At 42.0% G+C, this 41020-nt stretch carries 33 protein-coding genes and 2 tRNA genes (1 of these 35 only partly in view); 17 read left to right on the forward strand and 18 right to left on the reverse strand.

Annotated elements, in window-relative coordinates; all coding sequences use genetic code 11:
• Together rpsB and tsf are read left to right on the forward strand one after the other, a co-directional pair.
• Positions 1 to 1019: the 3' portion of a 30S ribosomal protein S2 gene (gene rpsB / locus FEK29_RS12640; RefSeq protein WP_138258802.1), read on the forward strand. 115 nt of this gene lie to the left of the window's left edge; the window shows 1019 of its 1134 coding nt (coding positions 116-1134); its start codon lies off the left edge, out of view; the stop codon is at positions 1017 to 1019.
• A 62-nt stretch (positions 1020 to 1081) separates the two neighbouring features.
• Positions 1082 to 1906: a translation elongation factor Ts gene (gene tsf / locus FEK29_RS12645; RefSeq protein WP_138258803.1), complete on the forward strand. Its 825-nt coding sequence runs from the start codon at positions 1082 to 1084 to the stop codon at positions 1904 to 1906.
• A 74-nt stretch (positions 1907 to 1980) separates the two neighbouring features.
• On the opposite strand, the gene FEK29_RS12650 is transcribed toward tsf, so the two are convergent.
• Positions 1981 to 3852: a M61 family metallopeptidase gene (locus tag FEK29_RS12650; protein WP_138258804.1), complete on the reverse strand. Its 1872-nt coding sequence runs from the start codon at positions 3850 to 3852 to the stop codon at positions 1981 to 1983.
• A gap of 174 nt (positions 3853 to 4026) precedes the next feature.
• Between FEK29_RS12650 and pyrH the strand changes: the two genes are divergently transcribed.
• The 6 genes from pyrH (at position 4027) to FEK29_RS12680 (ending at position 11544) form a co-directional block, all read left to right on the forward strand.
• Positions 4027 to 4734 (forward strand): UMP kinase, encoded by a 708-nt coding sequence (pyrH, locus tag FEK29_RS12655; protein WP_138258805.1) that lies wholly within the window; start codon positions 4027 to 4029, stop codon positions 4732 to 4734.
• A gap of 39 nt (positions 4735 to 4773) precedes the next feature.
• Positions 4774 to 5328 (forward strand): ribosome recycling factor, encoded by a 555-nt coding sequence (gene frr / locus FEK29_RS12660; RefSeq protein WP_138258806.1) that lies wholly within the window; start codon positions 4774 to 4776, stop codon positions 5326 to 5328.
• A gap of 211 nt (positions 5329 to 5539) precedes the next feature.
• Positions 5540 to 7927, forward strand: a complete 2388-nt coding sequence (locus FEK29_RS12665; protein WP_138258807.1) for an efflux RND transporter permease subunit — start codon at positions 5540 to 5542, stop codon at positions 7925 to 7927.
• Between the two features lie 82 nt (positions 7928 to 8009).
• Positions 8010 to 9443, forward strand: a complete 1434-nt coding sequence (gene asnS, locus FEK29_RS12670) for an asparagine--tRNA ligase (protein WP_138258808.1) — start codon at positions 8010 to 8012, stop codon at positions 9441 to 9443.
• Positions 9444 to 9481: 38 nt separating this feature from the next.
• The gene (rpoN, locus tag FEK29_RS12675; protein WP_138258809.1) at positions 9482 to 10939 is read left to right on the forward strand and encodes an RNA polymerase factor sigma-54; all 1458 of its coding nucleotides are present in this window, start codon (positions 9482 to 9484) and stop codon (positions 10937 to 10939) included.
• A complete protein-coding gene (locus FEK29_RS12680) occupies positions 10939 to 11544 on the forward strand; it encodes a hypothetical protein (RefSeq protein WP_138258810.1) in 606 nt (201 codons plus the stop codon). Before rpoN ends, FEK29_RS12680 begins: the two co-directional genes overlap by 1 nt.
• Here FEK29_RS12680 and FEK29_RS12685 read toward each other — a convergent pair.
• The 8 genes from FEK29_RS12685 to FEK29_RS12720 form a co-directional block, all read right to left on the reverse strand.
• The gene (locus FEK29_RS12685; protein ID WP_138258811.1) at positions 11539 to 12219 is read right to left on the reverse strand and encodes a porin family protein; all 681 of its coding nucleotides are present in this window, start codon (positions 12217 to 12219) and stop codon (positions 11539 to 11541) included. The genes FEK29_RS12680 and FEK29_RS12685 overlap by 6 nt on opposite strands.
• A gap of 171 nt (positions 12220 to 12390) precedes the next feature.
• A complete protein-coding gene (locus FEK29_RS12690; protein ID WP_125221272.1) occupies positions 12391 to 12873 on the reverse strand; it encodes an ExbD/TolR family protein in 483 nt (160 codons plus the stop codon).
• A 22-nt stretch (positions 12874 to 12895) separates the two neighbouring features.
• Positions 12896 to 13516: an ExbD/TolR family protein gene (locus FEK29_RS12695; protein WP_138258812.1), complete on the reverse strand. Its 621-nt coding sequence runs from the start codon at positions 13514 to 13516 to the stop codon at positions 12896 to 12898.
• A gap of 10 nt (positions 13517 to 13526) precedes the next feature.
• Positions 13527 to 13958 (reverse strand): hypothetical protein, encoded by a 432-nt coding sequence (locus FEK29_RS12700; RefSeq protein WP_138258813.1) that lies wholly within the window; start codon positions 13956 to 13958, stop codon positions 13527 to 13529.
• 30 nt (positions 13959 to 13988) lie between these two features.
• The gene (locus FEK29_RS12705) at positions 13989 to 14738 is read right to left on the reverse strand and encodes a MotA/TolQ/ExbB proton channel family protein (RefSeq protein WP_138258814.1); all 750 of its coding nucleotides are present in this window, start codon (positions 14736 to 14738) and stop codon (positions 13989 to 13991) included.
• Positions 14739 to 14816: 78 nt separating this feature from the next.
• Positions 14817 to 14904: transfer RNA gene (locus FEK29_RS12710), tRNA-Ser, on the reverse strand.
• Positions 14905 to 14976: 72 nt separating this feature from the next.
• Positions 14977 to 16002: an asparaginase gene (locus tag FEK29_RS12715; protein ID WP_138258815.1), complete on the reverse strand. Its 1026-nt coding sequence runs from the start codon at positions 16000 to 16002 to the stop codon at positions 14977 to 14979.
• A gap of 15 nt (positions 16003 to 16017) precedes the next feature.
• Complete coding sequence (locus tag FEK29_RS12720; protein WP_138258816.1) at positions 16018 to 16785, reverse strand: TatD family hydrolase; 768 nt, start codon at positions 16783 to 16785, stop codon at positions 16018 to 16020.
• An 81-nt stretch (positions 16786 to 16866) separates the two neighbouring features.
• On the opposite strand from FEK29_RS12720, the gene FEK29_RS12725 reads away from it, so the two are divergent.
• Positions 16867 to 17313 carry a retropepsin-like aspartic protease gene (locus FEK29_RS12725; protein WP_138258817.1) on the forward strand — a complete coding sequence of 149 codons (447 nt, stop codon included), beginning with the start codon at positions 16867 to 16869 and terminating at the stop codon, positions 17311 to 17313.
• Positions 17314 to 17367: 54 nt separating this feature from the next.
• On the opposite strand, the gene odhB is transcribed toward FEK29_RS12725, so the two are convergent.
• Complete coding sequence (gene odhB / locus FEK29_RS12730; protein ID WP_138258818.1) at positions 17368 to 18645, reverse strand: 2-oxoglutarate dehydrogenase complex dihydrolipoyllysine-residue succinyltransferase; 1278 nt, start codon at positions 18643 to 18645, stop codon at positions 17368 to 17370.
• Between the two features lie 21 nt (positions 18646 to 18666).
• Entirely contained in the window at positions 18667 to 21471 is a 2805-nt protein-coding gene (locus FEK29_RS12735) for a 2-oxoglutarate dehydrogenase E1 component (RefSeq protein WP_138258819.1), read from the reverse strand.
• Positions 21472 to 21591: 120 nt separating this feature from the next.
• Here FEK29_RS12735 and FEK29_RS12740 point away from each other — a divergent pair, with 120 nt between their 5' ends.
• Entirely contained in the window at positions 21592 to 22104 is a 513-nt protein-coding gene (locus FEK29_RS12740) for an alpha-ketoglutarate decarboxylase (RefSeq protein ID WP_138258820.1), read from the forward strand.
• A gap of 2 nt (positions 22105 to 22106) precedes the next feature.
• On the opposite strand, the gene FEK29_RS12745 is transcribed toward FEK29_RS12740, so the two are convergent.
• The 4 genes from FEK29_RS12745 to FEK29_RS12760 form a co-directional block, all read right to left on the reverse strand.
• Positions 22107 to 22457 (reverse strand): hypothetical protein, encoded by a 351-nt coding sequence (locus FEK29_RS12745; protein WP_240042749.1) that lies wholly within the window; start codon positions 22455 to 22457, stop codon positions 22107 to 22109.
• Between the two features lie 17 nt (positions 22458 to 22474).
• Positions 22475 to 23755 carry a metal-dependent hydrolase family protein gene (locus FEK29_RS12750; RefSeq protein WP_138258822.1) on the reverse strand — a complete coding sequence of 427 codons (1281 nt, stop codon included), beginning with the start codon at positions 23753 to 23755 and terminating at the stop codon, positions 22475 to 22477.
• Between the two features lie 74 nt (positions 23756 to 23829).
• Entirely contained in the window at positions 23830 to 24846 is a 1017-nt protein-coding gene (galE, locus tag FEK29_RS12755) for a UDP-glucose 4-epimerase GalE (protein ID WP_193554889.1), read from the reverse strand.
• Between the two features lie 40 nt (positions 24847 to 24886).
• Entirely contained in the window at positions 24887 to 26041 is a 1155-nt protein-coding gene (locus tag FEK29_RS12760; RefSeq protein WP_138258824.1) for a DegT/DnrJ/EryC1/StrS family aminotransferase, read from the reverse strand.
• Between the two features lie 91 nt (positions 26042 to 26132).
• On the opposite strand from FEK29_RS12760, the gene FEK29_RS12765 reads away from it, so the two are divergent.
• From FEK29_RS12765 to FEK29_RS12775, 4 genes are all read left to right on the forward strand, one after another.
• Complete coding sequence (locus tag FEK29_RS12765) at positions 26133 to 27371, forward strand: 3-deoxy-D-manno-octulosonic acid transferase (RefSeq protein ID WP_138258825.1); 1239 nt, start codon at positions 26133 to 26135, stop codon at positions 27369 to 27371.
• A gap of 17 nt (positions 27372 to 27388) precedes the next feature.
• The gene (locus FEK29_RS12770; protein WP_138258826.1) at positions 27389 to 27670 is read left to right on the forward strand and encodes a hypothetical protein; all 282 of its coding nucleotides are present in this window, start codon (positions 27389 to 27391) and stop codon (positions 27668 to 27670) included.
• A gap of 195 nt (positions 27671 to 27865) precedes the next feature.
• A complete protein-coding gene (locus tag FEK29_RS18170) occupies positions 27866 to 27997 on the forward strand; it encodes a hypothetical protein (protein ID WP_262710139.1) in 132 nt (43 codons plus the stop codon).
• Between the two features lie 608 nt (positions 27998 to 28605).
• Entirely contained in the window at positions 28606 to 30429 is a 1824-nt protein-coding gene (locus FEK29_RS12775; RefSeq protein ID WP_138258827.1) for a helix-turn-helix domain-containing protein, read from the forward strand.
• Between the two features lie 597 nt (positions 30430 to 31026).
• Here the strand turns inward: FEK29_RS12775 and FEK29_RS12780 are convergent.
• Positions 31027 to 32781, reverse strand: coding sequence for a RagB/SusD family nutrient uptake outer membrane protein (locus FEK29_RS12780; protein WP_138258828.1), 1755 nt, complete (start codon positions 32779 to 32781; stop codon positions 31027 to 31029).
• A gap of 18 nt (positions 32782 to 32799) precedes the next feature.
• On the reverse strand, positions 32800 to 36012 hold the full coding sequence (locus FEK29_RS12785) for a SusC/RagA family TonB-linked outer membrane protein (RefSeq protein WP_138258829.1): 3213 nt from the start codon (positions 36010 to 36012) through the stop codon (positions 32800 to 32802).
• A gap of 767 nt (positions 36013 to 36779) precedes the next feature.
• On the opposite strand from FEK29_RS12785, the gene FEK29_RS12790 reads away from it, so the two are divergent.
• The gene (locus FEK29_RS12790) at positions 36780 to 38486 is read left to right on the forward strand and encodes a sulfatase family protein (RefSeq protein WP_138258830.1); all 1707 of its coding nucleotides are present in this window, start codon (positions 36780 to 36782) and stop codon (positions 38484 to 38486) included.
• 218 nt (positions 38487 to 38704) lie between these two features.
• A complete protein-coding gene (locus FEK29_RS12795; protein WP_138258831.1) occupies positions 38705 to 39103 on the forward strand; it encodes a hypothetical protein in 399 nt (132 codons plus the stop codon).
• A 239-nt stretch (positions 39104 to 39342) separates the two neighbouring features.
• Here FEK29_RS12795 and FEK29_RS12800 read toward each other — a convergent pair.
• A tRNA-Leu gene (locus FEK29_RS12800) sits at positions 39343 to 39424 on the reverse strand.
• 126 nt (positions 39425 to 39550) lie between these two features.
• On the opposite strand from FEK29_RS12800, the gene FEK29_RS12805 reads away from it, so the two are divergent.
• Positions 39551 to 40945, forward strand: coding sequence for a dipeptidase (locus tag FEK29_RS12805; protein WP_138258832.1), 1395 nt, complete (start codon positions 39551 to 39553; stop codon positions 40943 to 40945).
• The last annotated feature ends 75 nt before the right edge of the window (positions 40946 to 41020 follow it).

Genomic DNA, 41020 nt, shown 5'->3' on the forward strand with positions numbered 1-41020 from the left:
ACGTAATCAATCTTTACAAAACTGTTGCGAAATTGGACGAAGCCAATGAGGCTTTGGCTAAAATTGCTGCATCGGGAAGGAAAATTCTTTTCGTTGCTACGAAAAAGCAGGCGAAGGACATCGTTGCAGAGAAAGCATCGAACGTAAACATGCCCTACATCACTGAAAGATGGCCAGGTGGTATGCTGACCAACTTTGTAACCATCCGTAAGGCCGTTAAAAAAATGGCTTCCATTGACAGGATGAAAAAAGATGGCACGTTCAACACCCTATCCAAGAAAGAGCGTCTACAAGTAGACCGTTTAAGGGCTAAATTGGAAAAGAACCTTGGTTCCATTTCTGAAATGACCCGTTTACCAGGTGCGTTGTTCATCGTGGATACCATGAGGGAACACATTGCAGTGAAAGAAGCCCAAAAATTGAACATTCCAATTTTTGCCATGGTCGATACGAATTCGGACCCCAGGGATGTGGATTTCGTTATTCCATCCAATGACGATGCTTCAAAATCCATTGAAATCATTATGGCCCAGGTAACCGAGGCCGTTGCCGGAGGTCTAGCCGAACGCAAATCTGAAAAAGCGGAAGGTTCAGAAGAAAAGAAAGAGAAAAGCTCCAAAAAGAAAGAGAAAGAAGCTAAGGAAAAACTAGAGCCAACTCCAGACAACGTGGACACCAAACCAACCCCTGTTGTAGACAAGGTTCCTAACGTAACTGTTGACGTTGAGGCGACAAAGGAAGCGGTAAAGAAGGATAAAAAGGCCGAGGCCGACGACCTTACCAAAATTGAAGGTGTGGGACCAAAAGCTGCCGAGGCTCTTGTAAATGCCGGTTTGGATACCTATGCAAAAGTTGCCAAAGCCGATGCTGATGAAATGAAAGAAATCTTGACAGAAGCAAGTTCCAGAATGGCGCATTTAGACCCAACTTCATGGCCAAAGCAGGCTCAAATGGCCGCGGACGGTCAATGGGACGAGCTTAAGGAATGGCAGGATAGTGTTAAAGGTGGTATTGAATAAAGGCACTCTTATAAATAATTGATAATTAAACCTCCCTTTAAAGGGAACAAAAAACATAGAAAATGGCAAAGATTACAGCCGCAGAAGTAAACAGATTAAGACAAACAACAGGTGCTGGTATGATGGACTGCAAAAAAGCCTTGGTTGAAGCCGAAGGTGATTTTGACAAAGCCATCGAAATTCTTCGTAAAAAGGGACAAAAGGTCGCTGCAAATAGAGCCGACAGGGATTCCTCAGAGGGTGCCGCCATCGCCAAAGTAAACGATGACAACACAAGCGGTGTAATCATATCGCTTAACTGTGAAACCGACTTTGTGGCCAAAAATGATTCTTTCGTTACTTTGGCCAACGAATTAGCTGATTTGGCTATAAGCTATGATACCAAAGAAGCTTTCTTAGCTGCGGACTTTAAAGGAATGACCGTTCAGGATAAATTGACCGAGCAAACAGGTGTCATTGGCGAAAAAATCGAAATAGGAGGTTTTGAAAGGTTAAGTGCTCCTTTTGTTGGATCATATATCCACGCTGGTAACAAGATTGCCGTTCTAACAGGTCTTTCAGCTGCTGTTGAGGGTGCAGATGTCGTTGCCAAGGATGTGTCCATGCAGGCAGCGGCAATGAACCCTGTTGCATTGAACGAGGCAGGTGTTGATCAGTCCATTATCGACAAAGAAATAGAAATCGCAAAGGATCAACTTCGTCAAGAAGGTAAGCCTGAAGCTATGTTGGACAACATCGCAAAAGGAAAATTGAACAGGTTCTTCAAGGATAACACCTTGGTGAACCAGGATTTCATCAAGGACAGCAAGCAAAGTGTTGCCCAGTATGTAAAATCGGTAGACTCAAATTTAGAAGTAACCGGATTTAAGCGAGTTGCGCTAGGATAAGCATCGATTCCCTCTAATAATAAAAAATGCCGGACCAATGTCCGGCATTTTTTTATTGCATAATTTTTCAGACACTACCCTTTTAGCCAAGCGTTTCTAAGTGCTTTGATTTCATCTGAAACATCTTCAATAGGGGTAATCTTATTCACAACTATCGTAGGGGTTCCAACGGCACCTTCTACCGTTACGACTTCTCCATCCCTTTCCAATTCCAATTTTATCATCGTATCAGGACCCCATCCAAAACTCTGTCCTATAATTGGTCTGATCGACTCTAGGTTTATGGCCGTTCCGTTAATGCTTTTGATAACATCCCCTCCTTGAACGCCCAAACCTTTGAAGAAAGAATTTAACTCGATTCCCTTTCGAACGAAAATAGCGTCATTATTGGATTGATCCACATCGATATAAGGTATTTCACCTTGCAAAAAATAACCTGATTTCTCCTCTACTTCGTTTAGGGTCAATCCCATTTTAGCAAGGTATACGGAATAATCTATGGGTGTGTTCCCTATTACGTGCTTATTGAAAAAATCCCGTACTTCGGGGTATGTTATAGATACAATCTCATCAATAAGTTTGTCGTCCTCAAAAGGGGCATCTACCCCATACTTGTTTGAAAGTTCCTTCATCAACCAAAGCACTCCCTTTTCCCCATTACTTTTTTCACGGATTAAAATGTCCAAAGCCATATTGATCAATGCTCCCTTTTCATAGACATTCGCGTAGTTACTTTCGTAGGGTGCTTCCAAGATATTCATGCTCATGGTGGTAAAGGACATGGCATCATCATAGCCTTTTGCATTATCCATTTTAGTGCGCATCCTTTCATAAAATTCCGCTTCATCTATTAGCCCCTCATGCACCTGAAACAGGTTGGCAAAATATTCTGTAGTTCCTTCGTACATCCATAAATGTTGCGACATTTTAGGGTCATTGTAGTCGAAGTAATGAATCTCATTGGAATGCACGGAAAGTGGTGTCACAATGTGAAAGAATTCATGGGAAACCACATCTACCATGGCCTGTTCCAATCTGTCCTGAGGTATCGCCTCAGGTAAAACCACGACAGTAGACGTATGGTGTTCCAAGGCACCGAAGCCCCTGGCATCCGTATCTTCCATAGTAGACAGGTACAATAAAATATTATATCTTTTTGTAGCATCAATATCTCCCAAAAATGCCTTTTGTGCGCTCATCATGCCCTCCATTCGATTCCGTAAATCACTAGCTAGGTAGGCTCCCGTTGGTGAAAATATACTTAAAGTAACTTCAATCCCACCTACCTTGAATGTCTCCTTATCAGGTTTGGTATAGAAAATTGGGTTATCAATAATTTCAAAATACCTATTTGCCATAAATACATCCCCATTTTCGATAGCATCGTCCAATACAACTTGGTTCAAGGAAGTAGCCGCTTCCAAACCGGAAGGTTTTTCGATGATTAATCGGTAGGGTATTTCCTTATATCCATCAAAATAACCTACGAATCCATGCAAATTCAGCATATAATTGGAGTCCTTTTCTATGTTCGTTCCAGCCGGCGAGAAAACGGCATCCTCCACTTCGTTTTCGGTATCATAGGTATCGTTTACAAAATAAGATATCTTGTCCAACATCGTGGCGTTGGAAATGTTCCACGTGTTTACATCTAATTTTGATACCTGCATAGGATTCCCTGAGTAATCATACGCAACAAGACCTTCTATATATTGTCCGTAATCATCGGCACTGTAGGTACCAGGAACCGTTTTAGGAATTCTAAAAGATATTTGATCTACCGTAAAGGCACCGGGATCCACTATTACTTTCACTTGATCATTGGTAACGTTGACCAAATCCATGAAGACCTGGACAGGCCCCTTATCAATGGTCGTTAAGTTTTTACCAGCACCACAACCATAAAGAAAGGCTATTGCAATTACATAAAAGAATACTTTTTTCATTCTTTCTATCATTATTACAAATTATTAGTCAAAAAATCAAATCCTCCTGCAAGGATATTAAAAATACCAATGATAGCCGTTTCGATTAGTAAATAATTATGTTTTAGGGGCCCCGTTATCACCATGTCCACCATAGATTTTTTTCATTATTTTTGCTCTGAAACAAATCAAACAATGCAATACAAAAGGATACTTTTAAAACTTAGCGGTGAAGCCCTGATGGGCGAAAAACAGTATGGTATAGATGCCAAAAGATTGGATGAATATGCCGAAGAGATTAAAAAAGTAGTGGATAAAGGTATCGAAGTGGCCATTGTTATTGGCGGGGGCAACATCTTTAGAGGGCTGGCCGGAGCCGCTACCGGAATGGACAGGGTACAAGGTGACCATATGGGTATGCTGGCCACAGTTATCAACGGTTTGGCATTACAAAGTGCCTTGGAAATGAAGAAGGTTCAGACCCGATTACAATCTGCCATTAAAATCAACGAGGTCGCAGAACCTTTTATACGAAGAAGGGCGATGCGTCATTTGGAAAAGGGACGCGTCGTTATCTTTGGGGGCGGAACAGGAAACCCATATTTCACAACGGATTCCGCGGCTGTTTTACGGGCCATTGAAATTGAAGCCGATGTCATTTTAAAAGGAACCAGGGTGGACGGAATCTATACCTCGGACCCAGAAAAGGATAAAAATGCCACCAAATTTGATACCATCTCGTTTAAGGACGTTCTTCAAAAAGGACTAAAGGTTATGGATACCACGGCTTTTACCCTAAGTCAGGAAAACGAACTTCCCATTGTCGTGTTCGATATGAACAAAAAAGGAAACCTATTGAAAATTGTAGATGGTGAAGCGGTGGGAACTACCGTGAACATGTAATTTTGGTATAATTTGTGCTTTTGAATACAAAATTTTGATATGAACGAAGAAATACAATTTGTTTTGGACTCCGCCAAGGAAAGTATGGATGCCGCAGTGGCCCATTTGGAGAGGGCTTTTGTTAAAATCAGGGCAGGAAAGGCCAGTCCTGCGATGCTATCTTCCGTATTGGTAGAGTATTATGGATCACAAACACCATTGTCCCAGGTAGCCAACATCAATACACCGGATGGTAGGACGATTTCCGTACAACCTTGGGAAAAAGGAATGCTACCCGAAATAGAAAAGGCGATTATGAACGCCAACCTTGGCTTCAACCCTATGAACAATGGCGACCTTATCATAATCAACGTGCCGCCACTTACTGAGGAACGCAGGGTCCAATTGACCAAACAGGCAAAGGCCGAAGCAGAACACGCAAAAGTAGGCGTACGAAGTGCTAGGCAGGATGCGAATAAGGAAATCAAGGATTTGGACGTTTCCGAAGACCTTGAAAAAAACGCTACCGCAGATGTGCAGGAACTAACGGACAAATACGTTAAGAAAATCGACGATTTTCTGAGCGCAAAAGAGGCCGAGATAATGAAGGTTTAATTAAACCTGCTTTCATCGAGGGATTTTTTATGGTAAGTTAAATGCCGCTACAAAAAGAATTGATTAAGAATCCAGTTATTAATCTATTTTTAAAAGTATGAAGCAAAGAGAGCGGACCAGTGGTCCGCTCTCTTTCGTATTTATATTCTTCCAATACTTTTTAGGTTCAATTAACCACAATGGTTACCTTTGCAATCGCCTAAAAACAAGTATGGTTGCTAAACTTACCAAAGGGTTTTGGCCAATAACGGCCAGGATAATACTGAGGAATAGGATTCTTATTTTATGTTTGGTTGCTGGAATTACCATATTTCTCGCCATGCAATGGGATAACATGCGTTTTTCCAATTCCCAGGCCAATCTTCTTCCGGACGACCACCCCATAAATTTGGAATACCAGGAGTTTCTGGATCAGTTTGGCGAGGAAGGCAACGCCGTAGTGTTCGCCATCAGGGATTCCGCCTTGTTCACTCCGGAAAATTTCAATCGGTGGAACAAACTAAGCAAGCAATTGGAGGCTTTCCCCGAAGTCGATTTTGTCCTTTCTACGGATAACCTGAAAGAACTTGTCAAGGATACCGTTGAACAGAAATTCGTGATGCGCCCTTTGATCGAGGAAACCCCGGATTCCAGGGCTGAGGTCAATCGTATCACCCAGCACCTTTTCAACGAACTTCCTTTCTACGAAAACCTGATCTACAACAAAGAATCCGGCACCATAAGAACAGTTATGTATCTGGACAAGGATATTGTGAATACCAGTGTCCGAAAGGATTTCATTTTACAAGACCTGAGCCGACTGATCAAAACCTTTGAGGAAGATACCAACTTTGACGTTCGTATCTCTGGAATGCCATACGTGCGTACGATGAATTCCCAGAATATCATAGACGAAATTGGCAAGTTTATCTTGGCCGCGCTTGGGGTGACCTCACTCATCTTCTTCTTTTTCTTTAGAAGTTTCAGGGCTACCTTCATTTCAATGTGTGTTGTTATAATTGGGGTGATGTGGGCCTTTGGGGTATTAGGCCTTTTACAATATGAGATAACCGTTCTTACGGCATTGATTCCTCCCTTGATCATCGTAATTGGCATCCCCAATTGTATTTTCCTGATAAATAAATATCAACAGGAAGTCAAAAAACATGGAAATCAGGCTTTATCACTTCAACGGGTAATTTCCAAGATCGGAAATGCCACCCTTATGACCAATGTTACAACGGCATCCGGTTTTGCCACCTTCATCATAACCGATAGTAAGTTACTGAAGGAATTTGGTATTGTGGCCTCCATCAATATTATCGGGATTTTCATATTGTCACTTTTGATTATACCCATCGTTTATAGCTTTCTGTCCCTTCCTAAAACCAGGCATTTAAAACACCTGAACAAAAGATGGATCGATGCCTTCGTAAATTGGATGGAAAATATCGTCCGTAACAGAAGAATCGCCGTTTATATCATTTCCATTTGCTTGTTGGTGGTGAGCATCATCGGAATTTATCAAATAGATATTTCAGGAAGCCCCATTGAGGATATGCCCAAAAAGGCCGAATTTTTTAAGGATATACGCTTTTTTGAAAATGAGTTTGATGGTATTATGCCTGTTGAAATTGTGGTGGACACGAAGAATCCCAAAGGCGTCATGAAGCCGGCCACCCTACGAAGAATGGACCAATTTGGTGAAGTGATTGCCGAAATCCCGGAACTTTCACCATCCCTATCCGTAGTGAATCTGGTGAAGTACTCCAAACAGGCATTTTACAACGGAATCCCAAAGTATTATCAATTACCCACCAGCCAGGAAAATACCTTTATCATGGATGTGGCCCGGAAATCATCGGATGAGAGCAATCTGCTGGATAGTTTTGTGGACAGCACAGGACAAGTGGCCCGTATGACTACCTACATGCGCGATGTAAAGACTAGCCGCATGGAACAGATCGAGGAACGTCTTTTGGAGAATATCACTAAAATATTTCCCGAAGAACGTTATTCCGTCTACATGACCGGTAGTGCCCTCCTATTTTTGAAGGGAACCAAGTACCTCGTTAAAAACTTGGTAATGTCACTTGCGCTGGCCATTGGATTAATTGCCCTCTTTATGGCCTATCTATTCCGGTCCTTTAGGATGATCGTAATATCACTCATACCCAATTTGTTGCCATTAATCGTTACCGCGGGCATCATGGGATTCATTGGTGTACCTATTAAACCTTCAACCATTTTGGTATTCAGTATAGCCTTTGGTATTTCCGTAGACGATACCATACACTTCTTGGCCAAGTATAGACAGGAACTGGAGTCTAAAAAATGGCAGATCAAAAAATCCGTGTACGCGGCCTTACGCGAAACAGGTGTTAGTATGTTCTACACATCCATTGTACTTTTCTTTGGATTTTCAGTGTTCATCATCTCCAATTTTGGGGGAACGGTCGCTTTGGGGGCCCTTGTTTCGGCCACCTTATTGTTCGCCATGTTGGCCAACTTGATTTTGCTACCTTCCCTATTGCTCTCCCTGGAGAAAAGCATCGCCAACAAGAATACCCTGAAGGAACCACAAATAGATATACTGCCACAGGACGAGGAAAACGATTAGGTACCGCTAAAACCGATGCTTATTCATTTATTCTTTTGGGTCAAAAACCTATCTTTGGCTTTTAATTTTCAATCGATTTATAATGCGCTCAGTAAGCATCAAAGAACTCCTAACAGGAAAGCAATTATTACAGGAAATTACCGTGAACGGATGGGTACGAACTTTTAGAAGCAATCGGTTTATCGCTCTAAATGATGGTTCCACACTTCATAATATTCAATGTGTTGTGGATTTTGAAAAGTTCGATGATGCCATATTAAAGCAAGTAAATACTGGTGCCGCACTAAAGATTACGGGAACCTTAGTGGAAAGTCAGGGTAAGGGACAAAATGTTGAGATTCAGGTAAGGGATATCTTCGTTCATGGAGATGCCAATCCAGAGGTTTATCCTATTCAGCCAAAAAAACACTCATTGGAATTTCTACGGGAGAAGGCACATCTTAGGGTTCGCACCAATACGTTCAGCGCGGTAATGCGCGTACGTTCTGCCCTAGCCTTCGCAATCCACCAGTATTTTAGGGACAATGGATTTTATTATTTTCACGCACCGATCATTACCGGATCAGATGCCGAGGGTGCCGGAGAGATGTTCCGAGTAACCACCTTGGACGAAAAGAACCCCCCGTTAAAAGAAGATGGAACGGTCGACTTTAAGGAAGATTTCTTCGGGAAGGAAACCAATCTCACCGTTTCCGGGCAATTGGAGGCCGAAGCTTACGCCATGGCATTGGGCAAGGTGTACACTTTTGGACCTACTTTTAGAGCGGAAAATTCGAATACATCAAGGCATTTGGCCGAATTTTGGATGATTGAACCTGAAATGGCCTTTTATGACCTGGATGCCAATATGGATCTGGCAGAAGATTTTATCAAATACGTTCTTGGCTATATCCTGGAACATTGTGAAGAGGACCTTAAGTTTCTGGAAACCCGATTACTTGATGAGGAGAAAACAAAACCACAGTCGGAACGCAGTGAAATGGCCCTGATCGAAAAATTGAAGTTCATTACGGACAACAATTTTAAACGTGTTACCTATACGGAAGCCATCGAAATCTTGAGGAACAGCAGTCCCAACAAAAAGAAGAAATTCCAATATTTAATCGATGCATGGGGAGCTGACCTACAAAGCGAGCATGAGCGCTATCTGGTTGAAAAACACTTTAAATGCCCTGTCATCCTTTTTGATTATCCGGCAAAAATAAAGGCCTTTTATATGCGTTTAAACGAGGACGGGAAGACCGTTAGGGCCATGGATATCCTATTTCCAGGAATTGGGGAAATCGTTGGCGGTTCGCAAAGGGAGGAGCGCTTGGACGTTCTTAAGCAGAAAATGACCGCCTTGGATATCCCTGAAGAAGAACTTTGGTGGTACCTGGATTTACGAAAATTTGGTACCGCGGTTCATAGTGGTTTTGGCTTGGGGTTTGAACGTTTGGTGTTATTTGCAACGGGCATGGGCAACATAAGGGATGTCATTCCTTTCCCAAGAACGCCTCAGAATGCCGAATTTTAAGCGTATTTGGTTATTTTTATAGATAGTGAATAAGAGAGATGTTAAAACAGCACTTACAGTTTAAGCTTTCCCAAAAGTTGTCTCCTCAACAGATCCAGTTGATGAAGTTGATTCAGCTCCCCACACAGGCGTTTGAGCAACGCTTGAAACAGGAGCTCGAGGAGAATCCCGCATTGGAAAGCGGTAAGGAAGATCTGGACACCGCTACGGACGATTATGACGACATGTACGAGAACGAATCCGATGGCGAGACCATAGCTGCCGATGATATCAACATAGACGACTATCTCAGTGATGATGAAGTCCCAGATTATAGGACACAATCCAATAATTATAGTGCGGACGACGATGAGAAGAGCGTTCCCTATGCAGCAGGAACAACGTTCAATCAATATTTGATCAATCAGCTGAACACAGTGTACCTAAACGATGAGGAATGGGCGATTGCCGAGTTTCTTGTGGGCAGTGTGGATGAAAGCGGTTATATAAGAAGGCCCATTTCAGATATTTTAGATGATCTTGCGTTTACACAAAATGTCTTTACGGACGAGGAAACGATAAAAAAGGTGCTATCCATTGTACAGGAATTGGATCCCCCAGGGGTAGCGGCCAGGTCTTTGGAAGAGTGCCTTATTATTCAATTGGAACGGAAAGAGCTTACCCCAAGTATCGAGTTAGCTAAAGCCATTCTTAAAAAGTCATTTGATCAATTCACCAAAAAACACTACAAAAAACTCATCCAAAAGCACAATGTTACCGAAGAAGAATTAAAGGATGCAATCTCCGAAATAGAAAAATTGAACCCAAAACCGGGTGGTTCCTATTCGGGCAATACTAGAATCATAGAACATGTAGTGCCGGATTTTTCCATACGTATAGTGGAAGGAGAGCTCGAACTTAGTCTTAATGGACGTAACGCACCGGAATTGCACGTTTCCAAGGAGTACAGCAACATGCTCAAAGGCTACAAGGAATCCAAAGACAAAACCAAAACCCAAAAGGATACGGTCCTTTTTATCAAACAAAAATTGGATGCCGCCAAATGGTTCATAGATGCCATCAGACAGCGCCAACAGACCTTGTTCATTACCATGAACGCCATCATGCAGTATCAAAAGGAGTATTTCCTAACCGGGGACGAGCGAAACCTGCGCCCTATGATCCTAAAGGATATTGCCGATGAAATAGATATGGACGTGAGTACTGTCTCCAGGGTGGCCAATAGTAAGTATGTAGATACGCCCTATGGAACAAAACTGATCAAGGAATACTTTTCAGAATCCATGAAAAATGATCAGGGGGAAGACGTCTCTACCAAGGAAATCAAAAAAATATTGGAAACGGTCATCAAAAATGAAGAAAAAAGAAAACCTCTGACGGATGACAAACTTGCGGCTATCCTAAAGGAAAAAGGATATCCTATTGCCCGGAGGACGGTTGCAAAATATAGAGAACAATTGGATATTCCGGTTGCCAGATTGAGAAAGGAAATTTGATGAAACTTTTCTTTCAAACAATATCCTATATTTTTCATCCTATTTTTGTACCGATTGCGGGTACTGCAGCCTATTTCTTGACCACCCCAAAGTACAGTCCCCTAGAAATACAAAGCGGCAATATCCTGCCCATATTTATCCTAACGGTCATTATCCCAATAATAACCTTTTTAATCCTAAAAAACCTAGGGGTAACCAACTCCATATTTTTAAACTCTGTCAACGAAAGAAGGTACCCATTATTCATACATATCATCTTACTGGGGTTGATATTGTTCAAGGTAATCCCCAACAACTACATCGCGGAACTTTACTATTACTTCGTGGGACTCATGGGAGCCGCATTTGCATGCTTATTGCTGATTTATTTCAATTTTAAGACAAGTTTACATGCGGTTGGGACTGCGGGTATACTCATGTACCTAATCAACCTTAGCATCCATTTTGAGATAAACATCATTATCGCCATTGGCCTCATGACCTTGATGACGGGTATTGTTGTTTCCGCTAGGTTGTACCTTAAGGCACATTCAAAACTAGAAATTATTGTAGGTTTGTTGATTGGACTTTTGTCCCAACTTCTTACGGTAAAGTTTTGGTTATAGAATGTAGAAAATTAAACCGACCCTTAACGGCTTAATATCAATAGACTCATTATTTAGAATTGCGTTATCCCCAAATAACTCTGTCAACGAATAATAAATGTGGACATTGAAGGTATTATATCCAACATTAAAAGTTGGTCCGTATTGAAAACTATTTACATCGGTATTGAAAAAGCCATCCCTAAAGTCGGAAGTTACCAATTTAGACCTGGCCCCAACCACATATCCAAATTTCACTCCTGCGTATATCCTCCAAAATTTGTAATCCTCCAAGGTGGAATTGCGCCATCTAAACTCCAAAGGAAACTCAATTAAATGCGTTTCCACCTTACTCCTTTTAAAACCCGGGATAGTACCGCCAAAATCATATACAAAGCCATCAGGAAGCTCGGAAACCACTACATTGGAGTAATAGGTGTTCAAGGCAAGACCCAAACCTACTCCAATCGCTTTTGTTCCCTTTCCATTCAACGGTATATCCTTTAAAATACCACCATGAAGTCCATAGGATAGGTTTCTTTGATTTAAGCCCTCCGGTCGATTCCGAATAAAGTTGTAAGTAATACCCAAATAAAATTGATCTTCAAAGTACCGCTCGCTGTTAGCAGTAGACATATTTTGGGAAAAACATGCCAAGCCAGAAATGAAAATCAACACAAATATGAAAAGCCTCATACTCCAAAATTAATCATGAAAATTACATTAAAAAAGAATTAAGATTGTAACAAAGAAACCTGGTTTTTACAAGCAGCCAGGGCCTTAAGGAATTAATATCTTGATTTATACGAATAAAAAACGCTTCAAAAAATTTTGAAGCGTTTTCTATTAAGTTTGAAAAATTACAAGCTATTGAAGGTTCCTAAAGGCATCCCCTTCATACGTTGTATAGTTTACTTTTAATGCATTCACTTTACGCAATTCTTGCTTAATATCTGATATAAGTCCCATATTGGCATTTTTATCAACTTTTAAAGCAGTAGTCAATACGTTCTGTAATTCTTGAGGTTTCTTGGCCCTTTCCATTAAGATATAGTCACCAACCTCAGATGGCTTGGCAAACTTATCATTCAATTGTATTTGAGGCTCCGTTCCATATACTTTTTCGTACTCCCTAGTTGGCTTACCAACGTATATGTAAATTACCCTATCCTTTTTCTCTAATTTCTTGACCTCATTGGCATTAGGTAATACATTCTCAACCTTTAAAGAACTATCTTTCATAACGGTTACCGTCATAAAAAAGAACAAAAGCATAAATACAATGTCAGGAAGTGATGCAGTTGATACCGCTGGTACTTCACCATCTTTTTTCTTTGCAAATTTAGACATAGTGTTTCAGTTTTATTCTTTATTAATTGGTAGTGGTTTCAGCTTCGGATAACTTTTGAGGGAATAGTTCCTGAATACGCTGCACTTTTTCCTTAAGCTCCTCCTTCGCTTCCTCCGAAGTTTCAGGATTAAGGTATTCTGCCTCCATCTCTACGAAGTTCTTACCATAGAGTCTTTGTGCTTCCCTATCCCTTAGATCGTTGTAGGCTCCTACTAGTTCATTCTGAACTGTGATGTAAGTAGAATACTTTGTTTCCCTATCGTTTTTTAAGGAGATAATCGCTTTTGCCGGACTGTCCGATGAAGATGCATCTCTGGACCCCTTGCAGTAGCTACAATAATCGGGACTCCCTTGAGGTGCTCCCCCATTATCCAAGAACGCCATGGCCTTCTCCCTTAAATCCGAAATTTCTATCAACTCATCATCAGCCAGTAATTGACCATTTTTGTTGATGTTTACCTGAAAGATATTCTTCTGCTTAATTACAACATCTTGATCGGGCGGTTCAATTGGAGGCAACATACGGTCCAAACCTGCATCCGTTTCTATAGTAGTAGTTACCAAGAAAAAGATGAGCAGTAGAAACGCTATGTCCGCCATGGAACCTGCATTTACTTCTGGTGCTCCTGCTCTTCTAGCCATAACTTATTTTTTATTTACCAAATAGTTTCTTAACCCCAGGAAGAACCATCAAAACAACCGCAACTGCAGTCAAAATGAAAAATACGTTCAATCCCATACCTATTTTTTTCACCGTAGACTCGCTGGACATAGCCATATACTCTGGTGCTACATCCGTACCGCTTGAAAGCACGTATGAAATACCAACAACTATTGCCAACCCAACAACTACAAATAGTGTCTTTTTTAGGCCTTGAGGATTAGAAAACAAATTCTTTAAGGTGAACAACAATGCAGCTACCACAGCGATTCCTAAAAGAATATATGTGATAACGAACATTCCGTTCATTGCTCCGCTTTGAGCTGCCTCGGCTGCCGGCATGTCACTACTTGGCAACATATACCAAAGTACCGCACTTAGTAAGCCAATGACAATCAATGCTATTTTAATTATTTTTTGCATGATACTATTTTTAGGTATTGAATGTGGAACTTATTTTTTGTGGTCTACCAACATATCGATCAACGTGATCGATGAATCCTCCATATCATTTACGATACTATCGATTTTGGCGATAATATAATTGTAAAAGATTTGAAGAATGATAGCCGTAATAAGACCGAATACCGTAGTCAATAACGCCACCTGGATATCACCTGCAATAAGGGAGGCACTCAAGTTACCAACCGCAGCGATTTTCTGGAAGGCCTGAATCATACCAATTACCGTACCCATGAAACCAAGCATCGGTGCAATGGCGATAAACAAGGACAACCAAGAAACGTTCTTTTCCAATTGGCCCATTTGAACACCACCGTAGGCAACAACGGCTTTTTCTGCAGATTCCACACTTTCTCCAGCCCTATCCAAACCTTGATAATATATAGAAGCAACAGGTCCTTTTGTGTTTCTACAAACTTCTTTAGCGGCCTCAACACCACCAGATGCCAATGCATCCTCAACTTGTTGTTTCAATTTGGCAGTATTGGTACTGGCCATATTCAAATAGATAATCCTTTCAATCGCAACGGCCAAACCAAGAATCAAACACAAAAGTACAATCCCCATGAAGCCAGCACCACCTTGGATGAACTGCTCTTTCAATATTTGGGTAAATCCTCTTTCCGCTTCAGGAGCTGCATCTTGAACTAGCAAAGCTACCGCCGCCACTTTTGCACTTACCATATTTGTACCTGCTACAAACGCCCCAGCAACAGCTAGGCTTGGAAATAATTTTTTCATTTTTTTCAAACTTAAATTAGTTAGTTAATAGGGTTAAAGATAAAAAAAAATCAATATAAAAAAAGTAAAACTTACTTGCAGAGAGGAAGGGATTCGAACCCTCGATACACTTTTGGTGTATACACACTTTCCAGGCGTGCGCCTTCGACCACTCGGCCACCTCTCTATTTTTCGCCTTTTTTAAAGGTGGGGCAAATAACAAAAAAAATATTAGACAATAAAATATTACCCGTTAATTTTAGTGCATTTCGCCACGTAAAGAAGTCTCGAAAACGGTCTTAAAGTGTTTGTTTGACACCCCACTCCCCAACATGTACATAGCCTTTGAAATTGCGGCTTCTGTGGTAATGTCCTTACCATTAATTACTTGCATATCCATTAGCGCGGAACTGGTCTCATATTTACCCATCAACACACTACCCCCAGAACACTGTGTAACGTTTATTACATGTAAGCCCTCAGCTATTGATTTTTTTAACGAACCCAAAAACCAATCTGCGGTAGGACCATTTCCTGAGCCATAGGATTCCAAGACGAGTGCCTTGAGTCCATTGGTTTTTACTATATTTTCAAATACAAGCCTGTTCATTCCTGGAAATAATTTGACCAAAGCCACATTTTCGTCCATTTTTTTATGAACTGTCAATTTTTTCTTGCGTTTCAAAGGCAGAAGATATTCCGAAAAGACATTCAAATGTACTCCGGATTCAGCTAAGTGCGGGTAGTTCAAAGATGCAAATGCCCTAAAGTTTTCGGCGTTTATCTTAGTGGTCCTGTTACCCCGGTACAATTTATATTCAAAATACAAGCCCACCTCCCTAATGACCGATGTTCCATTCTTTTGCAGGGCGGCAATCTGGACGGATGTTATCAGGTTCTCCTTGGCATCCGTACGTAAATCCCCAATGGGCAATTGCGAACCAGTAAGGATGACAGGCTTATCCAGGTTTTCCAATAAAAAACTCAATGCCGATGCCGTATAGCTCATCGTATCGCTTCCGTGCAGGATTACAAAACCATCATAATTTTCATAGTTTTCCTCGATCAGGGTGACAATTCGCACCCACTCGGTGGGATTCATGTTGGAACTATCCAATGGGTTTTCAAAGGAAATGGTCTCTATGGTGCAGTCCAATTGGTTCAGTTCCGGAACATGCTTTAAAAGTTTATTAAAATCAAAGGATTTGAGGGCACCCGTCTGGTAGTCCTTTACCATTCCTATGGTTCCCCCCGTATAAATCAAAAGAATTTTCCTTGTGTCCAAACCTTACTTTTTAAACTAAATCCCAAATACCTCTTTTGAATTCTCTGTAGTCACAGCGGCCACTTCCGCTTCCTCCATGCCATAAATCTCGGCAACCCTTTTTAAGACGTTCATAACATAGGCACTTTCATTTCGCTTTCCCCTGTACGGCACAGGCGCCAAATAAGGTGCGTCCGTTTCAAGAACGATATTTGACAGGTCGATTTGATCAAGAAAAGTGTCGATTTTTCCATTCTTAAATGTTACCACCCCACCTATTCCCAACTTCATATTGTACGATAATGCCCGCTCAGCTTGTTCCAAATTTCCGGTAAAACAGTGAAAAATACCTCTTAACCCTCCTCCTTTTTCTTGCTCCAACACATCAAAAACTTCACCGAAGGCATCCCTGCAATGAATAACGATGGGTAACTCCATACCTTTTGCGAGTTGTATTTGCCTGGCAAAAGCTTCTTGTTGTTCCTTTAAAAAAGTCTTATCCCAATATAGATCGATGCCTATCTCACCAATTGCATAATATTGGTGCTTTTTTACCGATTCTTCCACATGCCGAAGCTCTTTCTCAAAGTTTTCTTTAACATGTGTTGGATGAAGCCCTGTCATCAAGAAAACATTTTTCGGATAGCGCTTTTTTAGTGCCAACATTCTTTCTGTATAGGTCGAATCAATGGCTGGAACAAAAAACCGGGTAACTCCTTGGTCCATGGCCCTTTGAATCATGCCTTCCCTATCTTCATCAAATGCCTCACTATACAAATGCGTATGGGTGTCCGTTATAATCATACCACAAAAATAGGTTTATCTTTGACTTTTTTAAGCCTAATACAAGTATTCGTCCTTTCCTTTGATATAATCTATATTTCTATGAGCTCCCTAAAAAATTACCTAAAGAAAAAAGGATATGACATAATTCCCCTGACCCTTACCAAAACAAATCATTTGGAGTTTTCTGCCATCATTAATGGTATGCCGGGAAGATTTATTCTGGATACTGGAGCTTCCAATACGTGTATCGGTTTTGATAAAATCGATTATTTTAATTTGAAATCCAAAGAATCCAAAATAAAAGCGGCCGGAGCCGGAGCCACCGACATGGAAACGCTCACCTCCAAAAAAAACACGATAGATATTGGCAAATGGCGCCACAAGAAGCTGAAAATAGTTTTGTTCGACCTTGTTCACGTCAATTCCGCCCTTATAAGTCATGATGCGGAGCCTATTGATGGCATCATTGGTGCCGATGTGCTGAACGAGGGAAGGGCCATAATCGATTACAAAAAGAAGGCCCTGTACCTAAAGGTCAAAAAGTGATAAAAACAAAAAGCACCGATATTTCGGTGCTTTTATTTTTTGGCACATACGGAATTACATTTCCAATGCCTTTTTAACATCATTGCCCATCAGTAATTCTTCCGGACTCTCCAAGGCCTCTTTTACGGCCACCAAAAACCCGACGGATTCCTTACCATCAATAATTCGGTGATCATAAGACAATGCTACATACATTATGGGGGCTATAGCAATGGCACCATCCCTAGCAATGGGACGTTCTACGATGTTATGCATTCCCAAAATGGCACTTTGTGGCGGATTGATAATAGGGGTGGACAACATGGAACCAAACACGCCACCATTGGTAATAGTGAAGGTACCGCCTGTCATTTCATCCACCGTTATCTCCCCTTCCCTTGCGCGTATCGCCAAACGTTTTACTTCGGCCTCAATCCCTCTAAAGGAAAGGTTTTCAGCATTTCTGATTACGGGAACCATCAATCCTTTTGGACCCGATACCGCAATACTAATATCACAAAAATCGTAGGACACCATTTCCTTACCATCTATCATGGAGTTTACGGCCGGATACATTTCAAGGGCCCTTACAACGGCCTTGGTGAAGAAGGACATAAATCCTAAACTTACACCATGTCTTTCTTTAAAGTCTTCCTTGTATTTATTTCGCAACTCGAAGATTGGGGACATATCCACTTCGTTGAACGTAGTCAACATGGCCGTTTCGTTTTTAACCGAAACCAAGCGTTCAGCCACTTTTCTTCGCAGCATGGATAGCTTAGATCGGGTCTCGCCCCTATTTCCTCCAGAAACCGGTGAGCCCATGGATGGCTTTGCGTTCATGGCATCGGACTTGGTAATTCTCCCATCCCTTCCAGTTCCTGTAACGTTAGAAGCCTCGACTCCCTTTTCGTTCAAAATTTTCTTGGCAGCTGGTGAAGCCACTCCAGAAGCGTAGGTTTCCTTTGCCTGAGGGGGCTGGGGTGCCTTTTCGCTTTCCTTTTTCGTATCCTTTTCCTCCCGCTGTTTATCCAAATCCTTTGCGGCATCACTTGAGGAGCCTTCGTCCCCACCCGATGCGGAACTTGCAGCTTTACTTGCCCCATCCGGTTTTTCAGCACCAGTATCAATTAGACACACAACGGCACCCACGGCTACGGCATCCCCAACCTCGGCCTTTAAGGTAATCGTCCCGCTTGCCTCCGCCGGCAATTCCAAGGTCGCCTTGTCCGAATCGACCTCGGCAATGGCCTGGTCCTTCTCTACATAATCACCATCTTCAACCAACCACTCCGCTATCTCAACTTCCGTTATGGATTCCCCAGGTGAGGGAACTTTCATTTCTAGAATCATGCTTTCTATTATTTGCTATTCTTAATTCTTACTTTTTGGTTTGGACATATTATCCTTGGTCTTATCAAAAACATAGTCTATTACTTGCTGATGCCTTGCCTTGGACCTAACCGCACTACCGGCGGCCGGGGCCGCATAAAACCTTCTTGAGGCTACCCTAAACTTGCCAACATCGCTGAAATGCATCATCAAATGGCTCCATGCGCCCATATTCCTGGGCTCCTCCTGTGCCCATACAATATCATCAGCGTTTTTATATTTGGCAATGAGGTCCTTCATCTGCTGGTCTGGCAGTGGGAACAATTGCTCCACACGGACCAAGGCCACATCATCCCGATTCAATTCCTCCTTAACGGCAAGAAGGTCGTAATAAAACTTACCGGTACAGAAAACCAAGCTTTTTACTTTCTTGACATCTGCCGTAGCATCGTCTATCACTTCCTTAAAACTACCATTCGCCAGCTCGTCCACCGTAGAAACTGCCTTTGGATGTCTCAACAAACTCTTAGGAGTAAAGATAATAAGCGGTTTTCTAAAATTCGCTTTCATTTGTCTTCTAAGGATATGGAACATTTGGGCCGGCGTGGTTACATCTGCGATATACATATTGTCCCTGGCACATAGCTGGAGATATCTTTCCATACGGGCCGAGGAGTGTTCCGCACCTTGACCTTCATATCCGTGTGGCAATAACATTACCAGACCATTTTGAAGCTTCCATTTATCCTCTGCCGCCGATATATATTGGTCGATCATAATCTGGGCCCCGTTACTAAAGTCTCCAAATTGGGCTTCCCAAATAGTCAAGGTATTAGGACTTGCCATGGCGTATCCGTAGTCGAAGCCTACCACACCATATTCTGATAAGAGCGAATTATATATTTGAAACCTTCCTTGTTTCGTTGAAATATTATTAAGCAGCAACACTTCCTCCTCACTTTCCTCCACTTTCATGACCGCATGCCTGTGCGAAAAAGTTCCCCGCTCCACATCCTGACCTGACATACGGACCCCAAAACCTTCCTGTAGCAAGGTCCCGTAGGCCAACAGCTCTCCCATTGCCCAGTCCAAGGAGTCGTCCTCAAAGTACATTTTATGTCGGTCTTTCACCAACTTCTCCACTTTTCGCAAAAACTTTTTACCCTTTGGCAATTCGGTTATGACCTTGGCAATCTCGTTCAATTTTTCCTTTTCAAAGGTGGTATCGACGGGATCCATCATCTCCCATTCCCGCACATTCTCAAAACCTTTCCATTCATCGGCCATAAACGGCGTAATAATGGTTTTATCCTCTTTCCTGGAATCTTCCAGTTTAACTTCCAAACTGTCCTTATACTGTTTTTCAAGCTCGGCCACATAACCCTCGTTTATGACACCTTCCTTCATCAAACGTTCCGCATAAATATCCCGTGGATTCATATGCTTGGCGATAGCCTTATATAGTTTGGGCTGGGTAAACCGAGGTTCGTCACCTTCGTTGTGGCCATATTTTCTATATCCCAAAAGATCAAGGAACACGTCCTGATCGAACTGCATCCTATATTCCAGTGCGAACAAAGCGGCATGGACAACTGCTTCCGCATCGTCTGCATTGACGTGGAGTACGGGACTTAAAGTTACCTTACCAACATCGGTACAATAGGTGGAACTTCTGGCATCCAAATAGTTTGTGGTGAAACCAATTTGATTGTTCACCACAATATGTATGGTACCTCCGGTCCTATAGCCATCCAAATTGGCCATTTGGATCACTTCATAGACCAAGCCTTGGCCTGCTATGGCCGCATCTCCATGTACCACAATGGGCAGTACCTTTGAGAAATCGTCCTGATAATGGGCATCCTGTTTCGCCCTGGCAATACCTTCCACCACGGCGCCCACTGTTTCCAGATGCGATGGGTTCGGTGCGATGTTCATGCGGATCTGGTTTCCGTTGTCGGACATGCGGTCCGAAGTCCAGCCCAGATGGTATTTCACGTCCCCGTCAAATATTTCCTGCTCATAATCCTTTCCGTCGAACTCACTAAAAATATCCTTTGCGGATTTTCCGAAAATATTGGTGAGTACGTTCAACCTCCCCCTATGGGCCATTCCCATTACAAATTGTTTCACGCCCATTTCCGCGGCACGTTCCACGATGACATCCAAAGCGGGAATCAAGGACTCGTTACCCTCCAGTGAAAACCGTTTCTGACCTACGTATTTGGTATGTAAAAAGCCTTCAAAGGAAACGGCCTGATTCAGTTTCTTTAGAATATGCTTTTTACGCTCCGGACTAAAATTGGGGTGGTTATCGTTTACATTTATCCAATTCTGAATCCATTTGATCCGTTCCGGCTTCCTTATATACATATACTCCACGCCTATGGAGTCACAATAGATACTGGTCAAATGGGCAATTATTTCGCGAAGCGTACTTGGCCCTATCCCAATGATATCGCCGGCATTGAAGACTGTATCCAAATCGGCCTCCGCAAGACCAAAGTTCACGATGTCCAAAGTGGGCTCATACCGCCTTCTTTCCCTAACAGGGTTGGTTTTTGTAAACAAATGGCCCCTGCTCCTGTAACCGTCTATCAACCTAATGACCTGAAACTCCTTTTGTAAGGATTCCGGCATTTCCACTTGGTTGCCGTTAATGGTAACAGTGCTTCTGTTTTCCGTATCAATATCCAATTCGTCCAACGAACTTTCAATACCAAAATCAAAGCCTTGAAAAAAGGCACGCCAGCTAGGTTCAATACTATCCGGATTGATCAAATACTTATCATATAACTCGGAAAAATAGGAGGTATGAACAGCATTCAAAAAGGAATATTTATCCATGAATTACTTTCTGTATCTTTAGAAGAAATTTGTACAAAAATACAACATTTACAATATCTAACGGAATGCTGATTGGTATTATTGGAAAATTTTAAGGTTTCAAACAAATTTTTAAAATCAATGGATAAAAAAATCTTTTTGACTTGTTTCTCAGTGTTCGCCCTGTCTTTTATTTATTCCCAAAACACCCAAGGAACCAACAATTTTTGGCGGGATGTAAGGTATGGGGGAAGTCTTGGACTTAATTTTTTTAGTGGTGGTTTCAATGCTTCCGTATCACCCAGTGCTATTTATCCATTAAGCGAACGGTTTTCTGCCGGGGCGAGTCTCAATTTCAACTATGCGAAATTCGACGATGACGAACTTCTGGCCTATGGAGGCAGTCTTATATCCCTTTACAATCCCATTCCGGAAATACAGCTCTCCGCAGAATTGGAGCAATTGAGAATAAACAGAACCTTTGACGCCTTTCCTAATCCCATTCAGGATAATTATTGGTCCCCGGCATTATTTTTGGGAATTGGATACAGTTCTTATAATGTAACGGTAGGATTAAGGTATAATCTCTTATTCGATGAGGATAGAAGTATTTATGCCAATGCCCTATTGCCCTTCATTCGTGTGTTTTTTTAGTATCAATTCCCATAGCGCCTTTTTGAACGCACCTTTTGAAGTTCCCTTTCCAAAACAAAGAAAGATACTTGCTCGGCGACCTCTACGGCATCCATGGCATCTATTTGTCGTAGTTCATGTTCAGGGACATCAATGACATATAGAAGGTTTAGGTACTCATCAAAACGTTCCATGAGCAATACGTACAATTTTTCCTTTACCAATACGGACAGGTTTTGGAAAGAAATAGCAACTTCCAGTTTTATATTGCAATTCGCCAAGAGAAAATCCTTCTGCAATTGCTGTAACAAATCGAGATAAAGTCCTTCTTCCTGTGACCTTTGTAATAGCTCCAATACCTTATTTTCCTTCACCTTCACTTTATAATTTCCTATTCCGATACCGGTTTAAAGACCTCTCCCTCTTTCATTACAAAAACGACATCTTCCAAAGTTCCCACATTTTGCAATGGATTCTCGTTGACCGCGACAATATCGGCAATAAAACCTTCCTTTATCTGTCCTAAAGTCTCCATCCCCAAAAGTTTGGCATTGGTAATCGTTGCCGCCTGCAAAGTCTCAAGAATGGGCATCCCAGCCCGATGCATGAATCCAAACTCCTTCCCGTTATCCCCATGGGGCGAAACACCCGCATCCGTTCCAAATGCAATGGGCACGCCCTTTTTGTAGGCCTTGGCAAAGGTCTTCTCTGAATAGGGGCCAATTTCCAAGGCTTTCTTGGCCACTACCGGCGGAAAGTATCCCGGTATCTTTGCCAACCGTGCCGCTTCTTGACCTGCCGAAATCGTTGGGACCAAATACGCATCGTATTGAATCATCAATTCCATGGTTTCCTCAGACATTAACGTTCCATGCTCGATGGTCTTGATTCCCCCTTTTATGGCCCGTTGCATACCCTCATCACCATGTGCGTGTGCGGCGGTGAGCATTCCATAGTCCTTGGCCGTTTCCGTAATCGCCCGTACCTCCTCAACAGTGAACTGGGGGTTCTGCCCATTTTTGGCGACGCTCAGCACGCCCCCTGTTGCCGTAATCTTGATGACATCCGCGCCATTCTTATAGCGCTGGCGCACTGCCTTTCTACCATCTTCCGGGGAATTTACGACGCCTTCCTTTGGACCCGGATCCCCCATAAGGTCATCCCGAGTGCCGTTCGTAGGATCTGCATGACCACCCGTAGTGGCAATGGACTTACCGGCCGTAAATATTCTTGGCCCCACGATTGTGCCCTTATTGATGGCATTTCTTAGCGCGATGTTCACGCCAGAACCACCCAAATCACGAACGGTGGTGAATCCCGCCATCAAAGTTTTCTTGGCATAGATGGTGGACTGGAAGGCAACATCGGCTTCGTTCTTGGTAAATCGCTCCAAGTATCGGGAAGGGCTGGATTCACTTTCAATATGCACGTGCATATCAATAAAACCGGGTAGGACGGTCTTTGATTTCAAATCCACTACCTTATCGGCATTGGTGCCTGAAACAAAGCCATTTTGGATACTTTTAATCAATCCGTTGGAAACAACAATGGTCCTTTCTTCAAGCAGCTTGCCGGATGTTACATCCAAAATTTTTCCACATTGCAGGTAGGTGTTCTGGGCGCTCACCAGGCCTACCATCAAAAACATTAAAAATACCAGTAGATTCTTCATACGATACGTGTCTAAAATAAATAAGGGGAAATATAACCATATTTCCCCTTAGAACCGATTCCTTACTCAGGAAATCATTTTCTGATTTTTTGTTCCCAATCCCAGGCGGATTTCATGGCCTCGTCCAGAGTATATTGTGATTTCCAACCCAACACGGAATTGGCCTTGGTCGTGTCGGCATAGGCCGTTGTGATATCACCGGGTCTTCTCCCTACTATTTTATAGTTCAATTTTTTGCCTGAAACCCTTTCAAAACTACCAATAACCTCTAAAACAGAACTTTCTTTTCCCGTACCTACATTGAAGACCTCATAATTATCGGTATTCTTCCCGGCCAGCAAACGTTCCAAGGCAACCACGTGCGCCTTTGCCAAATCAACTACATAAATATAGTCTCTGATACAAGTTCCGTCCTCCGTGGGATAATCGTCCCCAAAAACCGAAAGTTCCTTTCTAAGTCCCACGCCCGTTTGGGTAATGAAAGGCACCAGATTTTGTGGCACGCCAATAGGCAACTCCCCTATTTCGGCACTGGGATGCGCTCCCATGGGGTTGAAATAGCGCAACGCAATGGCATTTAAATTAGGGGTTACCTTGCAGGCATCCCTAATGATTTCCTCGCCCATTTGCTTTGTATTACCATAAGGTGACTCCGCTTCCTTTACAGGGGCGTTTTCAGTAATGGGCATTGTATCCGCCTGTCCATAAACCGTACAAGAAGAACTGAATATAAAACTGGCCTTGTTCTTTTTGCTCAATTCCTTGAGAATGTACACCAAAGTACCAATATTGTTTTCATAGTACAACAAAGGTCTTTCAACGCTTTCGCCTACAGCTTTGGACGCCGCAAAGTGGATAACACCCTCCACATCTGGGTAGCGATGAAAGAAGTCCTCAACTTTCTCCCGTTCCTTTAAATCGAATTTCTCGAAGATTGGTTTTTTCCCCGATATTTTTTCGATGCCCTTAAGCACTTTTTCATCGGCATTGGAGCAATCGTCAATAATGATGACCTCAAATCCTTTTGCCTGAAGTTCCACAACCGTATGGGAACCAATAAATCCTAGACCTCCGGTTACTAGTATTTGCATAATTTTAGTTTACAGGTGCAAAAAGTACTGTTTGTTTTATTTAATCGTTCATAAACTCGATAACCTTCCCGGTAATGAAGGCGATTTGTTCATCATCCAATTCCGTATGCATGGGCAGGGATATAACCTCGTTCACCAATTGGTTGGTCACTTTAAAATCGGCCTCGTTATATCTTGTATCCAAGTATGCTTTTTGGCGGTGTAAGGGAATAGGGTAATAAATACCACTGGGAATATCGTTTTCTGCCAAAAACCTTACCAGACCATCACGCTTTCCATTGGTTATCCGTATTGTGTACTGATGGAACACATGGCAATCACAGGTTTCACAAATACCCTCACAGGAATTGACCGTCTTTGGGAGTATGATATCCTTATGGTCTTTTAAAGCCGCATTATATTTCCTGGCTGCCGTTCTACGGGCATTACAATACGCGTTCAGTTTTGGGAGCTTTGCCCGAAGCACAGCGGCCTGGATGGAATCCAACCTGGAGTTTACCCCAATTACATCATGATGGTAACGCTCGTACATACCGTGGTTTACGATGCCCCTCAAGGTATGCGCCAAATCGTCATCATTGGTGAAAATGGCCCCACCATCCCCATAGCAGCCTAAATTCTTTGACGGAAAAAAGGAGGTTGCCCCTACATGTCCAATGGTTCCCGCCATTTTCCTTGTTCCATCGGCCGACACATATTTGGTTCCAATGGCTTGGGCGTTATCCTCGATTACGAATAAATTGTGTTTTTCCGCCAAGGCCATGATGGCATCCATATTGGCACATTGCCCAAAGAGATGCACGGGAACGATTGCCTTGGTTTTTGGAGTAATGGCCCTCTCGACGGCGTTCACATCTATGTTGAAAGTTTCCATATCCACATCGACCAAGACGGGGGTAAGCTGTAACAGGGCAATGACCTCTACGGTCGCCGCGAAGGTGAAATCGGCCGTGATGACCTCATCCCCTGGTTTCAAGCCAAGTCCCATCATGGCAATTTGTAGGGCATCCGTTCCGTTCGCACAAGGAATGACATGTTTCACTCCCAAGTACTCCTCCAGTTCCTTTTGAAACGCATGCACCTCGGGACCATTTATAAAGGAGGTAGATTCTAATATTTGGGAAATGGACGCATTCACCTGTTCCCTTATTTCTTGGTACTGACCGCCAAGGTCAACCATTTGTATCTTTTTCATGTTGTGGCATTATATGAAGCAGGGCAAAAATACGAAACGTGCCACAATGATTTTCTGGAAAGAACCGTAATTTAGTCGCAAACAAATCAAATTGCGCCATCTCTACTCATTTATAGTCGTGCTAACTTGGCAAATCCTAAAATTGATAGGATTTGTAAATCCGAAGATTTCAAAATTTGTAAATGGGCGTAATGAGGTTGTAAAGTCGCTGAAAGTTCAATTCACCAAAAGCGATAGGATTATCTGGATACATGCGGCTTCCTTGGGGGAATATGAACAGGGACTTCCCATTTTGGTGGAGTTGAAAAAAGAATATCCCCGGCACAAAATACTACTGACCTTTTTTTCTCCCTCTGGATACGAAGTGAAAAAGAATTCTTCGCCGGCAGACCTAACCACATATTTGCCAGTAGATTCTCCGCGAAACGTGAACTCATTTTTGGATGCCGCCAGACCGGAGTTGGCCATTTTTATCAAATACGAAATCTGGCCCAATTATCTTTTTGCCTTAGAAAGAAGGGGAATCCCAAGAATCTTGATTTCAGCTAGATTCAGTACCGATAAAATCTATTTTAAAAATTACGGAGGATTCATGCGAAAGGCAATCCAAAAGTTTTCCCACATCTATGTACAAGATAAGCAATCCCTGGAACTACTTGAAGGTATTAAGACTAAAAATGTGAGCATTGCTGGCGATACCCGTTTGGACCGAGTTTTAGAAATTCTAAAAAGAGACAACACGCTTGAGTTTGTAAATTCGTTCTGCGATGGAAACAATTGCCTTGTAGCCGGAAGTACGTGGCCCGATGATGAACGGATACTGACAAACTACATCAACCAGGCCCCAAAGGACTTAAAGTTCATAATCGCACCCCATACTATAAAAGAAGGCCCTATTAACCATCTCTTTCAATCCATCCAAAAAAAGACCGAACTATATTCCATTATTTCACAAAAAACCAAAGATGACACTCAGGTATTGATTATTGATTCCATAGGACTATTGACAAAAATTTATAGCTATGCAACAGTTGCCTACGTAGGGGGCGGATTTGCCACGGGCCTGCACAATACCTTGGAACCTGCCGTTTTTGGGATTCCTGTGATCATCGGACCTAATTATAAGGGTTTTTTAGAAGCAGAGGATTTGGTGAAATTGGGAGGTATACTTCCCATTACGGATGAAAAGGCATTTAAAAGTGTTGTGGACCAATTGCTCCATGATTCAAGAACATCCCAAAAAATAGGCCAGATAAATTCACAATATATCTTAAATAATAAAGGGGCGAGCGTCCAAATCATGGAAGGAATCCGTACATATTTAAAGTAATCAAAGTCATAGAACAGATGAAATGCCCCAAAGTCATCTATCCTTTACTCCTTCTCATCCCCTTTATTTTTAGCTCCTGTTGGGATTCCTTTGTGAATACAAGGAAAAACGAAAATAGGGAAGCCCCACAGAAAATGGACTCCATCAAAATTGATTCCAGCTCTTTGAAAACCCGACCTACCGAAAAACAAAACAGGCCCAAAAAGAACAAAGCTTTGGACACATTGAAGCCAGGAGTGGCCACGGTAAGTTTGCATTCTAAGCTTAAAATTCGAATTGAAGGCAAGGCATTATCCTAGTTTTTAAAAGTGTATTTTTCTCCCTTAATCGAATTAAGCCACTGTTTTTCAGAATCTTTGTTTTAAAATCGGTATATTGAGGAAGACTTTCAAAGAAAAGTAACTTAGAGAATATATTGAACCTAAATTTATACGATCACCGAAAGGTTGGCGAGTATAAATCTCGATTATCGAGTAAACAACACTACTAGGATTATGGAACAGGAACTGTCTTTTGGAGTGAAACTCCTCAATGGTTTTTTAAAATTAATGATCGCCTGCCTGATTGGCATTTTGGTGGCGATTCCAATTGCACTAATTTTGGATTGGTTAGGCATTATCGATTAGAAATTACAGTAAACGTAAATTTGGGATGTGTACCTTGGTGGGGCATATCCCTTTTTTGCACAAAACATCGACAAAGCGTCCAAAATTATCGGTAAAAAACCATGTTTCCAAAATGTCCGACTACAAGATTTGTGCCCTATACAACACCAAACCCCTGTTAGACAACAACAACTACAATTAGAGGTTGATTTTTACGTACTTTATTGTAAATAACTTTAAAGTAGGTAATGTTATGAACCATTTATCATTTAAAACTGGGGTTGACGCGTATCTGTCAATTCTTATTATTGCGATGAATGCCTTTTTGGCCGTCGTTGCAGTGGGATCCTTATTGGCCTTGTTTGGCTTGATTTAAACTATCTAAATTTTTAAGTATAGATAAAATCTACGATGTGTAAAAGCCCTCCTGATCGGAGGGCTTTTTTATTTGGGTTTAGCGTATCAATAAATTTATTAAGCGTAACGGATTACTATGTAATACCTTGAATTTTGCTTTTCCATTGGGTGAAAAAATCTACAGGGCTTTTGAAGATATACAACCGCTCAAAAATAGTATTTGAACGGTAAATTTAATACTTTAGATTCTTCCTAAGATTGAAAATGACGGTTTGAAAAAAAGCTCCCAAATATTTGTTTCTGTTTTCCTTGCACTACATTCGTTCGTTTTTTCCCAAAGGGAAAATAAAGATAGTATAGCCGAATACTTCACCCGTATCGAAAAGTTGGTTTCCGAAACAAAGAATCAAAACAAATATGAGGAAATCAATACCTTAACGGCTATGAAGGACAACGCTTTTGGTAAGGAAAAAGCAGATATCCTACTTCAACTTTGCCATCTTTATAAGTACCGAAATATTCAAATTGCAAAGAACTACAACCAAGAAGCGCTTACCTTATCTGAGCGGTTGGATTATCAAAATGGTATTTATAGGGCGAAGTACAATATGGCCTATCTAATGTTCGTCCAAGGTAATTTCAATCGTTCCATGGAAGTTATCAATGGCCCCCAAGTAGAAATAAACCACAGAAGGTATCCGGAATCATATGCGGAATTTGAAACGCTAAAAGCCGACATTTATACAGAGAGGGGGGAATATGACAAAGCCCTGGAAACAGGACTTAAACTATTGGATCTAGCGGAAAACACCAAGAACGAATTCATTTTATCCAAAGCACATGCAGCTTTGTCCCATTATTATCTCCGATTGGAAAACTATAAAAAAGCATTGGAACATTGTTTAAAGGGACTCGATTATATCATTAAACAAAAAGACACGCACTATATTTTTCAAAAAGTAGATGAGATAGCGCGAATGTCCGCCAAACTGGGAGATACGGAAGCCGCTTTGAAGGCCTATGATTTCTATTTGAAATTGGAAAAAGAATTGTACTCCCCCGGAAGTTATATACAAAGTGTCGTCTACATGAACATGGCAGACATTTTTCTCTCAAATGGAGAGTTTCAACGTTCCAAAAACTATCTGGACAAGGCCATTACCATGATAAACGCCAATAATTATCGTTTTAGATTGCCCAGGGCCTTACTGATACAGGCGGAATTATTTCTAAAGACCAAGGATACCGTCAATGCCATCCTCACCTATGAAAAGAGTGTAGATGCTGCTGAAAACATCAGTGCTTTTGACGTTATAAAATCCAACAGTCTTATTCTCATGGACCTTTATGAAAAAGTTGGCAGACCGGACAAAGTCATTGAAAACAAGACCATGTACGACGCTATTAGAGACTCGCTGTTCAATAATGAGAAAGAGCAAAGAATTGTAATCCTCGAGGCTCGAAGAAAGATAAAGGAGGCTGGCTTAAAACAGCAAGCACTGGAGTTGGAGAATATTTCTCAAAGAGCGAAACTAATGTCGATAATAAGCATTTTGGTCTCAATTCTTGTAGTTGGCATATTTGTAGCGGTCGCTTACGTAAAGTTTAAGGAAAAAAACAAGGTTATCTATAGAAAAACGATAGAAAATCTGGAGGCCCAATTAAAGGTTGATGTTAAAACTAACCCGATCACGCCAGAAAATAACAAAAATGAGGAAAAGAGCATTTCCACTATAGACGATAACGTAAAGGATATTATACTAAAAAGATTGAAAAAATTGGAAGAGGACCTGTTCTTTATAGACTCCGATTGCAACCTCCATCAGTTATCCGAAAAGCTAAAAACCAATCCTAAATACCTTTCGCAAGTAATCAATATCGAAAAGGGGTCAAATTACAACAACTACATAAACGAACTTAGAATAAACTATCTATTGACCAAGCTCGTACAAGATGAAGAATTTCGTAACAGAAAACTCAGTTATATAGCTTCCTCTATAGGCTATAACAATTTAAACACCTTTAATTCCGCATTTAAAAAAAGACAAGGCATTCTACCCTCGTTTTTTATAAAACAGTTAAACGAAGAGGCTTAAATTAGATTATGCATGCCCTAAAAGGAAAAAGGTAGTACGGAGAACCGGTACCACCTTTTTTTGAAATTAATAAAACTAACTCTAACATTTTATAGCTCTAAACTACATGTACAATGTACGCTTAAAACCAGTTAGTTATGTCTAAAACAGAAGTTATTTCTGTAAAATTCATGAATTTTATAAGGGTAGGAGTTAGGCCAAATCACCCTACTTATAAAGCATCGTTCCCTACTTACCGAAAAATCAATACCAACTAAATGTGTAGCTTATGTTTTGTTAAACATAATGGTGAGTATTCTACTACCCCAAAATAACCACAACCAAATTATACCATGTCGATTGTAATCCCCAAAAAACACAAAAAGCCCACAGGGCCTTTCGTTGGGAATTTACGAAATACCTATACCGGAAACCATTCAAGGAAACATGCTCCATATCAACGAGTTTCGCACTAAATGCATCCATTTATAGATTCCTTTACCTTACCATAAGGAAAAATTTCTTTAAGCCGCTGATTTCACATAAAAAAGGACCCAAAGTTTACAAACTTTGGGTCCGATCTAACTCAATCAATTAAATCTAATATATAAACACTACTTAATAGGCTGGATCTTGGGTCAACGTTGGCTGCCCATCCAATGCGGAGCGATCGATCGCTTCCAATGGAATTGGGAAAAACTCGTGCTTACCGGCCGTAAAGGAACGACCTTGTAGATACGCTCTGTGTTGCGATTCACTAGCTATATATGCATTCAACACTTCCGCAGAAACACCCCAACGTTGTAGGTCAAAGAATCTATGGCCTTCCATGGCAAACTCCAAACGCGTCTCAAAACGTACGGCCTGTCTGGCTAAATCTTGATCGGTCCAAGGATCTTCATACAGGGCAATGTCATAATTAGCTGCAGGTTCATCCAGTACCGTGTAGTCATTTCTATTTTCACCCTGGATGGCAGCTCTCCTAAATGCATCTGGATTCGCAGCTCTTTCCCTGATCATGTTTACCAGTTCCCTGGCGCGTTCCAAGTTGCCCAATTCCACCTCGGCCTCCGCTAACCATAGGTAAATCATACCTAGTCTCATGATACGATAGTTATTGGCGGAAAGTACCTGCCAACCACCTTGGCCAAAATTCTCCTCTTCGGCCACGTGCTTCATTGAAAACCAAGGGCCGGCATAATTCAAGTCCCTAACGAAATCCACCTGATAAATTTTGAATCCGCCTTTGTACAATATACCGGGACGTCCTACGGTATGATCTACTCTGGGATCTAAAGGTCCTGTCCAAGTAGAAAGAGTGGTTGTCTCATCTACATCAGGTAAAACATCGGTGTCATCAAAGCTATCCAACAAAGGAAGTCCATCCTGTGTTTGATAAGCATTTACCAAATTCTGGGAAGCCTGGTAGAAACCACAGCAGCCCCATGGGTCAGTATATGGATGAGCCAATCCAATGCCACGGTTAGCCGCATCGGCATTAGCACCCGTTAAGGCGTACTGAACTTCAAAAATAGATTCTGAATTATTCCTAGTAGAAACCTTAAAATTATCACCGAAATCGGCAACTAAGGTAAAAGGTCCATTATCGACTATGTCATCAAGTACCGTTTTTGCTTCCTGTAATTTAGAGATATTGGCTGCCCCATTATCGTCCCAGCCCTGGTACATTTTGGCCTTGGCTAAAAAAGCCTTGGCAGCCCAACTGGTGGGTCTACCCACATCGCCTTGTGAATCTGGCAACACGGAAGCTGCGGCTTCAAAATCAGCCTCTATGAAGGGCCAAATTTCACGATCGTTGGGCACTTTGGTACTTTCCAAGTCGTTCAACGAAAAGGTCTCATCGTCGATATACACCGGGTTTCGCCACATCTTTCTGGCTTCAAAATGGAACAGTCCGCGTAGAAAGCGTGCTTCTGCAATGATTTGCTGACGCTCGGCATCGCTCAATCCCTCTTCAACGGCATTCGCATTGTCGATTACGTTGTTCGTTGCCGCAACACCCTTGTACAAACCACGCCATTTATCTCGGATATGCACGTTAAAAGCCTGAAAATCATAGGCCTCTATAAAAGATTGTTCCGGCTGGTCACCCGCATCCGTGCCTTTCAAGGCATCGTCCGAGGCAATATTAAATACCCAGTTATGGATGTCATTGTGCCATGTTTGGCCCGTAAGTCCACCACCAGGCACCATATTATAGGCACTGATCAACAACCCGCGTACACCGTCTGCCGTGGCGGTATCGCCTTCACTAACGCGCCCTAACGGGGTTCTTTCAGAAAACTCGTCGCTACACCCTATCAGCGCTACAAAGCCCAACAGGAATAACAATCTAAAACGTGTCTTTTTCATCTTATTCATATTTATTTTTTATTTAAAAGTAACATTTAATCCTAAATTGAACTGCCTTGCCACCGGCTGCGCACCACCATCATAGCCCAGGGTCAAATTCCTGCGGCTATCTCCGGTATTGCCCAATTGTACCTCTGGGTTTAGACCGGAGTAGTTGGTGAACGTGGCCAAGTTTTGTCCTTGTACATACACTTGTGCACTGCCTATGCCCCAATCGGACAATAGTCCTTGAGGGAAATTATAGGTCAACTGTACGTTACGAATCCTGAAGTAGCTACCATCCTCGATTAGGTAGGTAGATGGCCTACTACTGATGGCGTCATTTGCATCCATAATTGGGGACGTGGCGTTGGGGTTCGCCGCTACCCAGGTACTTGGATCTGCCAAAGGTTGCGTAGGCTGCCAAGCATCATAGAGCGCCCTCCTACTTCTATTCCCTTGAAAGGTATTGAAATCCGCAAAATAACGTACATAATTAAATACGTCGTTCCCTTGTGAACCGTTTCCAAAAATATTCAATGAAAGGTTTTTATAGTTCAAGTTGACATTGATACCATAGGTAAAATCCGGATGTGGACTTCCTATGATAGTACGGTCGTCATCGTTGATAACACCGTCTCCGTTGACATCGGCCACCCGGAACTTACCGGGAGCATTATAGTCCCCATAGGGCGCCCAGGCATCCGCCTCCGCCTGTGTCTGGAAAATACCCAGATTTTGGAAACCAAAGAAAGAGGCAATGGGCGAACCTTCCTGCGTTACGGAAAGCGCTGGTATCCTACGACTCTGACCAAAAATTCTAGTGCTTTCGCCCTGTAGGGCAACGACCTCATTGACATACCTGGAAAGGTTACCGGATACTTCATAAGAGAAATCGCCTACATTGTTTCTGTAGGTCAAGGCCACGTCAAACCCTTTATTGTTCATTTCACCCACGTTGAAGTTGGGTTCGTCCGCTTGCCCTGCCGTATAGGTCACGGGCACTGGAATCAACATATCCGTAGTGGTAGCGGTGTAAACGTCCAAATTAAAATCAAGTTTGCCGCTGAACATAGTCATATCGATACCTAAGTTATTGGTGGTTGTGGTCTCCCATTTGGCGCTGGGATTTCCAAAGGCCCTAGTTGAAAAACCAAGTCTTGGGTCTGAAGTTGAACCATCGATGGGATACCCTGCTGTTACAATATCGGAGCGAAAGGTGGTAAATGCATTGTAATCCCCGATTTCCTGGTTTCCGGTTTGTCCCCAACCATAGCGCACCATCAAGTTGTCCAACCAATCCACATTGTCCATAAAGCTTTCATCCGATGCTCTCCATCCCAAACTAAAGGCTGGGAATACAGCGTTTCTGGAATCCGCACCAAAACGGGACGAAGAGTCGTTACGCAAGGTGGCCTGTAACAAGTACCTACCATCGTAATCGTAGTTAAACTGACCGAATTGTGACCACAAGGTAAAATCCCGCTCCACGTTACCATTGGCCTGGGCAGTAGTTGGATTTCCCAAATCCAAATAACTTAAGATATTGGTGGTCTCAAAAGGAAAACGCTGTCTGAACCCTCTAAAAAATTCCTGGAACAATTGAATGGACTCCGTACCTACATAGGCCTTGAAATTATGCACTTCGTTAAAAGTCTTGGAATATGTTAATGTATTGGTCCAGGTCCATGAATAATTGTAGCGATCGATTGCCTCTGAGCTATTTATGAAGTTACCTTCAACATATTCCGGTTGTGGGCGACCCAAGTTCCTGATTCGGGTACCATTAACGTCCACCCCAAAACTGGACCGCAGGTTCAAGTTGGGAATAATTTCGTAATCCGCATAGACGTTCCCCAACAATCGAATACCATACTCTCTATCGTCTTGGTTTCTAAATAATTGTGCGTATGGGTTGAAGTTGTTTCCTAAATTGGCACCTCTACTTCCGGCAAAATTGCCCGCGATATCGCGAACCGGCAATAAAGGGTGGTGTTTAAAAGCTCCAGACACCGGACTTTGCTCACTGTCATTGGATACATCACCTTTAATGTTATCAAACGAAGCCGTAAAGTTTTCGCCGATAGTCAATTTATCATTGATAGCCTTGAACTCCGTGTTGGCTCGCAAGGACACCCTGTCATAGCTAAAAAACTTGGTGATACTTTCCTGGGTAAAATAGTTCAAACTGAATGCATATCGAGCAGCTTCTGTTGCTCCGGAAGCCGAAATATTATGACTCATTATAGGAGCCCCCCGGTTCGTAACCTCTTCCCACCAATCCGTGTCGGATGCCCTTGTGATGGCATAGATGTTTCCTTCTTCCAAGGCATACAAACTGGGATCGGTTCCAGGGTCACCTTCATTGGCCCCACTGGGGAATACAAAATCAGGAATCGTAACTTCTCCGTTGGGACCGTAAGTATATTGGCCGTGAGAAGGCGTTCTACCGGCATAAATATCCGCTAAATACAGGTACTCGCCCAACTCCCTTGCATTTAGCGCCTCTACATCCTTTTCAGGGGATTGCAGGCCATAAAATGTATTGTAGGAAATGGTAGGCTTGCCCAATTTACCTTTCTTAGTCGTAATGATTATAACCCCGTTTGCCGCACGAGAACCGTAAATGGACGCCGCAGAGGCATCTTTTAATATCTGCATGGACTCGATATCATTGGGGTTGAGGTTGGATTGTTCCGTGGAAGGAACCCCATCAATGATGTACAGTGGGTCATTGTTACCCAAAGTTCCAAAACCACGAATACGTACCGTAGCTTCTCCACCGGGGCGGGCATCGTTAATAATGCTAACACCTGCAGCCCTACCTTGTAGTTGCTGAGAAAAAGTCGTAGCCGGAATGGCCAAAAGTTCCTCGGTGTCAACAACACTAACGGCACCTGTTAAATCCTTTTTGGTCTGGGTACCATATCCTGTTACTACCACTTCGTCCAATTTACTGGCATCCTCTTCCATGGTAACATTTACGGTAGATTGCCCGTTAACGGGTATTTCTACAGTTCTGAAACCAATGTAACTAAATACCAGGGTAGCATCATCGTCCACATTGTCCAACGTATAGTTACCATCGAAATCAGTTTGGGTACCGGTAGTTGTACCCTTAATAAGAACACTGGCACCTGGTAAAGGACCCATTTGGTCCGATACGGTCCCGGTCACGGTTTGGGCTTGCACCATTCCAAAACATAAAAATGCCCCGAGAAGTAAGAAACCCTTTAAGAATGTACTCTTCATAAATAATTTAGGTTTAAGTTAATATTGATTGTTGTTAGTTAAAAGAGAAAAAAAAATTCACATCATAATTTAAAGTTTTACTATAACGTTTTCGAAAATGAACTCTAAAAATAGCCTAATGACCCAGTAATCCATGGATGCTATGTCCACAAACGCTATCAAATTCATGAATTTTAAGATTTTTTAGCGTGGTTTGCATGTAGAGGCAACTTACAACTATTTTTGAACGATTACTAAAACAGGTCATGTCAAATTAATTTTTTCGTAAAAATTACTAAAATCTAAAACCATATCCCAATATTACCACAATAATTGGGTGACCATAAAAAACGAAAAACCTCAAAGTCCTAAACGACCGGACATGGGCGCCTCAAGATTCCCGTTGGAGAGAATATTTCCCCTTCTATCAGCATTTTCTGGCATTTACAAACAATATAAAGCGTGCGACATGTTGATACATTGGCATTAGGATACCATCCATAAAAATCGGGCTTTCGATTATTAAAATAACCAACCATACCAGAATGATGACTATATACCCCAATCAAAAATTGATTTCGTCTATACTCCGTACCGTATGCAATAGTAATCAGATACCCAAGCCATTTTTTATAGACCGACGAAGAAGCTTTTCCTACTGGTAATCGCAACTTCACATATTTAAAAGACTAACGAGCATATCTTTTTAAGGTGCCATGAAAATTCAAACAGGATCAATGGAATAATTGTTATCTTCCAACCTATTGCAACCTATAGAACCTTTATCCATGAAATCCCGTACCCCCCAATACTCCCATTCAAAGAGCACGCCACATTTGTACCTTATCTTCCTATTGATACTGATTTGCTCGGGCTGTGCAGAAGAAACCAAGGAAACACCCAAAAAACCAAACATTGTCTTCATTATGTCGGACGACCACGCATATCAGGCCATTTCGGCATATGATAAACGACTAATCGAAACACCCAACATAGACAGGATAGCAAAAATGGGGATGCTTTTCACAAATGCAAGCGTTACCAATAGCATCTGTGCGCCATCAAGGGCCACCATTCTTACTGGCAAACATTCCCACATTAACGGCAAAATAGACAATGTATCCCCTTTTGACACCACGAATGTTACCTTTCCACAGCTCCTACAAAAAGCGGGGTACCAAACGGCAATGTTCGGAAAACTGCACTTTGGAAACAATCCCAAAGGTTTTGACCAGTTCAAGATTTTACCTGGACAAGGATCTTATTACAACCCAGATTTCATCACCAAAAACGATGGGGAGATCAATGTAAAGGGATACGTAACGGATATTGTAACCGATATGACCCTTGATTGGCTGGAAAAAGAACGTCAAGCGGATAAACCCTTTATGCTTATGTATTTGCACAAAGCACCACACCGCTCGTGGTTGATGGCCGAACGTCATATGGCGGAGTATACCCAGAAAAAAATCCCGGAGCCGGCAACCTTGTTCGACACCCACGAAGGTATGCCTGCCGCAAAAGTGGCCAAAATGAAGGTCGACGGTGATATGGGTTGGGCAGCTGACAGTAAGTTGTATCCTGAAGTAATGGACCAATTGGGTTTGGAGGAGCAGATTGGTTTTGATAAACGCAGGTATGAAATGACCGTGGGCCGATTAGACTCCACCCAGAAAGCAACTTTTGACACCTATTATAAGGCCATTGCGGATGAATTTATAGAGAACTATCCCAACATGACCGAAACCGATATTGCAAAATGGCGTTACCAGCGTTATATGCAGGATTATTTGGGTACCATTAAATCCGTGGATGAAAACGTAGGGAGGGTGCTGGATTATCTGGAAGCCAACAACATGACGGAAAATACCATGATCGTGTATACCTCGGACCAAGGGTTTTACCTAGGCGAACATGGTTGGTTCGATAAAAGATTCGTGTACGATGAAAGCCTAAAAACGCCTTTGTTGGTTTCTTGGAAAAACCATATTAAACCTGGAAGTGTTTCAGATGAACTCGTACAAAACTTGGATTTTGCCCAAACTTTACTAGAAGTTGCCGGAGTGGAGCAACCGGCTGACATGCAAGGAAAAAGTTTGGTCCCAGTACTGACCGGTGCAACTGAAAATTGGGACAGGGACGCCGTTTATTACCACTACTACGAGCATCCCTCCGAACATAATGTGAACAGACATTATGCGGTAATTACCAAAGATTACAAATTGATCCACTACTATTTTGACATGGATTATTGGGAATTGATAGACAGAAAAAAAGACACCCTGGAGCAGCACAATTATTATGATGATCCTGCCTATGCCGATATACAGAAAGACCTGCGCCAAAAACTGGATGCCCTTCGGAAGCAATACAGAGATTCCGAAGCCCTGAGCAAACAGTATATTGACGAATTTATGCCCTTGGCCAAGGAGGGAAAAGTCTACGGGGTCGAAAAGGAAATCTTGCAGCCCATGATGGAAAAATGGGAAAACTAGAAGAAACAATGAATTTGTAATACTTAGCAAGGTGCAAATTAAAAGTCCCCTCTAAGGAATTCCACTTTTTTGAATTCGCCGAAAAATAATATCTAGTATTTATATACTTAACGATTTTGATACTAATTTTGTTCGTTGAAGTAGTGACTTCTAATTAACTATTGTGTCAAAGGTATTGCTAAAAAGAAAGGTTCATAGTTTTAAAAAATAAAAGAAGTATGAAAAAATATTGCCGGAATGTTTCCATATTGTCCTTACTATTAATTTGCTCATGTGCTTCCGTTTTAGAAATGCCAATTTCTGAAGTAGTTCCTGCAGCGGAGATAAAGGTAAAATCCAAAAGCGATAACAATGGAAACACAATACTTGAAATTACCGCAGAAAACTTGGCCGCGCCAAGCCGATTGAAACCATCAGCAAATGTTTATAGTGTATGGGTGGAGACAGAAAAGGCTTCCAGAACGGAAAACATTGGTATGCTAAATACAGATGGAGGAAAAGTATCTCTTGAAGTGGTGACACCTTACAAGCCCAAATCCATTTTTATTACAGCCGAGAAAGAAGGGAACCTGACCTATCCAAATGGAACTTTGATTACAAAAGCCAACTTAAAATAATCAATTTCAATTGTTTTTGATTTTAATAAAAGTGAATTAGGGTAATTTTATCGTCGTATTTCCCTTATAAAAAGCATCTCACTCTAGAGAGACTTAGAGTTTAGGCACCTCTGCTTCGCTCGGTGTCATCTCTGGGACTCCCTCAGCTCAGGGCAAGCTTCCCGTTTCTCTTTGCTGACCACCTTAACGTAACTTTACGGCATAAAAAAAACCTCTGATTTCTCAAGAGGTTTTTTCTGTACAGGCGGAGAGACTCGAACTCTCACACCTTGCGGCACTAGATCCTAAGTCTAGCGTGTCTACCAATTCCACCACGCCTGCATTTCCCTTCCGACGGCTGCCGAAATATTCGGGATGCAAATATAAAGTAAATTTTCAATTCTATAAACAAACACTCTTTAAATTACAGCTTTTTGTATTTTTAAAAAGAATATTCAAAACGTATACATGCAAAACATAAAACAATACATAAGCCAAAACAAAGACAGATTCCTAAAGGAACTTATTGAACTTTTAAAAATTCCTTCCATCAGTGCGGACTCCGCCTTCTCCCAAGATGTATTGGATACGGCCGAAGCGGTAAAAAAATCGCTGGAAAAGGCCGGTTGTGATTTGGTAGAAATTCATGAAACGGACGGCTACCCAATTGTATACGGCGAGAAGCTCATTGACCCCAATTTACCAACCGTCTTGGTCTACGGACATTATGACGTTCAGCCACCAGACCCTGTGGATTTATGGAATTCCCCTCCATTTGAACCGATAATAAAGAAAACGGAACTCCATCCGGATGGCGCCATTTTTGCCCGAGGTGCCTGTGATGACAAAGGCCAAATGTACATGCACGTGAAAGCCTTGGAATTTATGGTGAACACCGATCAATTGCCCTGCAATGTTAAATTTATGATCGAGGGGGAAGAAGAAGTGGGCAGTAACAATTTGTCGACCTATGTATCACTAAACAAGGAAAAATTGAAGAACGATATTATCCTAATTTCCGATACCGGAATGATTGCCAACGATGTGCCTTCCATTACTACGGGCCTTCGCGGGTTAAGCTACGTTGAGGTGGAGGTTACAGGGCCCAATCGTGATTTACATTCCGGTTTGTATGGGGGTGCCGTGGCCAATCCCATCAATATACTTGCCAAGATGATCGCCAGTCTACATGATGGGAACAACCATATTACCATTCCAGGATTTTACGACACCGTTCAGGAGCTTTCAGATGAAGAACGCGCCGAAATGGCCAAAGCACCTTTTTCTTTGGAGGCATATCAAAAAGCGCTGGATATTGATTCCGACTATGGGGAAAAAGGATACACCACAAATGAACGGAACTCCATTAGGCCTACGTTGGATGTGAACGGCATTTGGGGCGGTTACATTGGCGAAGGTGCCAAAACGGTTATCGCGAGCAAAGCTTACGCGAAAATATCTATGCGATTGGTGCCCAATCAGGATTGGAGGGAGATTACGGAGCTCTTCAAACAGCATTTTGAGGCCATAGCTCCTAAAGGGGTAAAAGTGAAAGTGAAACCGCATCATGGGGGTCAAGGCTACGTAACGCCGATAGACACTGATGGCTATCAGGCCGCCTCCAAAGCCTATGAAACCACTTTTGGCAAAAAACCTATTCCGCAACGCAGTGGTGGTAGTATCCCAATTGTTTCGCTTTTCGAAAAAGAGTTGGATAGTAAGACCATTCTAATGGGTTTCGGCCTCGACAGTGACGCCATCCACTCCCCCAACGAACATTTTGGGGTTTGGAACTATTTAAAAGGCATTGAGACGATACCGTATTTTTTCCAATATTTTACGGAAATGAAAAAGAGCTGTTAGCTGTTAGCTGTTAGCTGTTAGCTGTTAGCTGTTAGCTGTTAGCTGTTAGCTGTTAGCTGTTAGCTGTTAGCTGTT

It is taken from the genome of Maribacter aurantiacus, from assembly GCF_005780245.1.
In the GTDB taxonomy this organism is placed as follows: Bacteria; Bacteroidota; Bacteroidia; order Flavobacteriales; family Flavobacteriaceae; genus Maribacter; species Maribacter flavus.

Coding starts and splice junctions, on each gene's coding strand:
- tsf (WP_138258803.1), top strand. CDS start 1,082: ATGGCAAAGATTACAGCCGCAGAAGTAAACAGATTAAGACAAACAACA.
- FEK29_RS12650 (WP_138258804.1), bottom strand. CDS start 3,852: ATGAAAAAAGTATTCTTTTATGTAATTGCAATAGCCTTTCTTTATGGT.
- pyrH (WP_138258805.1), top strand. CDS start 4,027: ATGCAATACAAAAGGATACTTTTAAAACTTAGCGGTGAAGCCCTGATG.
- frr (WP_138258806.1), top strand. CDS start 4,774: ATGAACGAAGAAATACAATTTGTTTTGGACTCCGCCAAGGAAAGTATG.
- FEK29_RS12665 (WP_138258807.1), top strand. CDS start 5,540: ATGGTTGCTAAACTTACCAAAGGGTTTTGGCCAATAACGGCCAGGATA.
- asnS (WP_138258808.1), top strand. CDS start 8,010: ATGCGCTCAGTAAGCATCAAAGAACTCCTAACAGGAAAGCAATTATTA.
- rpoN (WP_138258809.1), top strand. CDS start 9,482: ATGTTAAAACAGCACTTACAGTTTAAGCTTTCCCAAAAGTTGTCTCCT.
- FEK29_RS12680 (WP_138258810.1), top strand. CDS start 10,939: ATGAAACTTTTCTTTCAAACAATATCCTATATTTTTCATCCTATTTTT.
- FEK29_RS12685 (WP_138258811.1), bottom strand. CDS start 12,219: ATGAGGCTTTTCATATTTGTGTTGATTTTCATTTCTGGCTTGGCATGT.
- FEK29_RS12690 (WP_125221272.1), bottom strand. CDS start 12,873: ATGTCTAAATTTGCAAAGAAAAAAGATGGTGAAGTACCAGCGGTATCA.
- FEK29_RS12695 (WP_138258812.1), bottom strand. CDS start 13,516: ATGGCTAGAAGAGCAGGAGCACCAGAAGTAAATGCAGGTTCCATGGCG.
- FEK29_RS12700 (WP_138258813.1), bottom strand. CDS start 13,958: ATGCAAAAAATAATTAAAATAGCATTGATTGTCATTGGCTTACTAAGT.
- FEK29_RS12705 (WP_138258814.1), bottom strand. CDS start 14,738: ATGAAAAAATTATTTCCAAGCCTAGCTGTTGCTGGGGCGTTTGTAGCA.
- FEK29_RS12720 (WP_138258816.1), bottom strand. CDS start 16,785: ATGATTATAACGGACACCCATACGCATTTGTATAGTGAGGCATTTGAT.
- FEK29_RS12725 (WP_138258817.1), top strand. CDS start 16,867: ATGAGCTCCCTAAAAAATTACCTAAAGAAAAAAGGATATGACATAATT.
- odhB (WP_138258818.1), bottom strand. CDS start 18,645: ATGATTCTAGAAATGAAAGTTCCCTCACCTGGGGAATCCATAACGGAA.
- FEK29_RS12735 (WP_138258819.1), bottom strand. CDS start 21,471: ATGGATAAATATTCCTTTTTGAATGCTGTTCATACCTCCTATTTTTCC.
- FEK29_RS12740 (WP_138258820.1), top strand. CDS start 21,592: ATGGATAAAAAAATCTTTTTGACTTGTTTCTCAGTGTTCGCCCTGTCT.
- FEK29_RS12750 (WP_138258822.1), bottom strand. CDS start 23,755: ATGAAGAATCTACTGGTATTTTTAATGTTTTTGATGGTAGGCCTGGTG.
- galE (WP_193554889.1), bottom strand. CDS start 24,846: ATGCAAATACTAGTAACCGGAGGTCTAGGATTTATTGGTTCCCATACG.
- FEK29_RS12760 (WP_138258824.1), bottom strand. CDS start 26,041: ATGAAAAAGATACAAATGGTTGACCTTGGCGGTCAGTACCAAGAAATA.
- FEK29_RS12770 (WP_138258826.1), top strand. CDS start 27,389: ATGAAATGCCCCAAAGTCATCTATCCTTTACTCCTTCTCATCCCCTTT.
- FEK29_RS18170 (WP_262710139.1), top strand. CDS start 27,866: ATGGAACAGGAACTGTCTTTTGGAGTGAAACTCCTCAATGGTTTTTTA.
- FEK29_RS12780 (WP_138258828.1), bottom strand. CDS start 32,781: ATGAAAAAGACACGTTTTAGATTGTTATTCCTGTTGGGCTTTGTAGCG.
- FEK29_RS12785 (WP_138258829.1), bottom strand. CDS start 36,012: ATGAAGAGTACATTCTTAAAGGGTTTCTTACTTCTCGGGGCATTTTTA.
- FEK29_RS12790 (WP_138258830.1), top strand. CDS start 36,780: ATGAAATCCCGTACCCCCCAATACTCCCATTCAAAGAGCACGCCACAT.
- FEK29_RS12795 (WP_138258831.1), top strand. CDS start 38,705: ATGAAAAAATATTGCCGGAATGTTTCCATATTGTCCTTACTATTAATT.
- FEK29_RS12805 (WP_138258832.1), top strand. CDS start 39,551: ATGCAAAACATAAAACAATACATAAGCCAAAACAAAGACAGATTCCTA.